The organism is Xanthomonas sp. LF07-6, from assembly GCF_034105445.1.
GTDB classification, from domain to species: Bacteria; Pseudomonadota; Gammaproteobacteria; order Xanthomonadales; family Xanthomonadaceae; genus Xanthomonas_A; species Xanthomonas_A sontii.
The window spans coordinates 1-56,155 of the sequence record NZ_JAXGGI010000017.1 but is presented as its reverse complement, the minus strand read 5'-3'; the positions used below and the strand labels follow the sequence as shown (position 1 = coordinate 56,155).

General features: G+C 70.2%; 50 protein-coding genes (1 of these 50 cut by a window edge). 28 read left to right on the top strand and 22 right to left on the bottom strand.

The features are described from left to right. Window positions 1–60, top strand: partial view of a DUF3297 family protein gene (locus tag SLW56_RS18915; protein WP_010343635.1) — the final stretch only. It extends 183 nt beyond the left edge of the window; only the last 60 of its 243 coding nucleotides appear in the window; the start codon falls outside the window, past its left edge; its stop codon occupies window positions 58–60. Between the two features lie 79 nt (window positions 61–139). On the opposite strand, the gene SLW56_RS18910 is transcribed toward SLW56_RS18915, so the two are convergent. From SLW56_RS18910 to SLW56_RS18900, 3 genes are all read right to left on the bottom strand, one after another. Beyond that, entirely contained in the window at window positions 140–901 is a 762-nt protein-coding gene (locus SLW56_RS18910; RefSeq protein ID WP_017907655.1) for an ABC transporter permease, read from the bottom strand. Beyond that, on the bottom strand, window positions 898–1,845 hold the full coding sequence (locus tag SLW56_RS18905; protein WP_295969739.1) for an ABC transporter ATP-binding protein: 948 nt from the start codon (window positions 1,843–1,845) through the stop codon (window positions 898–900). The genes SLW56_RS18910 and SLW56_RS18905 overlap by 4 nt, the downstream gene beginning before the upstream one ends. 162 nt (window positions 1,846–2,007) lie before the next feature. Beyond that, window positions 2,008–2,937, bottom strand: coding sequence for a DMT family transporter (locus SLW56_RS18900; protein WP_320695310.1), 930 nt, complete (start codon window positions 2,935–2,937; stop codon window positions 2,008–2,010). 111 nt (window positions 2,938–3,048) lie between these two features. Between SLW56_RS18900 and SLW56_RS18895 the strand changes: the two genes are divergently transcribed. Beyond that, window positions 3,049–3,528: an Lrp/AsnC family transcriptional regulator gene (locus SLW56_RS18895; RefSeq protein WP_017907652.1), complete on the top strand. Its 480-nt coding sequence runs from the start codon at window positions 3,049–3,051 to the stop codon at window positions 3,526–3,528. 196 nt (window positions 3,529–3,724) lie between these two features. Here SLW56_RS18895 and SLW56_RS18890 read toward each other — a convergent pair whose 3' ends face one another. Next, window positions 3,725–5,362: a Na+/H+ antiporter gene (locus tag SLW56_RS18890; RefSeq protein ID WP_017907651.1), complete on the bottom strand. Its 1,638-nt coding sequence runs from the start codon at window positions 5,360–5,362 to the stop codon at window positions 3,725–3,727. Between the two features lie 420 nt (window positions 5,363–5,782). Continuing rightward, entirely contained in the window at window positions 5,783–6,256 is a 474-nt protein-coding gene (locus SLW56_RS18885) for a hypothetical protein (RefSeq protein WP_295927502.1), read from the bottom strand. A 444-nt stretch (window positions 6,257–6,700) separates the two neighbouring features. Between SLW56_RS18885 and SLW56_RS18880 the strand changes: the two genes are divergently transcribed. From SLW56_RS18880 to SLW56_RS18870, 3 genes are all read left to right on the top strand, one after another. Further along, window positions 6,701–7,369, top strand: a complete 669-nt coding sequence (locus SLW56_RS18880) for a class I SAM-dependent methyltransferase (protein ID WP_267100589.1) — start codon at window positions 6,701–6,703, stop codon at window positions 7,367–7,369. Window positions 7,370–7,439: 70 nt separating this feature from the next. Further along, a complete protein-coding gene (locus SLW56_RS18875) occupies window positions 7,440–8,234 on the top strand; it encodes a pentapeptide repeat-containing protein (RefSeq protein WP_320695309.1) in 795 nt (264 codons plus the stop codon). 254 nt (window positions 8,235–8,488) lie between these two features. After that, window positions 8,489–9,079, top strand: coding sequence for a fasciclin domain-containing protein (locus SLW56_RS18870; RefSeq protein ID WP_017914789.1), 591 nt, complete (start codon window positions 8,489–8,491; stop codon window positions 9,077–9,079). A 123-nt stretch (window positions 9,080–9,202) separates the two neighbouring features. Here SLW56_RS18870 and SLW56_RS18865 read toward each other — a convergent pair whose 3' ends face one another. From SLW56_RS18865 to SLW56_RS18855, 3 genes are all read right to left on the bottom strand, one after another. Next, window positions 9,203–10,645: a UdgX family uracil-DNA binding protein gene (locus SLW56_RS18865; RefSeq protein ID WP_320695308.1), complete on the bottom strand. Its 1,443-nt coding sequence runs from the start codon at window positions 10,643–10,645 to the stop codon at window positions 9,203–9,205. Between the two features lie 431 nt (window positions 10,646–11,076). Beyond that, the gene (locus SLW56_RS18860; protein ID WP_320695307.1) at window positions 11,077–12,321 is read right to left on the bottom strand and encodes a putative DNA modification/repair radical SAM protein; all 1,245 of its coding nucleotides are present in this window, start codon (window positions 12,319–12,321) and stop codon (window positions 11,077–11,079) included. A 94-nt stretch (window positions 12,322–12,415) separates the two neighbouring features. After that, window positions 12,416–13,222 carry a class III extradiol ring-cleavage dioxygenase gene (locus SLW56_RS18855; RefSeq protein WP_043093431.1) on the bottom strand — a complete coding sequence of 269 codons (807 nt, stop codon included), beginning with the start codon at window positions 13,220–13,222 and terminating at the stop codon, window positions 12,416–12,418. 138 nt (window positions 13,223–13,360) lie between these two features. Between SLW56_RS18855 and SLW56_RS18850 the strand changes: the two genes are divergently transcribed. Both SLW56_RS18850 and SLW56_RS18845 read left to right on the top strand, forming a co-directional pair. Next, window positions 13,361–14,266, top strand: coding sequence for a LysR family transcriptional regulator (locus SLW56_RS18850; RefSeq protein WP_017909607.1), 906 nt, complete (start codon window positions 13,361–13,363; stop codon window positions 14,264–14,266). 107 nt (window positions 14,267–14,373) lie between these two features. Further along, complete coding sequence (locus SLW56_RS18845; RefSeq protein ID WP_010343649.1) at window positions 14,374–14,943, top strand: flavodoxin family protein; 570 nt, start codon at window positions 14,374–14,376, stop codon at window positions 14,941–14,943. A 200-nt stretch (window positions 14,944–15,143) separates the two neighbouring features. On the opposite strand, the gene SLW56_RS18840 is transcribed toward SLW56_RS18845, so the two are convergent. Then, the gene (locus SLW56_RS18840) at window positions 15,144–16,055 is read right to left on the bottom strand and encodes a LysR family transcriptional regulator (protein ID WP_267124319.1); all 912 of its coding nucleotides are present in this window, start codon (window positions 16,053–16,055) and stop codon (window positions 15,144–15,146) included. 147 nt (window positions 16,056–16,202) lie between these two features. Here SLW56_RS18840 and SLW56_RS18835 point away from each other — a divergent pair, with 147 nt between their 5' ends. From SLW56_RS18835 to SLW56_RS18780, 12 genes are all read left to right on the top strand, one after another. Next, entirely contained in the window at window positions 16,203–17,270 is a 1,068-nt protein-coding gene (locus tag SLW56_RS18835; RefSeq protein WP_320695306.1) for an aldo/keto reductase, read from the top strand. Window positions 17,271–17,308: 38 nt separating this feature from the next. Continuing rightward, window positions 17,309–17,728, top strand: coding sequence for a carboxymuconolactone decarboxylase family protein (locus SLW56_RS18830; RefSeq protein ID WP_267124321.1), 420 nt, complete (start codon window positions 17,309–17,311; stop codon window positions 17,726–17,728). A 54-nt stretch (window positions 17,729–17,782) separates the two neighbouring features. Then, the gene (locus tag SLW56_RS18825) at window positions 17,783–18,778 is read left to right on the top strand and encodes an aldo/keto reductase (protein ID WP_295942980.1); all 996 of its coding nucleotides are present in this window, start codon (window positions 17,783–17,785) and stop codon (window positions 18,776–18,778) included. A gap of 64 nt (window positions 18,779–18,842) precedes the next feature. Further along, window positions 18,843–19,544, top strand: a complete 702-nt coding sequence (locus tag SLW56_RS18820; protein ID WP_017909600.1) for a glycosyltransferase — start codon at window positions 18,843–18,845, stop codon at window positions 19,542–19,544. An 81-nt stretch (window positions 19,545–19,625) separates the two neighbouring features. Continuing rightward, window positions 19,626–20,072, top strand: coding sequence for a GNAT family N-acetyltransferase (locus SLW56_RS18815; protein ID WP_267124703.1), 447 nt, complete (start codon window positions 19,626–19,628; stop codon window positions 20,070–20,072). A 109-nt stretch (window positions 20,073–20,181) separates the two neighbouring features. Then, a complete protein-coding gene (locus SLW56_RS18810; RefSeq protein WP_284467846.1) occupies window positions 20,182–21,198 on the top strand; it encodes a 3-oxoacyl-[acyl-carrier-protein] synthase III C-terminal domain-containing protein in 1,017 nt (338 codons plus the stop codon). 1 nt (window position 21,199) lies between these two features. After that, complete coding sequence (locus SLW56_RS18805; protein ID WP_295920631.1) at window positions 21,200–22,177, top strand: NAD-dependent epimerase/dehydratase family protein; 978 nt, start codon at window positions 21,200–21,202, stop codon at window positions 22,175–22,177. After that, window positions 22,174–23,022 carry an MBL fold metallo-hydrolase gene (locus SLW56_RS18800; protein ID WP_295927474.1) on the top strand — a complete coding sequence of 283 codons (849 nt, stop codon included), beginning with the start codon at window positions 22,174–22,176 and terminating at the stop codon, window positions 23,020–23,022. Before SLW56_RS18805 ends, SLW56_RS18800 begins: the two co-directional genes overlap by 4 nt. After that, window positions 23,015–24,196, top strand: coding sequence for an ATP-grasp domain-containing protein (locus SLW56_RS18795; RefSeq protein WP_320695305.1), 1,182 nt, complete (start codon window positions 23,015–23,017; stop codon window positions 24,194–24,196). The genes SLW56_RS18800 and SLW56_RS18795 overlap by 8 nt, the downstream gene beginning before the upstream one ends. Beyond that, window positions 24,193–25,308, top strand: coding sequence for a hypothetical protein (locus SLW56_RS18790; protein ID WP_320695304.1), 1,116 nt, complete (start codon window positions 24,193–24,195; stop codon window positions 25,306–25,308). Before SLW56_RS18795 ends, SLW56_RS18790 begins: the two co-directional genes overlap by 4 nt. A 143-nt stretch (window positions 25,309–25,451) precedes the next feature. Continuing rightward, complete coding sequence (locus tag SLW56_RS18785) at window positions 25,452–26,639, top strand: GGDEF domain-containing protein (protein ID WP_320695303.1); 1,188 nt, start codon at window positions 25,452–25,454, stop codon at window positions 26,637–26,639. A 43-nt stretch (window positions 26,640–26,682) separates the two neighbouring features. Next, the gene (locus SLW56_RS18780) at window positions 26,683–27,696 is read left to right on the top strand and encodes a Rieske 2Fe-2S domain-containing protein (protein WP_320695302.1); all 1,014 of its coding nucleotides are present in this window, start codon (window positions 26,683–26,685) and stop codon (window positions 27,694–27,696) included. Here SLW56_RS18780 and SLW56_RS18775 read toward each other — a convergent pair. The 3 genes from SLW56_RS18775 to SLW56_RS18765 all read right to left on the bottom strand — a co-directional run bounded on the left by SLW56_RS18775 (window position 27,686) and on the right by SLW56_RS18765 (window position 31,690). Beyond that, entirely contained in the window at window positions 27,686–29,782 is a 2,097-nt protein-coding gene (locus tag SLW56_RS18775) for an EAL domain-containing protein (RefSeq protein ID WP_320695301.1), read from the bottom strand. The genes SLW56_RS18780 and SLW56_RS18775 overlap by 11 nt on opposite strands. A gap of 24 nt (window positions 29,783–29,806) precedes the next feature. Next, a complete protein-coding gene (locus tag SLW56_RS18770; RefSeq protein WP_320695300.1) occupies window positions 29,807–30,583 on the bottom strand; it encodes a hypothetical protein in 777 nt (258 codons plus the stop codon). A 177-nt stretch (window positions 30,584–30,760) separates the two neighbouring features. Then, complete coding sequence (locus SLW56_RS18765; RefSeq protein WP_320695299.1) at window positions 30,761–31,690, bottom strand: oxygenase MpaB family protein; 930 nt, start codon at window positions 31,688–31,690, stop codon at window positions 30,761–30,763. A gap of 114 nt (window positions 31,691–31,804) precedes the next feature. On the opposite strand from SLW56_RS18765, the gene SLW56_RS18760 reads away from it, so the two are divergent. Together SLW56_RS18760 and SLW56_RS18755 are read left to right on the top strand one after the other, a co-directional pair. After that, a complete protein-coding gene (locus tag SLW56_RS18760) occupies window positions 31,805–32,482 on the top strand; it encodes a hypothetical protein (RefSeq protein ID WP_223875750.1) in 678 nt (225 codons plus the stop codon). Between the two features lie 345 nt (window positions 32,483–32,827). After that, window positions 32,828–34,906, top strand: coding sequence for a TonB-dependent siderophore receptor (locus tag SLW56_RS18755; protein ID WP_320695298.1), 2,079 nt, complete (start codon window positions 32,828–32,830; stop codon window positions 34,904–34,906). Window positions 34,907–35,459: 553 nt separating this feature from the next. Here the strand turns inward: SLW56_RS18755 and SLW56_RS18750 are convergent. From SLW56_RS18750 to SLW56_RS18725, 6 genes are all read right to left on the bottom strand, one after another. Continuing rightward, window positions 35,460–35,855 (bottom strand): hypothetical protein, encoded by a 396-nt coding sequence (locus SLW56_RS18750; RefSeq protein ID WP_267100571.1) that lies wholly within the window; start codon window positions 35,853–35,855, stop codon window positions 35,460–35,462. A gap of 44 nt (window positions 35,856–35,899) precedes the next feature. Next, window positions 35,900–36,667 (bottom strand): LytTR family DNA-binding domain-containing protein, encoded by a 768-nt coding sequence (locus SLW56_RS18745; RefSeq protein WP_017916878.1) that lies wholly within the window; start codon window positions 36,665–36,667, stop codon window positions 35,900–35,902. Next, window positions 36,660–37,964, bottom strand: a complete 1,305-nt coding sequence (locus tag SLW56_RS18740) for a histidine kinase (protein WP_320695297.1) — start codon at window positions 37,962–37,964, stop codon at window positions 36,660–36,662. The genes SLW56_RS18745 and SLW56_RS18740 overlap by 8 nt, the downstream gene beginning before the upstream one ends. A gap of 168 nt (window positions 37,965–38,132) precedes the next feature. Continuing rightward, the gene (locus SLW56_RS18735; protein ID WP_267087372.1) at window positions 38,133–38,351 is read right to left on the bottom strand and encodes a hypothetical protein; all 219 of its coding nucleotides are present in this window, start codon (window positions 38,349–38,351) and stop codon (window positions 38,133–38,135) included. Further along, window positions 38,332–38,781, bottom strand: a complete 450-nt coding sequence (locus tag SLW56_RS18730) for a type II 3-dehydroquinate dehydratase (RefSeq protein WP_152182479.1) — start codon at window positions 38,779–38,781, stop codon at window positions 38,332–38,334. The genes SLW56_RS18735 and SLW56_RS18730 overlap by 20 nt, the downstream gene beginning before the upstream one ends. A gap of 10 nt (window positions 38,782–38,791) precedes the next feature. Beyond that, entirely contained in the window at window positions 38,792–39,214 is a 423-nt protein-coding gene (locus tag SLW56_RS18725; protein ID WP_017913863.1) for a hypothetical protein, read from the bottom strand. Between the two features lie 255 nt (window positions 39,215–39,469). Here SLW56_RS18725 and SLW56_RS18720 point away from each other — a divergent pair, with 255 nt between their 5' ends. Then, window positions 39,470–41,062 (top strand): APC family permease, encoded by a 1,593-nt coding sequence (locus SLW56_RS18720; protein WP_320695296.1) that lies wholly within the window; start codon window positions 39,470–39,472, stop codon window positions 41,060–41,062. Between the two features lie 13 nt (window positions 41,063–41,075). On the opposite strand, the gene SLW56_RS18715 is transcribed toward SLW56_RS18720, so the two are convergent. The 3 genes from SLW56_RS18715 to SLW56_RS18705 form a co-directional block, all read right to left on the bottom strand. Next, window positions 41,076–41,543, bottom strand: a complete 468-nt coding sequence (locus SLW56_RS18715) for a hypothetical protein (RefSeq protein WP_320695295.1) — start codon at window positions 41,541–41,543, stop codon at window positions 41,076–41,078. Between the two features lie 77 nt (window positions 41,544–41,620). Further along, window positions 41,621–43,294 carry a M28 family metallopeptidase gene (locus tag SLW56_RS18710; protein ID WP_152237849.1) on the bottom strand — a complete coding sequence of 558 codons (1,674 nt, stop codon included), beginning with the start codon at window positions 43,292–43,294 and terminating at the stop codon, window positions 41,621–41,623. A gap of 275 nt (window positions 43,295–43,569) precedes the next feature. Then, window positions 43,570–44,088, bottom strand: coding sequence for a hypothetical protein (locus SLW56_RS18705; protein WP_295910122.1), 519 nt, complete (start codon window positions 44,086–44,088; stop codon window positions 43,570–43,572). Between the two features lie 479 nt (window positions 44,089–44,567). Here SLW56_RS18705 and SLW56_RS18700 point away from each other — a divergent pair, with 479 nt between their 5' ends. The 6 genes from SLW56_RS18700 (at window position 44,568) to treA (ending at window position 54,983) form a co-directional block, all read left to right on the top strand. After that, window positions 44,568–46,031 (top strand): glycoside hydrolase family 5 protein, encoded by a 1,464-nt coding sequence (locus SLW56_RS18700; protein WP_167522066.1) that lies wholly within the window; start codon window positions 44,568–44,570, stop codon window positions 46,029–46,031. A 254-nt stretch (window positions 46,032–46,285) separates the two neighbouring features. Further along, complete coding sequence (locus tag SLW56_RS18695) at window positions 46,286–47,752, top strand: cellulase family glycosylhydrolase (protein WP_320695294.1); 1,467 nt, start codon at window positions 46,286–46,288, stop codon at window positions 47,750–47,752. 164 nt (window positions 47,753–47,916) lie between these two features. Then, window positions 47,917–50,802 carry a pitrilysin family protein gene (locus SLW56_RS18690; RefSeq protein WP_320695293.1) on the top strand — a complete coding sequence of 962 codons (2,886 nt, stop codon included), beginning with the start codon at window positions 47,917–47,919 and terminating at the stop codon, window positions 50,800–50,802. A gap of 276 nt (window positions 50,803–51,078) precedes the next feature. Further along, complete coding sequence (locus tag SLW56_RS18685; protein ID WP_267124143.1) at window positions 51,079–51,858, top strand: DUF72 domain-containing protein; 780 nt, start codon at window positions 51,079–51,081, stop codon at window positions 51,856–51,858. A 128-nt stretch (window positions 51,859–51,986) separates the two neighbouring features. Further along, complete coding sequence (locus SLW56_RS18680) at window positions 51,987–52,910, top strand: GAF domain-containing protein (RefSeq protein ID WP_267124142.1); 924 nt, start codon at window positions 51,987–51,989, stop codon at window positions 52,908–52,910. 378 nt (window positions 52,911–53,288) lie between these two features. Beyond that, a complete protein-coding gene (gene treA, locus SLW56_RS18675; RefSeq protein ID WP_295965347.1) occupies window positions 53,289–54,983 on the top strand; it encodes an alpha,alpha-trehalase TreA in 1,695 nt (564 codons plus the stop codon). A gap of 73 nt (window positions 54,984–55,056) precedes the next feature. Here treA and SLW56_RS18670 read toward each other — a convergent pair whose 3' ends face one another. After that, a complete protein-coding gene (locus SLW56_RS18670) occupies window positions 55,057–55,830 on the bottom strand; it encodes a lytic transglycosylase domain-containing protein (protein WP_295965346.1) in 774 nt (257 codons plus the stop codon). Between the last annotated feature and the right edge of the window lie 325 nt (window positions 55,831–56,155).

Genomic DNA, 56,155 nt, shown 5'->3' with positions numbered 1-56,155 from the left:
AACCCGATGACCATGAAGGTCAAGGGCACGGTCGAAGCCTTCTGGCTCGACGCCAAGTAGGCGCGACCGCCGGCAGGCGCCGCGCCTGCCGGCATGCCGCTGCGACGCACGGCCGCACGCCGCGGCCCCCGCTGCCGCCTCAGGGCTTGAGCCGATAGCCGCTGCGGAAGATCGCCCACACCACGCCCAGGCACAGCGCCAGGAACGCCAGGGTCATGCCCAGGCTGACCGCGATGTGCACGTCGGCCTTGCCGTAGAACGCCCAGCGGAAGCCGCTGACCAGGTACACCACCGGGTTGAACAGGCTGATCTTCTGCCACAGCGGCGGCAGCATGTTGATCGAGTAGAAGCTGCCGCCGAGGAAGGTCAGCGGCGTGATCACCATCAGCGGGATCACCTGCAGCTTCTCGAAGCCGTCGGCCCACACGCCGATGATGAAGCCGAACAGGCTGAAGGTCAGCGCGGTCAGCACCAGGAAGCCGAACATCCACAGCGGATGCGCGATCTCGTACGGCACGAAGGCGCGTGCGGTGAGCAGGATCAGCAGGCCCAGCAGCACCGACTTGCTGGCCGCCGCGCCGACATAGCCGATCACCACCTCCCACCACGCCACCGGCGCCGACAGCACCTCGTAGATGGTGCCGGCCCAACGCGGCATGTAGATGCCGAAGGAGGCGTTGGAGATGCTTTCGCTGAGCAGCGACAGCATCACCAGCCCGGGGATGATGTAGGCGCCGTAGCTGATGCCGTCGATGGCGCCCATGCGCGAACCGATCGCCGCGCCGAACACCACGAAGTACAGCGAGGTCGACAGCACCGGCGAGGCGATGGACTGGGTCAGCGTGCGGAAGGTGCGCGCCATCTCGAAGCGGTAGATCGCGGCGATCGCGTGCAGGTTCATGCGCGCACCTCCGCCGCGGCCGACGCCGGCCGCACCAGGTTGACGAAGATCTCCTCCAGCGAACTCTCGCTGGACTGCAGATCCTTGATCTCCACGCCCTGCGCCTCCAGTTGCCGCAGCAGCGGGCCGATGCCGGTCTGCGCGGCCTGCGCGTCGTAGGTGTAGGTCAGTGTCGTGCCGTCGGCGGACAGCTCCAATGGCTGCGCCGCCAGCTCCGGCGGCAACGCGTGCAGCGGTGCCTGCAGGGTCAGCGCCAGTTGCTTCTTGCCGAGCTTGCGCATCAGCGTGCGCTTGTCCTCCACCAGCACCAGTTCGCCTCGATTGACCACGCCCACGCGGTCGGCCATGTCCTCGGCTTCCTCGATGTAGTGCGTGGTCAGGATGATGGTGGTGCCCTGCTCGCGCAGGCGCCGCACCATCTGCCACATGTCGTGGCGCAGCTCCACGTCGACCCCGGCGGTGGGTTCGTCCAGGAACAGGATGGACGGCTCGTGCGCCAGCGCCTTGGCGATCAGCACGCGCCGCTTCATGCCGCCGGACAGGGTGGAGATGCGGCTGCCGCGCTTGTCCCACAGCGACAGCTCGCGCAGCACCCGCTCCAGGTGCGCATCGTCGCGCGGCTTGCCGAACAGGCCGCGGCTGAAGCGCACCGTCGCCCACACCGTCTCGAACGCATCGGTGGCCAGTTCCTGCGGCACCAGGCCGATCTTGCCGCGCGCGGCGCGGTAGTCGCGCACGATGTCGTGGCCGTCGGCCAGCACCCGGCCGCTGCTGGGATTGACCAGCCCGCAGATGATGCTGATCAGCGTGGTCTTGCCGGCACCGTTGGGGCCGAGCAGGGCGAAGATCTCGCCGCGATGGATCTCCAGGTCGATGCCCTTCAGTGCCTGGAAACCCCCGGCGTAGGTCTTGGTCAGGTGTTGTACGGAAATGATCGGCGACACGGGAACTCCCTGGGCGCGCGGCGGCTGCGGAAACGGCCCCCAGGGTAGAAGCCGGCTCGTGATGGATAAATCCCGATCCGGCGGAAGCACTCTCCCGGATGCGGGACAGTGCGCCAGCGAGGTATCCGCAAACGCCGGGCGACGCCGTCGTCGCGCCGTGGACTAGCGCTCGCCGGTCTTGAGCCGGCTGGCAGGCGCCCGCGCTGCGCGCGGCCACGGCCACACGCGCCAGCCGAAGTTGACCCCGGCCGCCGCCAGCAGGATCAGCAGCGCCCCGAGTACCTGCGTCCACGCCAGCGACTGCCCGAAGGCGATGCGATCGACCGCGATCGCCACCACCGGATAGATGAACGACAGCGCCCCGATCATTGCTGTTGGCAGTTTCTGGATGGCGCCGTACAGCAGCACGTACATCACCCCGGTGTTGACCACGCCAAGCACGACCAGATCCAGCCATTGGCCGGGACGGCTGGGCAAGGCATCGAAGCGCACGAACGGCGCCAGCAACACAATGCCGATGCCCAGTTGCAGCAGCGCGAGCAGATGCGGCGGCGTGCCTTTCAGGTGCTTGGTGACGATCGACGACACCGCGTACAGAAACGCGGCACCGAGCGCCAGGGCGACGCCCTGCAGGTACTCGCCCGGCACCGCGAGCACCGCAGGCGCGATGCGCACCACGCCCACCAGGCCGACGAACGCCACCGCCAGCCACCCCACGGTCGAGGCGCTGATGCGCTCGCGGAACACGAGCGCGCCGAGCCCGACCAGCATGAACGGCTGCGTGTTGTAGACGGCGGTGGCCATCGAAATCGACGCGCGGCCGTAGGCGGCGAACAGCAGCAGCCAGTTGCCCACGATCGCGATCCCGCCGAGCAGCACCAGCGCCAGCATCCGCGGCGAGAACGCCTTGCGCCGCAACAGGCCCAGCGCCGCGCAGACGATGAGCAGCGTGGCCGCGCCGAACAGGCAGCGGAAGAACACCACGTTGAACGGCGACTGCCCCGACGACACCACCAGCCAGCCGATCGTGCCGGACATGAGCATGGCCACGACCATCTCGGCCGCACCACGGCGAATCTCGTTCGAGGCCATCCCGGTTCCTTTCAATGCTGCGAACAGCCGTCATTGTAGAAACCGAAATTCCGCGAAAATATGCTTAAACTTAGGCGAATTTCGGAATTCACCTAAAAAAGGAAGGTCACCATGCAAACCCGCCTTTCCCCTCCCGCCATCGCCCCACTCGACGCGATCGACCGCGCCATCCTGGCTGCATTGGCGCAAGACGCGCGCATGGCGACCAGCGAACTGGCCCGGCAGATCGGCCTGTCGGCCCCGGCGACCGCCGACCGCGTGCGCCGGCTGCAGCACCAGGGCGTGATCGCCGGATTCACGGTCGAGCTCGATCCGCGCGCGCTGGGCTACACCTTGCAGGCGATCGTGCGGGTCAAACCGCTGCCGGGGCAGTTGCACCTGGTAGAGGAACTGCTGCAGCGCATCCCGGAATTCGTCGAGTGCGACAAGGTGACCGGCGAGGACTGCTTCATCTGCCGGCTGTACCTGCGCAACATCGAGCACCTGGACAGCATCCTGGCAAAAGTCACCGATCGCGCCGAAACCAACTCCGCCATCGTGAAGTCGACCCCGGTGCCGCGACGGCTGCCGCCGCTGGCCGAGGACGCCTAGCGCGATGCGCTAGCCACGCGGCTTGCAACAGACCACACAGCGCCAGGGGCGCAGGCCGGCGTGCGCCCCTGGCGGGCAGAAAGCGACGAGCAGTGAACCGGCGCGCGCCGAAAGTGGCATCGCGGCGAGCCCAAAACGACGCCAGGAAGCCGCTTTCACGAATCCCCATTCCCGACTCCCCATTCCCGGCCGTCGATCAACTCTTGCGCCGCGCCTCCAGCAGATCCAGGTTGCGGATCAGCCGCCGCGCGATCTCGTCGGAGATCTTGCGCTGGCGGGTCAGCTTGAACAGTTCCTGGCGTTCGGCCTGCAGGCCGGCGTGCCGCAGCTGGCGCAGCACCGCGTCCAGGCGCCGCGCCTCCTCCGGATCGCTCTCCATCGCCTCGCCATGGTCGAGATGGCGCTGGTACAGCGCGCTGACCCGGTTGGCGGCCTCGTTGTAGAGATCGGCGTGCTCGCTGTCCTGCACCAGCCGCTGGCGCAGCTTCTCCACCGCCGCCAGCGCCGCGCGCGAGGACTCGCGGCGGGCCAGGTCTTCCTCCAGGCGGTCGGTCGGCTCTTCCGGCAACTCCAGGCCGCGCAGCAACCGCGGCAGCCCGATGCTGGCGACCAGCAGCGAGGTGACGATCACCGCGCTGGCCAGGAAGATCGCCAGGTCGCGCGCCGGGAACGCGGCGCCGCCGGGCAGGGCCAGCGGCAGGGTCAGCACGCCGGCCAGGGTGATCGCGCCGCGCACGCCGGCCAGCGAGGTCGCCACCACGATCCGCCACGGCGGGCTCTGCCGGTCCTCGCCGCGACGGCGCGCCTTGAGCAGGGTCCAGCGCAGCGACAGCCACACCCACAGGAAGCGCAGCAACAGCAGGCCGACGTAGATCGCCAGCGCATAGGCGGGCAGCCACCACGGGTCCAGGTGGCCGGCTTCGTCCATGTTGTGCATGGCGCCCTGCACGATGCCCGGCAACTGCTCGCCGAGCAGCACGAACATGATGCCGTTGAGGGTGAACTGCACCATGTCCCACACCGCCGAGCGCTGCACGCGCATGCTGCCCGGAGCGCGGCCGCTCAGTTCCACGTAGCTCATGGCGATGCCGGCGGCGACCGCGGCGAGGATGCCCGAGGCGTTGATCGCCTCGGCCAGCAGGTAGGCGGCGAACGGCAGCAGCAGGTTGACCAGGATCGCCGCGCCCGGCTCCTCGCCGACCTGGCGCCACACCCAGCGCTGCGCCAGGCTGGTGCCGACCACCACCGCGATGCCGGCGGCCACCCCGACCAGCGCCACCCACAGGAAGGTCAGCGAGGCATCGGCCAGCGAGAACGTGCCGGTGATCGCCGCGGCCACCGCGAACTGGAAACAGACCAGGCCGGAGGCGTCGTTCAGCAGCGATTCGCCTTCCAGGATGTGCATCAGCCGCTTGGGGATCGGCGCGCGCGCGGCGATCGAGGACACCGCGATCGGATCGGTCGGCGACACCACCGCGGCCAGCGCGAACGCCACCGCCAGCGGCATGGTCGGGATCATCCAGTGGATCAGGAAACCGGCGCCGATCACGGTGAACACCACCAGGCCCAGCGCCAGCTCCAGGATCACGCCCTTGTCGCGGAACAGGCCCTGCTTGGGGATGCGCCAGCCGTCCAGGAACAGCAGCGGCGGCAGGAACAGCAGGAAGAACAGCTCCGGCTCCAGCGCATAACCCTTCTTGAACACGCCGGCGATGATCGCGCCCAGGCCGATCTGCACCAGCGGCAACGGCAGCGAAAACGGCAGTACGCGCACCAGGTAGCCGCTGGCCACCACGGCCAGCAACATCGCCAAGACCACTTCGATCGAATGCATGCTCGTCCGGACGGCGGCGCCACGCCGGCGGCGCCGCCCATGAATGGGGGAGCCTGCAAGCAAAGCGCACCGCGGCGGCGATGTCCAGTGGTGCGGCGCAGCCGGACGCTGATGTCGCAATGTTGCAGCCCGGACGGGTGGCCGCCACCTGGCGCGCCAGGTAAGCAGCGCTCGCCCCAGACCAAGCAGCGTCCATCCCGTCCGGATATGGACGCCCCCGGTGTGTCACCGACCGATGGTGGCCGCACGGCCGCATTGTCTCGCTGGCTGCATCGCGCCCAGCGGCGCACGATCCGTCCATGTTCCCTGACGCAACACAGGTGCGGAACGACGGCACATCGCTCCCTGCGTCCGCAAAATGCGCGCACGCACGCATCGTGCCGAAAACGTGCGCAGCGAGCAGGCGCAGAACCGGATCGACTACGGCTTGTAGGGTTCGAATGCCTTGCCTTTCCCCGTGCCAGTACTGATGGTCCATATTTGCGTGCAGTACGCGCGATTGATATAGATGTAGTCGCTACGTGGGTCCACGCCATCATCGATACTCGCGTCGTAGCCGTTTTGCTTGGTAAGAAACAGGGCGATTCCCTGCTTGCCTCTGTCCCCCTTGATGGGCGTGACCAGCACGGCAGCCCCTTTTTCCTCCCAGGCATCGGGCAAGTCCATCTCAAAGCACAGCCAGCGATCGCCCGGCGTCGCCTTCAGGCCTAGCACCCGCGCCACCGGGCTACTGTTGTCGGCAAGTTGCGCCGGCGAAAGGCGTGTGACATAGCACGCTTTCGGCTTTCCTTCCGACTGATCTTGCGCGCTTTCGATGAACTCCCATCCCTTGCTGCCGCCCAGTCGCTTCACCTTGCTCAGAATCGACATTGGGCCGTAGTGGTAGTACTTCATGTCATCCTCTCTCTACATGTGATCGTGCGGTTGATTTGGCATGTCCTTGCATCCCGGTCGACGGCAGATGCCGATCGCGTTGCACTGGCGAAACCAGCGGCTTCCAGTTGATCGACTAGGACCGGATCGCGGTTGGCGAAGGCCACGCACCCACAGAATCGACCGTCGCCAAGGGAAGGGATGCCGGGCAAAACCTGATTTGTGGCCGATACCCACCCTATTGATCCCTTCCGGCGTAGGGGAGCGCGCTGCCAGTCAGTGTGAACGGCGACGGCTCGCGACGGCCCTGCCGGGCATGAGCGTGCGTCGCCTACAGGATGCTCCGGCAGCACTTGGCGCACTCGCCGGCATGACATATGCAAAATGGCGGCGTCCGGGGCAGCGCTGGAGCTACTATCCGACTGCAGCGCCGGTGACGGACCGGCGCATTCGGCCGGAGACCGCATGCTCACCATCCAGGAACTCAACCGTTTCATCGACGAACACGCGGCCGAAGGCAGCATTCCGCGGATCTGGGAGCTGATCGGCGAGCACTTCGTGCAGGCCCAGGCCGGCCTGCCGGCCGAACACGCGATGGAGCGGCGCGAGCTGTCCTTCCACGACCATGTGCGGCTGCTGGGCTATCTGTGCCTGCTGCTGGAGGGCGTGCCGGGCGATCTGGTGGAGATCGGGGTGTGGAAGGGCAAGTCGCTGGTGCTGATGAACGAGGTCTGCGGGCGCGAGCGCCGGGTGATCGGCATGGACCCGTTCGCGCTGCCGAACCAGTTCGAGGAGTTCAACCACTATCGGCAGCAGTTGCTGCCCAATGCGCGCTTCATCCGCGGCTATTCCGAATTCTGCGCCGAACATTTCTACGCCATGGAGCCGAAGGTGGCGCTGTTGCACATCGACGGTGGGCACACCGGGCGCAACGTGCTGCTGGATTTCCTGCTGTACGGACCGAGCGTGGTGTCCGGCGGGTTCGTGGTGTTCGACGACTACGGCGACTGGGAATACTCGCCGGAGGTCGGTCCCGCGGTGGACCTGCTGCGCGCCGCCGGCTACTTCGGCGACTTCCATGTGCTCGGCTGCGCCCACGGCTTCGAGAACAGCTACGTGCTGCAGCGCCGCTGAGCCGACGCGCCTTGGTCCTCCAGCGCGTGCCGGCAGCGCAAAGCGACGTTGCGAGAACGGCATCGCCGGAATGATCCCGGCCAACCAACAGGACAAACATTTCCGACACACCGATCATCGATCCTGGACCCTGAGCCCGACAGCCACTCAGGGTGCGGACGTCGCGGCGCGTCCGAAGCTGCAGCCGCGCTCAACCATAACGGCATGGCAGATATCATGCGGCCAATTCATCCCCGAGGCGGCCCCCATGAAAAACACAACCGCCAAATGGCGAAACCATGCATATCTGTCGAGCATCATCGACAGCATCGATTCGATCGCGGCTGGACGGCCGATCATTCGCGACGCTGATCTTTCCGGCATCAGCATCGGCCCATCTGCCATCCTGGAGCAGTTAAAAGCCGCAAATCTCTTCGAATCGAGGATCAGCAACACCGATCTGTCTTACTCGAAAATATCGGGAAGTGCGAACGATAGTTCCTTCATGAATGTCAGCTTCGAAAGTGCCAGCTTGAACGGAGCCCTTTTGTGCAGATCGGAAATAAAAAACTGCAACTTTTCAAAAAGCAAGCTTGTGATCAACATGGATGATGCGATCTGCGAAAAAACCGATTTCGTCAAAGCCAGATTTTCCGGTGGATCTTGCGGAGTGGAGTACGGCGGCCGCCGGGTAAAATTCATAGACTGCGATTTTACCGGCGCTGTCTTTGACAGAGTCGAATTCAGAGCATCGACATTCATCAACTGCATCTTTGCCGATGCGAAATTCAAGAAATGCGACTTGCGTGGCGCCAGGTTTGAGGCTGGCGTCCTGCCACTGGCAGCCCAGTTTGAGGATATGGACATCCCTTCTCAGTGTCGGTGATCTCATCGATGCAGGCCGACAATGACGCACTACCTGCACTCGGGTAGACCATTCACCGCAGCGCTGCCCGGCCTTAGAGCTGCACCACCGTGCAACAGGGCACTCGCCTGAACCGCCCTGGATGCGAGCGGCGGTACCCGCCAACTCCTCTGTTCAGCATTATCTGGACGGCGTGATGCAACCGCGGCGGCGCAGGCTGCGTAAAGACAGGTGCACGGCCGACTGGCCGCGCATCCCTTTCAAGGAGTAAGCCCATGAAGATCCACTTGCTGTCCCTGGCCCTCGCCGGCCTCGTCTCCCTGCCCGCCATGGCCGCCCCCAGCCAGGCCGCGATGCACGACCACGCCGCGATGAGCGAAGCCAAGCCGAATCCGATGGTCGGCGGCGCGCCGATGTACGCCACCAAGGACATCATCGACAACGCGGTCAACTCCAAGGATCACACCACCCTGGTCGCCGCGGTCAAGGCCGCCGGCCTGGTGGACACGCTGAAGGGCGCCGGCCCGTTCACCGTTTTCGCGCCGACCAATGCCGCCTTCGCCGCGTTGCCGGCCGGCACGGTCGACACGCTGCTCAAGCCGGAGAACAAGGAAAAGCTGACCCAGGTGCTGACCTACCACGTGGTCCCCGGCAAGCTCGATGCGGCGGCACTGCTGGCGCAGATCAAGGCCGGCGGCGGCAGTGCCAAGCTGACCACCGTGCAGGGCGAAACGCTGATCGCCAAGGCCCGCGGCGGCAAGGTCACCCTCACTGACAGCAAGGGCAATACCGCGCACGTCACCACCGCCGACGTGATGCAGAGCAACGGCGTGATCCATGTGGTGGACAAGGTTTTGATGCCGTAAGCACGCGTCGGGGGGTGCATTGGCATCGCGGGGGCGGCTACGGCCGTCCCCGTTTTGCGCGTCCATGCAGCCAACGGCGATCGCGCGCCACGCCGACAACCACCGGACCACGCGCACGAAGCGTCAGTCGCCAGCACCGCCTGCGTGCGGCATCGGCACCTGCGCTGCCAGCACACGCAAGTCATCCACGAAGCCTTGGTAGGCGGCCTCGCCCGCCTCGCCGCCGCGCTGGCGCAGCACCCACGACGGATGCACGGTGGCCAGGGCGCGGGTGCCGTCGTCCAGCGCCTGCCATTGCCCGCGCTGGGCCATCAGTTTGAAGCCGCTCCCCAGCACCGCGCGCGCCGCGGTCTCGCCCAGGCACAGCACGATGCGCGGACGCACCCGCGCCAGTTCGCCGGCCAGCCACATCCGGCAGGCCTCGACATGGGTTCGCTCGGGATTGCGATGCAGCCGCGCCTTGCCGCGCTGCTCGAAACGGAAATGCTTGACCGCGTTGGTCACGTACAGACTTGCACGTTCGACGCCCAGTTCCTGCAGCGCGCGATCGAACAAGCGCCCGGCCGGGCCGACGAAGGGACGCCCGCTCAGGTCCTCCTCGTCGCCGGGCTGCTCGCCCACCACCATCACCGCGGCATCCTGCGGACCTTCGCCGAACACGGTCTGGGTGGCCGGCTGCCACAGCGGACAGCGGCGGCAGTCGCGCGCCGCCGCGCGCAGCGCGTCGAGGCTGTCGTCGGCGGCCACCACCGGCGCCGGTGCCGGCGCGGGAATGCGCCGCCGCACCGGCTCGGGCGCGCGCTCGGCCATCTCGCGCACGCGCTGCCCGGCGTCGCGGATCAGCGTGGGCAGCAGTTGCGCTTCCGGCAGGTGCTTCCAGTATTTCTGCGGCATCTCCTGGCGCATCATCGTCGGATTGAGCCGCGCCGGGTTGAAGATGTTGGCGTAGTAGGTGCGCCACAGCGTGTCCTGCGCATCGTCGGCCGGCGCATCGGCCCGCTGCGCACCGGCGCCGAACTGCAGCGTCTCGCCGTCCCAGCGCACGCTGCGGTACGGAGTAAGGATCGCCCAGCGCATCCCGGCGAAGCGCCGCGCGAAGAACGGCGCCACCCGATCGACGATGTGATGTTCCGGCTCGAACCAGGCGATGTAGGCCTCCTGCTCGCCCGGCACCTCGCGGAAGCGCACGAACGCCTTCATCTTGTGGCTGTCGCGGCGCACCGCCTGCGCCCATTGCTGGGCGCGGTGCACGTCGGCATCGGTGACCCGCTGCAGCAGCGCGCGCTCGCCGCCGGCGATGCGCCACAGGAGGCGGTACAGCAGCGCGTGCCGCTGCGGATCGCGATGGCACAGCACCGCACCGGCCAGCGCCAGGAACTCGGCCGATACCCGCGGCGGCGGCACCTGCGCCGGCAACATCGCGACGTCGGTCCCGACCAGCAGCCCACCCTGCGCATCGCCGTCCCAGGCCAGCGTCTCCGGCGCCACCTGCGCGCACCACGCCGCCCGCGCCACCGCCCGCCACGCCTCCAGGCTCCACGGCGGCGCCACCTCAGCCTGGAACATGCACCGCTCCACGCATCAGCTCACCGAAACGAATGCAGAACACAGCAACACAACCGCCAACACAGCATCCGCAACCATCGCCGCGCGTGCAGATGTTGCTGTTGCTGTTGCTGTTGCTCGTGATGTTGCTTTTAAAACTTCCCGCCTTAAAGCGAGCCGAGCACCGGAGTGGCGAGCGGCCGAAGAGGCGCCCTTGTTTGAGCGAAGCGAGTTTGGGCGCCGTGCCGCTCGCCGCGAGGAGCGCAGGGGACCGGTGCGGCCGTATCGCACCGGCTCGTGTCAGGCGGGAGCGGTTTTGGTGACTTTTGCCAAGACAAAAGTCACTCGCGCCCGTAGGCGCGAAAGCCTTTGCTGTTGCCGTTGCCGTTGCCGTTGCCGTTGCCGTTGCCGTTGCCGTTGCAGCAAGCATGGCAACACCCCACCCCACCGCGTCAATCAAACAAGCCCCCCTGCCGCGGTGCCGGCGCCAGTTGCGCACGCAGCCGCTGCGGATCGTCCAGCCGCTGCCGCGGATGGTGGTCCAGCACACTGACGAACGGCAGCAACTTCTTCAGCGGCACCCGCAGCCGCGCCAGATCCTCGACCCGCAACCGCGCATGCCGTCGCGCCAGCAGCAAGCGCTCGACGTTGCGGGTGCCCAGCCCCGGCACGCGCAACAACAGTTCGCGCGCGGCGGTATTGAGATCCACCGGGAATCGCTCCGGGTTGCGCAGCGCCCAGGCCAGCTTGGGGTCCACGTCCAGATCGAGCATGCCGCTGGTGGTGTGCGGGGCAATCTCCTCCACCGAGAAGTCGTAGAACCGCAGCAGCCAGTCGGCCTGGTACAGGCGGTGCTCGCGCTGCAACGGCGGCGCCTGCAGCGGCAGCTTGCTGGAGGCGTCGGGAATCGGGCTGAACGCGGAGTAGTAGACCCGGCGCAGGCGATAGTTGCCGTAGAGATTGTGGCTGGTGTGCAGGATCGCGCGATCGTCCGCGCCATCGGCGCCGACGATCATCTGCGTGCTCTGCCCTGCCGGGGCGAAGCGCGGCGGCTTGGCGCGGACGCGGGTTTCGGCCTTGCGCGCCTCCTTGCTCTCCTCGATGCGCCAGCGCAATTCGCCCATCGCCGCACGGATGCCGCCGACGTTCTTCTCCGGCGCCAGTTGCGCCAGGCCGCGCTCGGTCGGCAATTCCACGTTGATGCTGAGCCGGTCGGCGTAGCGGCCGGCGGCGGCCAGCAGCTCCGGCGCCGCGTCGGGAATGGTCTTGAGATGGATGTAGCCGGCGAAGCGGTGCTCCTCGCGCAGCTGCCGCGCCACTTCCACCAGTTGCTCCATGGTGTAGTCGCTGTTGCGGATGATGCCGCTGGAGAGGAACAGGCCTTCGATGTAGTTGCGCTTGTAGAAATCCAGGGTCAGCTTGACCACTTCGGCCGGGGTGAAGCGCGCGCGGCGCACGTTGCTGGACACGCGGTTGACGCAGTACGCGCAGTCGAAGACGCAGAAGTTGGTCAGCAGGATCTTCAGCAGCGACACGCAGCGCCCGTCGGGCGTGTACGAATGGCAGATGCCCATGCCCTCGGTGCTGCCGATGCCGCCGCTGCGCAGCGAATGGCGCTTGTCGGCGCCGCTGGAGGCGCAGGACGCGTCGTACTTGGCCGCGTCGGCGAGCACGGCGAGTTTTTCGAGGGTATTCACCGGCCGACGATGCCGGGTCCGCGTCTCAAACGGTGAGACGCGGATGCGCTGCGGCCTTCACCGCGATGAATCGCTCAGGTCGATCTCCTGGCGTTCAGGTCGCCACGCGCGCCGCGGCGCCGTCGAAGCGGTAGATGTCCATCGCCAGCAGGCCGGCGTCGATCCCCGCATCGATGCGCTGCGCGCCCAGCCCGTCCGCGCCGGCCGCACCCATCGCCACATAGATCGGCAGCCAGTGCTCGTCGGTGGGATGCGCGCGCTCGGCGAACGGCGCCTGCCGGCGGTAGTCGAGCATCGCCGGCACGTCGTCGCGGCGCAACGCCTGCTCGGTCCATTCGATGAACGGACGCACGTAGGGCACTTCCTTGCCCTCGGCGTAGCGGCCGAAGTCGTGCAGGTTGTGGGTGATGCTGCCCGAGCCGATCACCAGCACGCCGTCCTCGCGCAGTGGCGCCAGTGCGCGGCCCAGCGCCAGGTGGTGCTCCGGCCCGAGTTCCGGCTGGATCGACAGCGGCACCACCGGGATGTCGGCCTGCGGGTACAGCAGCGACAGCGGCACCCACACGCCGTGGTCCAGCCCGCGACGCTCGTCCAGCACCGGCGCCAGCCCGGCCTGCGCCAGCAGCTCGGCGACCTGCTGGGCCACGGCCGGCGCGCCCGGCGCCGGGTACTGCATCGCGTACAGCGCCTGCGGGAAGCCGCCGAAGTCGTGGATGGTCTGCGGCTGCGCCGCGGCGCCGACCAGCGGCCGCCGGCCCAGCCAGTGCGCCGAGGCCAGCACGATGGCGCGCGGCCGCGGCAGCGTCGCCGCCAGTTCGGCCAGCCGCGTGCCGACCAGGCCGGGCTGCAGCGCGGTCATCGGCGAACCGTGCGAGATGTACAGGGAAGGCAAACGCGCCATGGCAGGTCTCCACAGTGGGGGGCGGCACGGTGGCGCGCGCGGCCAGCGCCGGGCGTTCGTGCAGGCGACCAGGGTATTTCCGCCATCTGCGGGAATAAATTACCCTGCCGCCGACGATCCATTTCAGGAACCGAAACAATGGACACGCTGGAGGCGATGCGGGTCTTTGTCGCCGTCGTCGACCGCAACGGCTTCAACGCCGCTGCCGACGCGCTGGGCATTTCCACCGCCAGCGTCACCCGCCAGGTGGCGTGGCTGGAACAGCGCCTGGGCTCGCGCCTGCTCAACCGCACCACCCGCCGGGTCAGCCCGAGCAGTGTCGGCGCGGCGTATTACCAGCGCTGCCAGTTGCTGCTGGCCGAGTTCGACGACATGGAGGCGGCGGTCGGCGAGCAGGCGCTGACGCCCTCCGGCACGCTGCGGATCAACGCACCGTTCAGTTTCAGCGTCGCCCGGCTGGGCCCGCGCCTGGCCGGCTACAGCGCGCGCTATCCGCAGGTCGCCCTCGATCTGTCGCTGTCCGACCGCCTGGTGGACATCGTCGAGGAAGGCTACGACCTGGCGATCCGCATCACCCGCCAGGTGGCGCCCACCTTGATCGCGCGCAAGCTCGGCGAAGTGCAGGCGTTCCTGTGCGCGTCGCCGGACTACCTGGCGCGTGCCGGCACCCCGCAGCTGGCCGCCGACCTCGCCGGCCACGCCTTCCTCAGTTACAGCTACGTGCAGGACGACCTGACCCTGCACGGCCCCGACGGCGCGACCCAGGTGCGGGTGGCCGGCACCCTGCGCGCCAATTGCGGCGACGTGCTGCGCGAGGCGGCCATCGCCGGCATGGGCGTCACCGTGCAACCGGACTTCATGGCCGAAGCGGCGCTGGAGGACGGCCGCCTGGTGCGGGTGCTGCCCGACCATGAGATCGGGCCGATCGGCGTCTACGCGGTGTACGCCAGCCGCAGCCACCTGGCGCCGAAGGTGCGCAGCTTCATCGACTACCTGGTCGAAGTGGGCATCGACCGCACGATGCGCTCCCCGGCCGAGAGCTGAACCGCGGCGCGCGGACCGGACACAACATCCCGCCGATGGCGCTGATCGCGGCGGCCGCGCATGCGCACAATGCCCGCGCTTTTCCCCTCACCTTCAGGAGTCCGCGTATGAGCAAGATCGCGATCGTCTACTTCAGCGGCTACGGCCACACCGTCAAGCAGGCCGAGGCCGTGCACGCCGGCGCCGCCAGCGTCGGCGAGGCCACGCTGTACCGCATCGACCAGGACGGCAACCTGCCCGACGGCGCCTGGGAGGCCATCGGCCAGGCCGACGCCATCGTCTACGGCAGCCCGACCTACATGGGCGGCCCGGCCTGGCAGTTCAAGAAGTTCGCCGACGCCAGCTCCAAGCCGTGGTTCGCGCAGGCCTGGAAGGACAAGATCGCCGCCGGCTTCACCAACTCGGCCTCGGTCAACGGCGACAAGTTCGCCACCATCGAATACTTCTGGACCCTGGCCCAGCAGCACGGCCAGATCTGGGTCGGCACCGGCCTGCTGCCGTCCAACACCAAGGCGCACGGCCCGAACGACGTGAACTGGACCGCCGGCTCCGGCGGCGCGCTGGCGATCTCGCCGTCCGACGCCTCGCCGGACGAGGCGCCGCGCAGCGGCGACCTGGAGACCGCGCGCCTGCTCGGCAAGCGTGTGGCCGAGTTCGCGGCCAAGCTCAAGGGCTGAGTCCGACGGTGCCGCCCGCAAAGGGCGGCACCCTGCATCGCGATCGCAGCGGTCTCCGGGCGAGGCGATGCCCCTTCGGCGCCCGGCCTTTGCCGGTCGGGCGCTTCCTCGAGGCAACAATGCCCTCGCGCTGCGGCGCTGCCGCGTGTTCTCTGCATTCTGGTCTCGCCATGCACCGGCCCTCGGCCAGCGCCATCGCGCTACACCGTGCCACCCACTGGATGCGCCGCACGCAGATGATCGATGAACACCCGCAGCTTCGGCGGCAGGTGTTCGCGCGCCGGGTAGTAGATGTGCCAGCCGGCGAACGGCGCGTGCCAGTCGTCCAGCACCTGCTGCAGGCGGCCGACGGCGACGTCGGCAGCCACCTGCCACTCGAACGCCTGGCCCAGACCCAGACCGCGGCGCGCGGCATCCAGGCCGACCGCGGTGTCGTTGACCACCAGCCGCCCGCTGACTTCGACCAGGAAATCATGGCCGTCGCGGGTGAACTCCCAGGCCTGCAGGCGGCCATCGGTGCGGCGCCAGCGGATGCAGTCGTGCGCGGCCAGTTCGGCCGGCGTGCGCGGTACGCCGTGCGCAGCGAAATACGCCGGCGCAGCCACCACCGTCTGCCGCTGCGGCGGTCCCAGCGGCACCGCGATCATGTCGCGCGCCAGGCTCTCGCCCAGGCGGATGCCGGCGTCGAAGCCGCCGGCGACGATGTCGGCCAGGGTCCGATCCGAATACAGCTCCACGCTGACCTCCGGATAGCGCGCCAGGAACGCCGGCAGCTGCGGGCACACCAGTTGCTCGGCGGCCACCAGCGGCAGGTTGATGCGCAGCGTGCCGGCCGGGCGGTCGCGCAGGAAATCCAGGTCGGCGAAGGCCGCATCGATCTGCGCCAGGCCCGGCGCCACCCGCTGCAGGAAGCGCTCGCCATGCTCGCTCAGGCCGACCCGGCGGGTGGTGCGGTTGAGCAGGCGTGCGCCCAGCTGCGCCTCCAGCGCGCGCAATGTCTGCGACAGCGCCGAGGGCGAGACGCCCAGCTCGGCGGCAGCGCGGGTGAAGCTGCCATGGTGGGCGACGCGGACGAAGGCGACGACGGCGGACAGCGGCGGTGGACGGTGCATGGCGAACGGGCGGCAGTGGAAGGACGAACGCGGCGGGCGAACCAGCCATTGTTTAGCACAGCTTCAAAGCACATGCGGATTACCTGGATTTATCCGTTGCGACATGGCGCCTACAGTGCCCGCACCCTCACTCCGGAGACCGCCGCGATGGCCCTCGATCACTACCGCCTGCTCGGCCGTTCCGGCCTGCGCGTCAGCCCGCTGTGCCTGGGCACCATGACCTTCGGCGCCGACTGGGGCTGGGGCGCGGACGAAGCCGAGGCGCGCCGCCTGTTCGACCTGTACGTGGATGCCGGCGGCAACTTCCTCGATACCGCCAACATCTACACCAACGGCAGCGCCGAGACCCTGCTCGGCCGATTCGTCGCCGGCCGCCGCGACCGCCTGGTGATCGCCAGCAAGTTCGCGCTCAATCCCTTCCCCGGCGACCCCAACGGCGGCGGCAACCACCGCAAGGCGCTGCTGCGCTCGGTCGACGCCAGCCTGGCGCGGCTGGGCACCGATTACCTGGACCTGCTGTATCTGCACGCCTGGGACGGCACCACCGGCATCGACGAGGTCATGCGCGGCTTCGACGACCTGGTGCGCGCCGGCAAGATCCTCTACGCCGGCATCTCCGACACCCCCGCCTGGCAGGTGGCGCGCATGCAGACCCTGGCCGACCTGCGCGGCTGGACGCCGTTCGTCGCCCTGCAGATCGAGTACTCGCTGGCGCAGCGCACGGTCGAGCGCGAGCTGGTGCCGATGGCCGAGGTGCTGGGCATGTCGGTGCTGGCCTGGTCGCCGCTGGCGATGGGCGTGCTCACCGGCAAGTACGGCGCCGCCGATCTGGCGCGGGTGCGCTCGGCCGCCTCCGGTGGCGCGCAGGTCGATGGCGTGGGCCGCGCCGAGGTCGCGCATTCGCAACGCACCTTCAACGAACACGCGCTGGCAGTGGCCGAGGCTGTGGTGGCGCTGGCCGCCGAGCTGCAGCGCTCGCCGGCGCAGGTGGCGCTGGCCTGGCTGCTGGCGCGCGGGGCGATGCCGATCGTCGGCGCGCGCAGCGTGGCGCAATTGCAGGACAACCTGGGCGCACTCACCCTGCACCTGGATGCCGAGGCGCTGCAGCGGCTGGATGCCGCCAGCGCGATCGAACTGGGCTTCCCGCACGACTTCCTGGCCTCGCCCAACCCGCAGGCGCTGCTGAGCGGCGGCACCCGCATCCAGCCGCGCTGAGCGCGGCGTCCTGCCCCTTCGCACACGAGCACCATTCCATGGCATCCATCGCGAACGCGTTGCCGAGCAACATGACCCTGGCCGAGGCCGAAGCGGCCGGCATCGCGCAGATCGCCGCGCTGATGGGCCCGCAGCAGGGCGCGGCGATCCGCGCCCTGGCCGACGACGCGGACACCGCGCTGAGCGGCCGCGGCGCCGCCATCGCCTTCGCCGAGATCTACCGCGCCGACAGCGCGCTGGACCTGAAGACCCGCGAACTGGTCACGGTGGCGGTGCTGGCCAGCCTCGGCCACGCCGCACCGCAGTTGCGCCTGCATTTGCGCGCCGCGCAGGCGGCAGGCGCCAGCCGTGCGGAGATCTTCGCCGTGCTCGACCAGTTGTACGCCTACGTCGGCCTCCCCACCGCGCTCAATGCCCTGGCCGTCGCCCGCGACGCGCTGGGCACGTCCTCACCCTGAGCGAACCGCCCGGCGGCCACGCTTTCCCTCCCCTCCCCCTCAGGAGCATCCTCCATGCAAACCCGCACCCTCGGCCGCAACGGCCCCCGCGTCTCCGCCCTCGGCCTCGGCTGCATGGGCATGAGCGCGTTCTACGGCGGCCGCAGCGACGACGCCGCCGCGATCGCGGTCATCCATGCCGCGATCGAGCACGGCGTCAGCCTCATCGACACCGCCGACATGTACGGCCCCCACACCAACGAAGTGCTGGTGGGCAAGGCGCTGGCCGGGCGCCGCGACCAAGTCGTGCTGGCGACCAAGTTCGGCATCAAGCTCGACCCCAACGACCCGGCCGCACGCGGCATCGACGGCCGCCCGGAATACGTGCAGTCGGCCTGCGAGGCCAGCCTGCGCCGGCTCGGCGTGGACCACATCGACCTGTACTACCAGCATCGGGTGGATCCGAACGTGCCGATCGAGGACACGGTCGGGGCGATGGCGCGGCTGGTGGAACAGGGCAAGGTGCGCTTCCTCGGCCTGTCCGAAGCCGCCGCGGCCACCATCCGCCGCGCGCACGCGGTGCATCCGATCACCGCGCTGCAGAGCGAGTACTCGCTGTGGTCGCGCGATCCGGAACACGACGGCGTGCTGGAGACGGTGCGCGAGCTGGGCATCGGCTTCGTGCCGTACTCGCCGCTGGGCCGCGGCTTCCTGACCGGGGCGATCCGCTCGCCGGAGGACTTCGAGGCAGACGACTACCGCCGCCATTCGCCGCGCTTCCAGGGCGAGAACTTCGACCGCAACCTGCAGCTGGTGGAGCGGGTACGTGAGCTGGCGCAGGCCAAGGGCGTGACCCCGGGGCAACTGGCGCTGGCCTGGGTGCTGGCGCAGGGCGAGGACCTGGTGCCGATCCCGGGCACCAAGCGCCTGGCCTACCTGGAAGAGAACCTGGGCGCGCTGCAGGTGAAGCTGAGCGCCGAGGAGCTGGCGCAGATCGAGGCGATCTTCCCCGCCGATGCCGCCGCCGGCCATCGCTACCCCGCCGCCTCGCGCGGCGCGCTGCAGGGCTGAACCGCGCCCCCGGCCGCGGCGCGGGTCGATTGCCCGCGCCGCCCCGGCCCCGCATGATGCGGGGGTGATCTCCTTCATCGTCCCCGCGCACGACGAAGCCGCCCTGATCGGCGACACGCTGGCCTCGCTGCATGTCGCCGCCCAGGCGCTGCGGCTGGACTGCGAGACGCTGGTGGTGGCCGATGCCTGCCGCGACGGCACCGCCGAGATCGCGCGCCGGCACGGCGCGCAGGTGCTGGAGGTGGAACTGCGGCACATCGCCGCCGTGCGCAATGCCGGCGCCGCCGCCAGCCGCGGCCGCCATCTGCTGTTCGTCGATGCCGACACCCGGGTCAACACCCCGCTGCTGGCCGCGGCGCTGCGCGCGCTCGGCACCGGCGCGGTCGGCGGCGGCGCGCAGGTGCGCCTGCTCGGCGACATCGCCTGGCACGAACGCCTGGCGCAGGCGCTGTTCGGTTGGCTGTTCCGCTGCACCGGCATCGCCCCCGGCTGCTTCCTGTTCTGCACGCGCAGCGCCTTCGTCGCCGCCGGCGGCTTCGACGAGCGCTACTACGCCGGCGAGGACGTGGCGCTGAGCCGCGCACTGGCGCGGCAGGGACGCTTCGTGATCCTGCGCGAGCCGGTGCACACCTCCGACCGCAAGCTGCGCAGCTTCAGCAAGCGTGAGCACCTGGGGCTGCTGTTGCGCCTGCTGCGCCGCGGCCGCAGCCTGCTGCGCTCGCGCGACGGACTTGGCTTCTGGTATGGGCAGCGTCGCGGGCGCTAACGCGCCGCCCATTTCCGCACAGATTGCGTCGGGTCGGCAAAGCGGTTGCGCCCGACGCGGGCGACTTCCTACTGTCTGCAAATGCGCGAGAACGGCACCCTGGACATCAGGAACGCGGCAATGGCGGACCGGCAGGCGATCGTGACGCTGATGGCGGCACTGGACTACGCCGGAACCGAGGACTTCATCGAGGCGCGCCTGGCGCAGCTCCTGGCACATCCGGACGCGGCCTTGCTGTTGGCCGCCTCAGGGGACGACGTCCTGGGTGTGTTGTCGCTGCACTTTCTGCCGCAGTTGGCATTGGCCGGCGACATCTGCCGCATCAGCTATTTCTGCGTCGACAATCGCGCGCGCGGCGCCGGAGTGGGACAGCGTTTGCTGGCAGAGGGCGAGGCGCTGGCGCGGCAGCGCGGCTGCGACCGCCTGGAGGTGCACTGCCACAGCCGGCGGGAACGCGCGCACGCCTTCTATCGGCGCGAAGGCTTTGTCGAAGCGCCCACGTATTTCGCCAGGTCGCTGCGCGATTGAAGATTGTCTGAGGTCGCCAGCCGCAGACAGCGGCGCGATCTTCCTAAGGGCGGTTGCCGGCGCCGAGGCGCTGGCAGTACGCTGCGCGCCCCTTGTGCGAGCTTTACGGATGAGCGTCCACACCAGCAGGCCCATCGCGCTGCGCATCCTCGGCACGGGCGAGTATCTGCCCGCGCAGCAGGTGCCGGCGGAGGCCTTCGACCGGCGCTGGGGCAAGCCCGCCGGCTGGACCCTGCGGCATACCGGGGTCGCCACGCGGCACTACGCGGGCGCCGACGAGCCGGCCACCTTCATGGGCGAACGCGCCGCGCGCGCGGCGCTGGACGCGGCGCAGTTGCAGGCGCACGAGGTCGATTGCGTGATCAGCGCCTGCAGCCTGATGGAACAGGCGATCCCGTGCAGCGCGGCGCTGCTGCACGCGCGGCTGGGCCTGCAGGGTAGCGGCATCCCGGCCTTCGACATCAACGCCACCTGCCTGAGCTTCATCGCCGCGCTCGACCTGGCCGCCTGCGCGATCGCCGCCGGCCGCCATCGCCGCGTGCTGATCGTCTCCAGCGAGATCGCCAGCGTCGGCCTCAATCCGGACGATGCGGATACCGCGCCGCTGTTCGGCGACGGTGCCGCCGCGGTGGTGCTCGGCGCCGACGACGGCGCCAGCGGTTCGCAATTGCTGGCGGCGCGCCTGGAAACCTATTCCGAAGGCATCGACCACTGCCGCGTGCGCGCCGGCGGCACCCGCCTGCGCCTGGATCACGGCGTCGACGCGCTGCGCGCCGGCTCGCAGTTCGAAATGAACGGGCGCGCCACCTACCGGCTGGCCGCGGCGAAGCTGCCAGGTTTCCTGCAGCGGCTGCTGGCGCAGGCCGGGGTCGAGCTGGCGCAGCTGCGGCGGATCGTGCCGCACCAGGCCAGCGCCAAGGCGCTGCGCCACCTGCGCGTGGCGCTGGGGCTGACGCCGGACGCGCTGATCGAGGTGATCGGCCACCGCGGCAACCAGATGGCCGCGTCGATTCCCGGCGCGCTGCACCAGGCGATCGCCAGCGGCCGCATCGTCCGTGGCGACCTGATCGGCCTGGTCGGCTCCGGCGCCGGGCTGGCGTTCGGTGGCGCGGTGTTGCGCTACTGACATGGCCCGCGTCCTGGTCACCGGCGCGTCCGGCTTCATCGGCGCCTACATCGTGCGCGCCCTGGCCGATGCCGGCGTAGCGGTGCGCGCCAGCGGTCGCGACGCCGCCAAGCTGGCGGCCTTCGCCGGCAATCCGCGGATCGAGGTCGTGCCCGCCGAGCTGTGTCGCGATGACCTGGCGCCGTTGCTGCGCGGCTGCGATGCGGTGATCCACTGCGCCGCGTTGTCGGCACCTTGGGCCAGCGCCGAGACCTTCCGCCTGGCCAACGTGGTCGCCACCGAACGCCTGCTCGCCGCCGCGCTCGCCGCGCGCGTGCGTCGCTTCGTGCACTTCAGTTCGCCTAGCATCTACTTCCGCTTCGCCGATCAATACCAGATCACCGAAGACTTCACCCCGCCGGCGCGCTGGATCGGCGGCTATCCGCAGACCAAGTGGGAAGCCGAGGAAAAGGTGCGCGCCGCCGCCGTGGCCGGACTGCCGGCGGTGGTGCTGCGCCCGCGCGCGGTGTTCGGCCATGGCGACAACGCGATCGTGCCGCGCTTGCTGGCGGTGGCGCAGCGCGGCTGGTTCCCGCTGGTCAACGGCGGCCGCGCGATGATCGATGTGTGCTGCGTGGAGAACGCGGTGGCCGCGGCGCTGGCGGCGCTGCGCGCTGAGCACATCGGCGATGGCCGCGCCTACAACATCAGCAACGGCGTGCCGATCGCGGTGCGCGACCTGCTGACCGAACTGTTCGCGGTGCTGCGCCTGCGCGTGCGCCTGTTGCCGCTGCCGCGCGGACCGGCGTTGGCACTGGCCACGCTCGGCGAGCAGATCGCGCTACGCCGTCGCGGGCAGCCGGAGCCGCGGCTCAGCCGCTACGGTATCGGCGTGCTCGGCTATTCGCAGACGCTGGACATCGGCCGCGCCCGCCGCGAACTCGGCTATGCGCCGGTGCTGTCGACCCAGGCCGGGCTGGCCGCGCTGGGGCGGCCATGAGTGCGCCCCGGCTGCAGTGGCGGCTGTACGAAGCCGGCCATTGCACGCATCCGGAGCGCGCCACGCGCCGCGGCGCGCCGCTGGCGCCATGTCCGTTTCCGGCGCTGGCGGCCCTGCTGCAGCATCCGCAGCAGGGCGACCTGTTGTTCGACACCGGCTACGCCCGTCATTTCTTCGATGCCACCGCGCGCTTTCCCGAACGCCTGTACCGCTGGCTGACGCCCGTGCAATTGGCACCCGGGCAATCGCTGCGCGAACAACTCGCCCGCGACGGCGTGGATGCGGACCGCATCGGCTGGATCGTGCTGTCGCATTTCCATGGTGACCACGTCGGCGGCGTCGCCGATTTCCCACACGCGCGCCTGGCCTGCGCGCAAAAGGCCTGGGACGATCTGCAGCGCCGCGGCCGGCTGGCCGCGCTGCGCGAAGGTTTCCTGCCGGCACTGCTGCACGGCGCGCGCCCGCGCATGCACTGGATCGAGGCGCTGCCCGCGGCGCTGCCGCCCGCCGCACTGCGCGACTTCGGCACGCCACGCGACCTGTTCGGCGACGGCAGCGTGCTGCTGGTGCCGCTGCCCGGACATGCGCCCGGCCACTACGGCCTGTGGTTCGAGGACGCGCACGGCCCGGTGTTCCTGATCGCCGACGCGGCCTGGTCCAGCGCTGCGCTCGCCGACGGCACGCCGCCGCCAGCCCTGGTCACCCACCTGCTCGGCGAGCATCGCGTCTATCGCGACACCCTGGCGCGGCTGCATGCGCTGCGCCAGGCCGAGCCGGGCTTGCGCCTGGTGCCCTCGCATTGTCGGCAATGGCGGCCGGCACCGGCGGAGCACCCGCATGGCTGAGGCCCCCGGCGTGCTGATCACCGGCGCACGCGCGCCGGTCGCCCTGGACCTGGCGCGCCGCTTCGCCGCGCAGGGTTGGCGGGTGCACCTGGCCGACAGCGTCGCCAGTCGCATCTCCGGCTGGTCGCGCGCGGTGACCGCGCATCACCGCGTCGCCCCGGCACGCGATGCGCCGCGCGCCTGGCTGGCCGATCTCAATGGCGTGCTCGCCCGCCAGCGCATCGACGTGCTGGTGCCGACCTGCGAGGAAGTGTTCTACCTGGCCCGCTACCGCGGCGCGCTGCCGACGCAGTTGCACCTGCCGCTGCAGGACTTCGACACGCTGCGCACGCTGCACAGCAAGTACGCCTTCATGGCACTGGCGCGCGGCCTGGACAGCGACGTCGACGTGCCCGCCAGCGTGCGCGTGCGCAACCTGGTGCAGGCGCGCGAGTGGGCCGGCGACACGCCGCTGGTGTTGAAACCGGAATTCTCGCGCTTCGGCGTGCATGTGCGGCTGTACCCGCAAGGCGGGCCCGCCGATGCCACGCCGCTGCCCGCGCAGGGCGACTGGGTCGCACAACGCTACTGTGAGGGCGAGGAACGCTGCTCGTATGCGCTGGCGCGCGACGGCATGTTGCTGGCGCATGCGGTGTACCGCCCGCGCTATCGGCTGCGGCGCAGCTCCAGCTATTACTTCGACGCGGCGCCGGATCCGCAGATCGAGCGCTTCACCGCGCAACTGGTGCAGGCGCTGCGCTTCACTGGGCAGATTTCCTTCGACTGGATGGTGTCCGCGCAAGGGCGCTGCAGCGTGATCGAATGCAATCCGCGCGCGACCAGCGGCCTGCACCTGTTCGCCGCGACCGATCCGCTGGTGGCCTTGCTGTGCGGCGACGCGGGCGCAGCGCCGGCGCCGTTGCGCCCGGCCGACGACCGCGCGGCGATGCTGGGCATGCTGATGCTGGGCGTGGCGTTGCCGGCGGCGCTGGGCCAGGGTCGGCTGCGGCAGTGGCGCCGCGACTACGCACGCGCCGAGGACGTACTGGCGCCGCGCGGCGACCGCTGGCCGTTGGCCGGCACGCTGTGCGACCTGGGCAGCCACGCGCGCCTGGCGCTGGCACAACGCTGCAGCGTGCGCGAAGCCGCCACCCGCGATACCGAGTGGGACGGCGAGGCACTGCCGCCGCCATGAGCCATGGCGACGCCGCCGCAGCAGCCGCCGACTACGCCGCGCAGCTGCAACGCTTCGCCGCGCTGCACGCCGGCGGCGACGCGCAGCAGCTGGCCGACAACGCACATGCGCGCATCGAGGTATTGCAGGCGGGCGACCTGGCGCTGCCGGTGACGGTCGGCGAACGCCACCCCGGCAACGCCTGGGTGTGCTCGCCGCGCACCACCTACGCCGACTACGCTGCCGAGGAGGCCGCACGGCTGCTGCCGGGCACGCTGGCCGCGCCGGTACGCGGCCTGTGCGGCGGCATCGGCGCCTGGCTGGACTGGGCACGGATCGACCGCGCGGTCACCCTCAACAACTGGCTGCTGTCCACCAACCTGTACCCGCCGCTGCCGCCGAGCGGCTTGCGCGCGTTGCTGGATGTCGCACGCGCGCGCTGGCCCGACCACGCGCTGTGGTTCCGCTCGCTCAACGCGGTGGATACGCCGCAGTGGCTGCACGCGCTGCAGGCCGAAGGCTTCACCCTGATCGGCAGCCGCCAGGTCTACCTGTACGAGGACTGGCCGCAACTGTTGCGTCATCGCGACCTGGCCCGCGACCTCAAACTGGTCGACCGCCGCGACCTGCAGCGCTGCGGCAACGACGCCATCGGCGAGGCCGACTATCCGCGCATCGCCGCGCTGTATGCGCAGCTGTATCTGGAGAAATATTCGCACTGCAATCCGGCCTACCACGCCGGCTTCCTGCGCGCCTGGCACCGCGCCGGGCTGCTGCGCTTCGACGGCTTCCGGGATGGCGACGGGCAACTGGTCTGCATCACCGGCCTGTTCGGCGTCGGCGGCACCGTCACCGCACCGATCGTCGGCTACGACCTGCAGCTGCCGCAGCGGCTGGCGCTGTACCGCACCCTCACCGCCTGCGGCATCGACCATGCGCGACGGTATGGCCAGCGCCTCAACCAGAGCGCCGGCGCGGCCAGTTTCAAGCGCCAGCGCGGCGGCACGCCGGTCATCGAGTACAGCGCGGTCGATGCGCGCCACCTGCCGCTGCGGCGACGCCAGCCGATCGCCGCGCTCGGCGCCCTGACCCGGCGCATCGGTGTCCCGCTGATGCGCCAGTACCGGCTGTGAGGCCAGGCAGCGCCGGGCCCGAAGGCGGGCCGTAATCGTTTTCAGCGTCGATCACGCATGCCGCGTCGGCTGCCCGACACTGGCACTGGCATATACTTTGCTGCATCTGCAACACCTCATCGCCGCTGCGGCCCGGAACATCTGTGGAATGGATTGCGCATCTGGCCCATGCCGGCACCTTGCTGATCGTCAACGCATTGCTCGCGGCGGTGTCCTCGGCGATGTTCCTGGCGCTGTACGTCACCGGCCGCAAGGAACGGCACGCCCGCAGTCTGTTGCTGCTGACGCTGAGCTACGCCGTCTTCACCCTGGGCTTCGGCACCCTGCTGGCGCCGGCCTGGCACTACATGGACGTCTGGGTCGCGCCCGCCGGCAACGTCACCCTCGACGTGGCCACCGCACTGACGCTGGTGGCGGTAAACGCCTACCTGCGACGCCCGCTGCTGCAGTGGACATTGCTGGTCCCGATCGCGCTGCTCTGCGTGCTGGAACTCTACAGCCTGCACTACACAGGCCTCGATCACCGCATCATGGTGATCTTCGGCGGCCTGGTGCGCGGCATGCTGACCCTGGCCACCGCGGTGGCGCTGTGGCGCCATGCCGACAGTACCGTGCGCACGCCGGCGCGCTTCACGGCCGTCTTCCATTTCCTGTGGGCCGGCATGGTCGGGCTGCGGGTGGTCTGGTGGGCCGTCCATCCCGACGTCGATACCAGCTACGACCCGACCACCAACTTCGGCCTGCTCTCGCGCATCGTGCTGACCGCCAGCATCACCCCCGGCTTCCTGTGGATGCTGACCCGCGAAATGAACGCGGAACTGCGGCGGCACGCCTCGCAGGATCCGCTCACCGGGGTCACCAACCGCCGGGTGATGTGGGAGCGCGGCGAGGCGGCGACCCTCGATGCCGCACGCAAGCGGGCGTCGATCGCGGTGCTGATGATCGACGTGGACCATTTCAAGGCGATCAACGACCGCTTCGGCCATGCGGTCGGCGACCAGGTGCTGGTCGCCATCGCGCAGACCCTGACGCAGCACATCCGCATGCCGGACCTGCTGGCGCGCATCGGCGGCGAGGAGTTCATGGTGCTGATTCCGCAGGGCGACGAGGCGTCGGTGCGCGATCTCGCCGAGCGCCTGCGGCGGCGCATCGCGCAGCAACAGATCGATGCCGCGCCGGAGGCGCCGCTGGTGTGCACGGTGAGCATCGGCTACTGCCTGTCGCCCGGGGCGCAGGCGTCCTGGCAGACCTTGGTGCTGGCCGCCGACCAGGCGCTGTACGCGGCCAAGCGCGCCGGCCGCAACCGGGTCGCCGGCACCACCATCGCATGAACGCGCGCGGCGCGCGGCACACCACGCGCGTGGCGCCGGCGGCATGAGCGCCTGGCATCCGTCCCTGTACCGGCAGTGGTTCGCCGTCGCCCCCGCCACGGCGTTGCGGCGCCAGCCGCTGGCGGTGTCGGTGATGGACCGGCATGCGGCGATCGCGCGTTGCGCCGACGGCGGCCTGCTGGCGCTGGAAGACCGCTGCCCGCACCGGCACGCGCCGCTGTCGGCCGGCTGCGCCACCGGCGACGGCCTGTCCTGCCCCTATCACGGCTGGCGCTTCGACCGCGCCGGCGCCCTGCGCGAGATCCCCGGCCTGCCGCCGGGGCAGGCGCCGCCAGCGGTGCGGGTCCGCGCCTTCGCCGCGCGCGAGCACGACGGCCTGATCTGGCTGCGTCCCGATCCGGAAGGCGCGGACGCGCCCTCGCACCTGGTGCAGGCGCTGCAGCCGTCGGCGCGGCGCTTCCTGTGGCGCACGCGCTGGGATGCGCACGTGGTCGATGCGCTGGAGAACTTCCTGGACCCGCTGCACACCCATCTGCTGCATCCGGGGCTGGTGCGGCGCGGCGGCGCGCGCACCGCCATGCGCGCCGAGCTGCGCCACACCGACGAAGGCTTCCACGTCGACTACCGCGGCGCCGCGGCGCAGAGCGGCTGGCTGTACCGGTTGTTCGAGTCGCCGCGCATCCTGGAACGCGCGCATTTCGCCGCGCCCGGCAGCGCGCAGATCGAGTACCGCTACGCGCGCGGCGGCCGCGTGCGGATCAGCCTGCACTTCACCCCGCTCGACGCGCGCAGCACCGACGTCTTCGCCAGCCTGCACGTGGAGGGGCGCTGGGCGCCGGCGTGGGCGGTGCGGCTGCTGGTGTGGCCGCTGCTGCGCCGGGTCGGCGAACAGGACCGGCGCATGCTCGCGCTGCAGTCGCGCAACCTGCAGCGCTATCCGGGCGCGCGCGGTGCCTCCACCGCGCTGGACCTGGTGCGCGAACCGCTGCGGCGTTACTGGGACGGCGAGCCGCTGCCGGCACCGGGCAGCGGCCACGACGTGGAACTCATGCTGTGACCGCGCCGAACCGCTGCAGCACATCCGCCAACGGGGCCGGACGCCCGAGCAGATAGCCCTGCACGCCGCCGCAGCCGTGCGTGCGCAACCAGCGCAGCTGCGCCTCGGTTTCCACGCCCTCGGCGACCACGTCCAGCCCCAGGCAATGCCCCAGGGTCAGCAGCGCCTGGCAGATCGAGGCGTTGCGCGGATCGCGGTCGACCTCGGCGACGAAGCTGCGATCGATCTTCAGCGTGTCCAGCGGCAGGTCGCGCAGATACGCCATGCTGGAGAAGCCGGTGCCGACATCGTCCAGGGCCACGCGCACGCCCAGCGCGCGCAACTGCCGCAGCACGTCGCCGGCCTGCTGCGGCTGCCGCATCAGGCTGCTCTCGGTCAGCTCCAACTGCAGGCCGTTGGCGGCCAGCCCGGCCTCGGCGCAGGCCTGCACCAGGTCGGCGACCAGGTCGCCGTCGAAGAACTGCAGCGCCGACACGTTCACCGCCACCGGCAGGTCCGGCCATCCGTGCTCGACCAGGGCGCGACGCGCCCGCGCCGCCGCGCGCATCACCCAGCGCCCCAGCGGCAGGATCAGCCCGGTGTCCTCGCACAACTGGATGAACGCATCCGGCGCGATGAAACCGCCATCGGCCTGCGGCCAGAGGATCAGTGCTTCCAGTTCGCGCGGCGCGCCGCTGACGGCATCCATGATCGGCTGGAAATACAGCTCGAACTCCTGGCGCTCGATCGCCTGCTGGATACGCCCGGCCAGGCGCAGGCGTTCGCCGGTGCGCGCGGCCATGGCGCGGTCGAAGCGCACCAGGCTGCGGCCCTCTGCCTGCGCCGCATGCGCGGCCTGCGCGGCGCTGCCGATCGCCTCGTCGGCATCGGCGGCATCGTCCGGACACAGCGCCACGCCGATGTGCGCCTGCAGCTGCTGAGCGAATTCGCCGCCCTGCACCGGTGCGTACAGCGCTTCCTGCAGCGCCTGCAAGGCCAGCGGCAGGGCCTGCGGGTCCAGGATCGCCAGCACGAAGTCCTGCGCCGGCTGGTGCGCGCTCAGCCCGAAGCGCTCGCCGAGCGCGCGGATGCGCTCGGCCACTGCGCAACGCACTGCATCGCCGACGGCGCGGCCCAGGGTGTCGCCGATCAGGGCAAGGCCACGCACCTGCACGTAGGCGATGGCGTAGCCGCCGCGCTGCGCGCGCAGGGCTTCGGCCAGCGCCCGCGGCTTGAGCAGGCCGGTGCTGAATTCGTGGCGTGCGAGATAGGCCAGTTCGCGTTCGTGGGCCAGGCGCTCAGTGACGTCCTCGGCCAGGATCAGCCGCGCCGGCACGCCGCCGAACTCCAGGTCGGCGCTGTGGATGCACACCGACAGCAGGCTGCCGTCCTTGCGCCGATGCGTCCACACGCTCGGCGCGTCGAAGCCCTCGCGCGGTTTGCGCACGTCCTGCAGCAAGCGCTCGGCATCCTCCGCCGGGCGCAGGTCGCGCAGGTCCATCGCCAGGAATTCCTCGCGGCTGTAGCCGTACTGGCGCACCGCGGCCTGGTTCACTTCCAGGAAGCGCAGGCTGTCCACGGCGAACACCCAGTACGGCAACGGATTGCGATCGAACACCAGGCGGAACTGGCGCTCAGCATCGAGCAGGCGCGCGTGCGCCGCCACCCGGTCGCTGACATCCTGCACCGCGCCGGTCATGCACACGCCCTCGCGGGTGTGCACCAGCGCGCCGCGCGCTGCCAGCCAGCGCAGGCGTCCATCGGGCAGGTGCATGCGATAGACGGTGTTGTAGTCCGCGCGCCCTTGCGCCGCGTCCTCGTACAGCTGCGTCACCCGTGCGCGATCCTCGTCGTGGATCCGCGCCAGGAACGCCTCGATGGGCAGTTGCATGCGCTGCAGGCCGAACATCGCGCCGGTCGGTTCGGACAGGCGCAGCACGCGCCGCGCGATGTCGACGCGCCAGGTGCCGATGCCGCCCATCCCGTGCGCCAGGCGCAGATCCTCGTCGCCGCGGCGCAGGCGCTGCAGCAGGTGGCGCTGGCGACGCTCGGCGCGGCGCAGGCTGACCAGCAGATAGGCCAGGCCGAGCAGGTACAGCACGTACACCAGCGCCGCCGCCGCGGCGAACCATCACCAGCCGGACAGCGTCTCGCGCAGCCCCACGCCAGCCACCGCCAGCAACGGATACGCACCGCCGCCGCTCAGCGCCAGGATCCGCGGTGTCCCGTCGAAGACATCGCGGCGTACCCCCAGGGCGCCGCCGTGCGGCATCGGCTGCGCCAGCGCGATCGGCAGACGTGGCTGGCCGGCCGCGAGCGGACGGCTGGCGGCCAGCAGCACGCCCTGCGCGTCGGTCAGCGCGACGATGCCGTCGCGCCCGCTGTCGGTGCCCTGCACGATGCGTTGCAACGCGGCCACCCGCCATTGCGCCTCGACCCAGCCATCGGTGCCCCACGGGACCGCCACGCGCACCACCGCCTCGCCATCGGCCAGGCGCACTGGCGGACTCACGCAGACCCGGTCGCCGCAGCGCGCGCGCGGCATCCATGCGCGCAGTTGCGGATCGCCCGTGCCGCCGAAGCGGCGTTGGCCCTGCACATCCAGCAGGGCCACGTCGCGCAGTTCCGGGTGCCGCGCCTGCAGGCCGTGCAGCGAGGCGGCGATCAGCTCGGGCGCTCGCATCGGCGTCTCCGCCAGCAGCGCCTGCGCACTCAGGCCCTCGCCATGCAGGGCCTGGCCGAGATTGTCCAGTTGCAACTGCAGCAGGCGGTCGCTGCCGGTGGCCAGGGCCAGGCTCTGCCGCTGCGCTGCGGCCAGGCGGTTGTGGCGGTCCTGCGCCAGCACCAGCACCAGGCCGGCGGCCAGCAGCACCGCCAGCGCCACGCCCCAGGTCGCGATCGCCCGCAACGGCGCGCGCGTGACGCGACGCAGGCTGTGCCGAAAGCGACGGTCACGCTTCCTGTCGGCGAGCGGGTTCGGCGGCATCGAGGGTCGGGAGTGCGGCGTAGATGCTGGATACAGCGGCCTGGGATCGGCGATCTTGACCATCCGTGACGCGATACTGCGTTCAGCGATGCGGATAAATCATTCAGTCCGCTGCGGCCACTGCGCCAGTGCCTGCGTCGTCAGTCCCACCCGTCGGCACGCACGCGCGGCGATGCCATCGTGCAGTGCCACCCGGAACAGCGGCGCCACCTGCTGCAGCAACCAGGCCGGCACCGTCGGGCCGGTGCGCTGCAGCCGTGCCTGCCGCAGCAGGGCGCTGGCCCATGGCGGCAGCAAGGCCGCGCCGGCGCCCAGGAACAGTTCGCGCGACAGCCCCGGCGCCGGCACCGGCAGACGCAGCCCGGACAGCACCGCCAGCACCTCGCGCGAGCGCGCATCCACCCGCAGCAGCGGCCGCTGCCGCGCGAAATAGTCCAGCACCGCCGCCTCGCTGGCCGGGACGTCGCGTGCGCCCAGCGCTTCGGCGACGCGCCGGCCTTCGTCGTAATAGCGGTCGGCGATCGCCGTCGGCGCCGCGCGGCAGTAGCGGCGGTAGCCCTGCAGGAAGCCGTAGGCCTCGGTCACGTGGACCCAGGTCAGCAGCGCCGGATCGTCGGCGGCGTAGGCGCGCCCGTCGGGCGTGTGGCCGCGCACCCGCGTGTGGATCGCACGCACACGGGCGATCTGGCGCTGCGCCGCGTCGGTGGGCGCGTAGCTGGTGGCGGCGACGAACTGGGTGGTGCGGCGCAGGCGCCCGACCAGATCCTCGCGAAAGTTGGAATGGTCGTAGACCCCGGCCAGCGCCAGCGGATGCAGGGTCTGCAGCAGCAGCGCACACAGCCCGCCGGCCAGCATCCCGGGAAACTCGGCATGGATGCGCCAGGTGACGCTGTCCGGACCGAACAGGCCCACATCGCCAAGCGGCTGGTCGTAGTCGATGGCGTCGCGCTCGCGCGGGAACGCGCCCAGCACCCAGCGGCGGATCTGCGCGGTGGCCGGAGCGGAGAGGGTGCGTAGCAGCGGGGGCATGCGCCGATGGTAGCGAAAGCGGCGCGAGCGCCGTGCGATGGCGTATGGCGCGCCGCTGCCGCGCCGCATGTGCGACCGCAGCATGCACTTTGCGGCCGCTGTGCTAGAAAGAAGCTGCCTCAAGATCGCCAACCGACGTTCCGCGTCCGTCACCGCATCTGCAAGGAGCCCGTCATGCTCGCTCTGTTCAAAGGCTTGGGATTGCTGCTCGAGGACAACGCGCTGCATCAGCGCTCGTTTCCCGAACAGGTCGCGCACTGGCAGCACAAGAGCGAGGCGCAGATCCGCGAAGAGGTCGCGTTGCTGGCCAAGGCCAAGCAGCAGTGGCTGGTGGCGTCGATCATCGGCTGGCAGGCGATCTCGCTGATCCTGCTCGGCGTGATCACTGCGCAGTTGTGGCAGCACGACTACCACCTGACGTTCTCGCGCATCGTCATCGTGGTCACCTCGTGGGTGGCGATCCTGTTCGTGATCTGGTTCATCGCCAACATGTTCGACCGCACCGCCGGCTTCGAGCGCTGGCTCACCGCGTTCAACAGCCGCGAACCGCTGTCGGCCGATGCCGATACCGTGGAGTGCGTGGCCGACGCGCTGAACATGGCGCGCAAGTACCCGGAGATCCTCGCCTACAAGCGCGAGGTGGTGGCCAACCGCGAACTGCGCCACGAGGACATCCGGATCATGCGCGAGATGGGCCGCATCCGCCTGCATGCCGAACTGGTCGCCTCGCTGATCCAATTCGAAGGCACGCCGCCCGGCGGCCAGCCCGGCGTGTTCCGCGTCGCCGGCTGAGTCGGCCGCACACGCATCTCACGCGCGCCGTCTGCGATAGACGGCGCGCCCGCCGACCACATCACGCGCGGGCGCGAATCGGGCGCAACACGCGCACAGTCGGTCGTGATCCGCGCGTCCGACGGCGTGTGCGCTCAAGCCCGCGATCGCCGCAAGGGCGCAACGCCACGGCGATGCCAGCCCCCAGTCAAACCGCACCGACCCGACGCAGCCGGCGTCGGCCGACCGCGGTGACACGGGGCATTCCCAACGCCCGTTTCGCGAAATATAATCATTCTCGATTAGAACTTTCGCTCCACGGTCTCGATGACACTGCATCCCCTTTCGTGCGCCTGCCTGCTGGGCATGGCGCTGTCTCTGCCTGCGCACGCCGCCAGTGCCGACACCGCCTCGAACGCCGACAGCGGCGTCGATGCCGCACAGGCGACCGCCCTGCCCACGGTGCAGGTGCGCGCCGATGCGCAGAGCGGCTTCCGCGCCACCGGACCGGTGCAGGCCGACAAGTCGGATGCGCCGCTGGCGCAGACGCCGTTCTCGATCACCGTGGTGCCGCGCGCGCTGCTGGACAGCCAGCAGGCGCGCACCCTGTCCGATGCCCTGCACAACGTCTCCGGGGTCGTCGCCAACACCTACGGCCGGCGCGGCTGGGACGACCTGATCATCCGCGGCCAGACCGCCTCCGACGCGCTGTTCGTCGACGGCCTGCGCACCGCCGACAGCAACCGCGTGGCCGAGCAACTGTTCGGCGTGCAGCAGGTGGAGGTGCTGAAGGGCCCGGCTTCGCTGCTGTACGGACAGGTGCTGCCGGGCGGCTTGGTCAACCTGATCAGCAAGCGTCCCGGCGCCGAGCCGATGCGGCGGGTCGACCTGGGCGTGGGCAGCGACGGCCTGCGCCAGGGCAGCGTCGATCTCACCCAGCCGCTGTCGGCCGATGGCAAGGTCGCACTGCGCCTCAATGCGCTGGCGATGAACAGCGACGACCCGACCGACCACGTGTACTTCCGCAGCCGCTGGATCGCCCCCTCGCTGTCGCTGGACCTGGGCCCGCGCACCGATTTCGTGCTGCTGACCAGCTACCAGGAACGCGACTACATCCGCCAGCAGGGCCTGCCCTGGGAAGGCAGCGCCGAACCCAATCGCAACGGCAGGATCGACCGCGCGCTGTTCACCGGCGAACCCGGGCAGCGGCCGTACCACAGCCATCAGAGCCGGATCGGCTACGTGCTCGATCACCGCTTCGACAACGGCTGGAGCCTGCACCATGCCGCGCGCTGGCAGAGCTTCGGCCTGGACGGTTTCCTGATCGCCAACAACGGCCTGGCCGCCAACCTGCGCACCCTGCGCCGTACCGCCACCCAGCAACAGTTCGACGGACGCACCTGGGTGCAGGACACCTACCTGCAGGGCGGCTTCGCCACCGGCACCTGGCAGCACACCGTCACCGCCGGCCTGGACGCGTTCAAGACCTGGGAATGGAACGTGCAGTCGACCTGCCGCGTCGGCAATCTCGACGTGTACGCGCCGGTCTACGGCAGCGCCGTGACCTGCCCGGCACGCCCCACCCGCGACAACCTCAGCGTGGTGATCTCGGGCGGCCTGTACCTGCGCGACCGCATCCAGTTCGCGCCGGACTGGCAACTGCTGGTGGGCCTGCGCCACGACCGCAGCCGCAACCGCAGCGAGGACCGGCTGGCCGGCAGCGACACGCGCACCGACAACAGTGCCACGACGGGTTCGGCAGCGCTGATGTTCGACGCCGGTGGCGGGCTGCGCCCGTATGTCAGCGTCGCCACCTCGTTCTATCCCAATGTCGGCGTCGATGCGCAGGGCGCGCAGTTCGATCCCGAGCGCGGGCGCCAGGTGGAACTGGGCGTCAAGATGGAAGTCGGCAGCGGCACCAGCCTGAGCATGGCGCTGTACGACCTGCGCCGGCGCAACGTGCTGCAGAGCGATCCGTTCAACGACGGCTACAGCATCGCCGTGGGCGAACAGCGCAGCCGCGGCCTGGAGCTCAACGCCGCCGCCGACCTGGGCAACGGGTTGAGCCTGTTCGGCGGCTACGCCTACACCGATGCGGTGGTCACCGACGACGGTGGCCAGCGTGTCAGCAGCGTCGGCAGCCGCCTGAACAACGTGCCGCGGCATAGCGGTTCTGTGTGGCTGCAGTACACCGCCCACGGCGCGGCCGACGGCTGGAGCGTCAGCGGCGGCGCCCGCGCCGAAGGCGAGAAGACCGCTTACGGCCATCGCATTCCCGGCTACCTGGTATTCGATGCCGGCCTGGGCTACCGCCAGGGCCATTGGCGCTACGCGCTGAACCTGAAGAACGCCTTCGACCGCGACTACTTCACCGGCGGCCTGCAGCGCGCCGTGGCCCTGGGCGACCCGCGCACGCTGTTGTTCTCGGTGGGCGTGGATTACTGAGTGGGTGCGCGTCATTGCGCACGACGCGACGCCGTTCGTGCCAGCGTGCTGTGGGATCGCGGGACAGCGTCCTGTGGGAGCGGCTTCAGTCGCGACGCGAGAGCCCATCCGGCGGCTCCGTTGCGGAGGCGTCGGGACTGAAGTCCCTCCCACAACGGCAGCGATCCGATTGCGACAGTCGGATGCAAGGGCGGATACGGCGACGCGATGCGTCGGTCGACCTCGCATCCGGGTCGCGGCTGACGCCGCTCCGACGGTGCCGATCTTCGGACCGCAACGAGGCATCGCGCAGGAACGGCTTCAGCCGCGACGCATGACGTCGTCCGACGGCTCTGCGGCAATGCCTCTCAACGGCTTCAGCCGCGACGCGCGACGTCCGACAGCTCCGCGGTAATGCCCGCGTGGGGGCGACTTCGGTCGCGACGCAAGACGCCATCCGGCAGCTCCATTGCAGACGCGTCGGGACTGAAGTCCCTCCCACAACAGCCGCGGCCATCGTGACATCGCTGGATGTGGCGGAAGATCGTATCGACCAGCCGTTCGCTATCGCCTCTCACTCGCGCCCGCAGGCCGACGCCGGTGCATCCGACACCACGCACTGGCGGAAGTCGCGTGGCAGCCCGGCGATCTCGCGGCGCTGACCGATCGCCAGATCGAAGGCCTGCAGCACGCGCGGATTGCAGGCAGCGCCATCGCCGCCGCTGGCCTGCGGCGATGCCGTGCAGGCGGCGTAGACCCGGTAGTGGCAGCGCCCGCTGCGGCTGTCGATGCAACGGAACGTGGCCAGGCCACCGCGATACGTGGTGCGGCTGAAGAGCAGCGGCACGCCGCGTTCGCTGGCCTGCACCACGGTCTCGCGGCGGGCGCCCATGGACAGGTCGAGATCGGCATGTCCCTGGCAGCCGAACAGGCCGAGCAGGCACGACCACAGCACGGAGAGCAGACGCATGGCGGAGATTCCTTGTTCCAGTGCGAAGCGGGGGTAATGCGCGGCTACATGCCGCGGAACAGGCTCATGTACGGCTGGCTGACGGTCAGGACCTCGTCGCGGTGGCGCAGCTTCAGCCGGCCCTTGCCGGTGTCGTCGCGCACCACCGAGGCCACCGCCTTGAGGTTGACGATGGTGGAGCGGTGGATCTGCCGGAACGCCGCCGGATCGAGCACGTCCAGCAGCTCGCGCAAGGAGGTGCGCAGCACCGCCTCGCCATCCCGGGTGAGCACCGTGGTGTACTTGCTGTCGGCCTGGAAATACAGCACATCGTCGAGCAGGATCAGCCGCGTCTCGCGGCCGCTGCTGGCGGTGACCCAGGCCAGCGGTGGCGGCGCCGACGGCGCGGCCGGGCGCTGCTGCAGACGCTGCAGCAGCGCGTCGAGCACCGCCGGATCCGGCCCCTGCGCCGCCCGTGCCTGCAGCCGCTGCACCGTGGCCTGCAGACGCTCGCGCACGATCGGCTTGAGCAGGTAGTCCACCGCGCCATGCTCGAACGCGTCGATGGCGTACTGGTCGTAGGCAGTGACGAACACCACCTGCGTGTGCGGGCTCAGTTCGCCCAGCGCACGCGCCACCTCGATGCCGCTCAGCCCGGGCATGCGGATGTCCAGGAACGCCACCTGCGGGCGCAGCTCGGCCAGCCGCTCCAGCGCGCTGGCGCCGTCCTCGCACTCGGCGACGATGCGCAACTCCGGCCACACCTCGCCCAGCAGCGCGACCAGCGCATCGCGCAGCAGGGTTTCGTCCTCGGCGACGATCGCGTCAGTCATGGTGCGCTCCCGTGTGCATCGCCACCGCTGCCGGCGCTGGCGGCGGTGTCTGCGTCGTCCCCGCCGGCCACGGCAGGGTAATGGTGGCGGCCACGCCGCTGGGGAAGTTGGAGACGATGGCGAAGCTCGCCGCGCCGGCATAGGTGAGGCGCAAGCGCTCGCGCAAATTCTTCAGGCCGATGCCGGTGCCGCTGGACTGGGTGTTGAAGCCCAGGCCGTCGTCGGCTACGGTCAGGGTGACGTGGTCGTCGACCGCGCGCGCCAGGATCCAGATGGTGCCGCCGCCGGGCTTGGGTTCCAGACCGTGCTTGATCGCGTTCTCCACCAGCGTCTGCAGCATCATCGACGGCAGCGGCAGCGTCTTCATCGTCTCCGGCACCTGCACCTGCAGTTGCAGGCGTGCGCCCATGCGGATGCGCAGGATCTCCAGGTACGCCTGGGTCCGCTCGAGTTCGTCGCCGAGCGAGCTCATCGCGTCCTCGGTGCTGGGCAGCGAACGCCGCAGGTACTGGATCAGATAGCCCAGCATCAGGTCGGCGCGCGGCGGATCGGTCCGCGCCAGCACCTGTGCACTGGCCAGCGTGTTGTAGAGGAAGTGCGGCTCGACCTGCGCGTGCAGCAGGTTCAGCCGCGCCACGGTCAGTTCCTGCTCGGTGGCGGCCTGTGTGGCGGCGGCCTGCTCGTCGCGGCGCAGCTCGGCCACGCGCCGCGCCAGCGCACGACCCAGGGCTTCGGCGTTCTCGTAGTTGCTGCCCTCGTCGACCGCGAACAGGTCGATCCAGGCGCTGGCATCCGGCTCCAGCAGCAGGGTCAGGCTGCTGGTGCCGGTGCCCGGGGTCACCGTCGCCACCACCTGGTTGCGCTTGACCGCGAAGCGCGCGGCCAGGTTCCAGCGCGACGGCGGGCGGCCGTTGTAGGGATCGATGCGGCGCACCTTGGCGCGCACCTGCAGGCTGTCCAGCGTGCTTTCCACCTCCTCCACCCGCGGCAGCTCGCGCACCGCCGCATCCAGCAGTGCGAACGCCTCATGGGTGTCCAGCGGGATCTCGATCTGGCGCCGCTGGCGGCTGGCCAGGGTGCCCCAGTCCAGGCGCCCGGCGATCAGCCAGACCTTGCGCAGGTGGGTGATGCCGGCGATCAGCGCCGACAGCATCAGCAGCATCGCCATCAGGCCGAACAGCCAGCCCGGCCCGGAATTCATGCCGTAGAACAAGCCGGCCCAGACGAAGGCGGCGACAACCACCGCCACTGCCCAGGCGCACAACAGGCGAACGAGGAAGAACAGGCTGGCGAGCATGGCGGCCGGGGACTGGGAAGTTCCGGCGAGGATAGCCGCGGCGTCGCACGGCGCCAGCGGCGTGCGACGAAACCGCCGCTGGCGAGGATGGGACCGGGCCTTGGCAGGACGAAACCGCAGCCCAGCCGCACGCCGAGGCGGCGGCGCCATTCCAGGCGACAGCGCGCCCTACAGCCGGCTCACGCTGCGGATGCGGATCTCCGCGCTGTCCACGCCATGACGTTGCGCCGCCTGCGCGCGCAGGCGGCACAGCAGCCGCTCCGGATCCAGCGGCGCGGGCTCGGCCCAGGTGTGCGCCAGGGTGCCCCAGGCCACGCGCTGGCCGAAGCTGTAGGCCTCGTAGTCGGCCAGATAGTGGCGCGCGCGCTCAGGTGCCGACGTGGACATCGCCTTCGTAGCCGTTGCAGCCAAGATGTTCGAGCGCGATCGACAGCGCCAGTGCGTAGCCCTGCGCGCAGTAGCCGCCGACCTGGCCCAGGCGCTGCCCCGACGCCGCACACAGGCAGGCTTCGCGGCGATCGCTGGCATCGTCGTGCACTTCCACGTAGGGCCGGCGCAGGTGCGCGACCGCGTCGGCGGTGATGGCGCTGTCCGAGCACGCGCCCGGATCCAGCAGCAGCATCTCCACCCCGGCCTGATCGGCCTGGGCCAGCGCCTGCAGCAGTTCGCGCTCGCTGGCGCAGCCGCGTACTGCCAGGGTCTTGCCGGCGCGGCCGGCATGGGCCAGCAATTGCCGCATCACCGGTGGGGCGATGCGGGCCGGGCGGCCGCGATGGCCGGCCACGCAGTCCGGGCCACGGAGCAACAGGATCGACATGGCGGCGCCCTCAGTTGGCCAGCGCCGCGCGCGCACCGAGCCGGCGCTGCGCCACGCCCAGGGCGATCGCGTAGCTGTCGGCGAGCGCACCGTTGGCGATCACCGTCAGCAACGGCATGTGCCGCGGATGCAGCAGCGGTTCCAGCGCCTGCGCGCTGGCATCGTGCACCTCGATGTACGGATGGCCCAGCGCATCCAGCGCCGCGCACAACTGCGCGCCATGGTCGGCCAGCTCTGATGCCGGCAACTCGCCGGAATCCAGCAGCACCAGCTCGGTGTCGTCGCACGCGCCCTGCCGCAGCCGCGCCACGATCTGCGCGGCATCGGCACAGGCCACCGGCACCACCTGCGCGGCATGGGAAGCGGCCAGACACTGCGCCGCGGCGATGGCCGACGCATCGCGATGCGGGCCCTGGATCAGCAGAATCGACATGGAACACATCCAACGGAAAGGACGTGGCGCAGTCTGCGCGCGCGCCGCGTAAGCGTTCCATGGCGGAAGAGGGCCTGGGGCGTAAAGCTTGCGTAAGGCGGGAATCGGGAATCGGGAATGGAGAATGGAGAATCGTTGAGCGCAAGCCGGGAACGTTCAGCCAACGACATGCCGCTTTTCCGATTCCCCATTCCCCAATCCCCATTCCCGGCTTTATGCGATCATCCCCCGCTTCCCGCCGCCGCCGGACCCGCCATGACCCAAACCGCCCTGCGCCGCGATGTCGGCCCGTTCGCCCTGATGCTGACCGGCCTCGGTTCGATCATCGGTTCCGGTTGGCTGTTCGGCGCCTGGCGCGCCGCCGGGCTGGCCGGCCCCGGTGCGATCTGGGCCTGGGTGCTGGGCGCGGCGATCGTCACCACCATCGCCCTGGCCTATGCCGAACTCGGCGCGATGTTCCCCGAGTCTGGCGGCATGGTCCGCTACAGTCACTATTCGCACGGTTCGCTGGTTGGCTTCATCGCCGGCTGGGCCAACTGGATCGCGATCGTGTCGGTGATCCCGGTGGAGGCCGAGGCCTCGGTGCAGTACATGGCCTCCTGGCCCTGGCAGTGGGCGCAGGATCTGTACGTGCAGCAGCCCGGCGGCGCCGGCGAGCTGTCGGTGCCCGGCCTGTGCATCGCCGCGGTGCTGGTGCTGGTGTATTTCCTGCTGAACTTCTGGAGCGTCAAGCTGTTCGCGCGCTCCAACAGCCTGATCACCGTGTTCAAGCTGGTGGTGCCGGCGCTGACCGGCGTGGCATTGATCGCCAGCGGCTTCCACAGCGAGAACTTCAGCGTCGGCCTGCACGGCGGCAACCACACCATCGACTTCGCCGCGGTGCTCACCGCGGTGGCCACCGCCGGCATCGTGTTCAGCTTCAACGGCTTCCAGAGTCCGGTGAACCTGGCCGGCGAGGCGCGCAATCCCGGGCGCAGCATCCCGTTCGCCGTGCTCGGCTCGATCGCGCTGGCCACGGTGGTCTACGTGCTGCTGCAGGTCGCTTATCTGGGCGCCGTGCCGCCGGACCTGCTGGCCAAGGCCGGCTGGCACGGCATCGACTTCCGCTCGCCGTTCGCGCAGCTGGCGATCATCGTCAACCTGCACTGGCTGGCGATGCTGCTGTACGTGGACGCCTTCGTCAGCCCCAGCGGCACCGGCATCACCTACACCGCCACCACCGCGCGGATGATCTACGGCATGGAGCGCAACGGCACCATGCCCAAGGTGCTGGGCCGGATCCATCCGACCTGGGGCGTGCCGCGCCCGGCGATGTTCTTCAACCTGCTGGTGTCCTACCTGTTCCTGTTCTTCTTCCGCGGCTGGGGCACGCTGGCGGCGGTGATCTCGGTGGCGACGATCATTTCCTACCTGACCGGCCCGATCAGCGCCATGGCGCTGCGCAAGCACGCGCCGGAGATGCACCGACCGCTGCGCATCGCCGGCCTGCCGGTGCTGGCCGCCGCCGCCTTCGTGCTGGCCACCGAACTGCTGTACTGGGCGCGCTGGCCGCTGACCGGCGAGATCATCCTGCTGATGCTGGTCGCCCTGCCGGTGTACGCCTACTACCAGCAGCGCGACGGCTGGAAGGATTTCCGTCGGCACCTGCGCGGCGCCAGCTGGCTGATCGCCTATCTGCCGACCATCGCCCTGCTGTCGTGGGCCGGCAGCACCACCTTCGGCGGCCACGGTTACCTGTCCTACGGGCCGGACCTGGTGGTGGTCGGCGTGGTCGCGCTGGGCTTCTACTTCTGGGGCGTGCGCGCCGGCTGGCGCACCCCCTCGCTGCAGCAGGCCAGCGGCGGCTGAGCCGCGGCGGCGCTCAGCCGCCGCGCAAAGTTTGCAGCGCGCGCGACAGCAACGTGGCGCCGCTGAAGCCGGCCAGCGCGCACAGCCCTGCCGCGGCGGACAGCGCACCGATCTCGGCGTGATCGCCGAACAGCGCGATCGCCGAGCCGATGCACGCTGCCGAGAACCCGGCGCCGACCAGGCCGATGCGCAGATGCGCGCGCCAGCCGCGCAGATGCGGCCAGGCGCGTACTGCGACCAGGCCGGTCAGCAAGGCCGGCAAGACGCCGAACAGGTAGGAATACAGCGCGATCCCCAGCAGCATCAGCAGCCCGCCGCCGATGTCACCGAGGTGAGCACCGCCCCAGAGCCACGCGACCGCCATCATCGGCAGCAAGACCGCCGCAGTCCCCAGCGGCGGCCCTACCAATGGGAACGCCATGGCCACGCCGAGGTAGACCAGCCAGCGCGGCAGCGGATCGCTCCCCGCGTCGGCGCCCATCGGATCGGCGCCTTCCGCGCGCGCACCCGGCGGCGGATCCGCAGCCGCCTGCGGCGCAGGCGGCACTGGGGCGTGACTCACTTGGCGGGCGCGGCTTGGCGCTGTGCGGCGCTGGCGTCGCGGGTGGCGCGGAACTCGGAGTCGCGGCTCCAATTCGGCCACTGCGTCGAATTGGCCAGTTCCTCGCCCAGCGTGTACAGCACCTGCATGTCGCGCGCGGCGCCGGCGAAGGTCCAGTTCGGCTGCCATTCGTCGCCGGGCTGGTGGTAGCGCTTGGCGGTGTAGTCGTCCGAGGCGGCCTTGCCGGCCGCCACGCCGCCGTCCACCCAGTCCTGGCCGGCGGCGAAGGACAGCGCCGGCACGCCGCGCTTGGCGAAGGAGAAGTGATCCGAGCGGAAGAAGTAGCCGGCTTCCGGCTTCGGGTCGGGCGTGTAGCGCAGGTCCCAGCCCTTAGCCACGCGCTTGAGGTCGTCGAGCAGTTCCAGCTTGGCGGTGCCGTAGATGCCGAAATCGCGCGAGGGCCCGAACGGGCTCATGCCGTCCATGTTGATCACCGCCACCGTGCGCGCCAGCGGATACAGCGGCTTGGAGGCGTAGTACTCCGAGCCGAGCAGGCCCTTCTCCTCGGCGGTGACCGCCATGAACACCACCGAGCGCTGCGGCGCCGGGCCCTTGGCGAAGGCGCGGGCCAGTTCCAGCAGCGCGGCGACGCCGCTGGCGTTGTCCAGCGCGCCGTTGAAGATGCGGTCGCCCTTGGCGTCGGGCGCGCCCACGCCCAGGTGATCCCAGTGCGCGGTGTAGATGAGGGTGTCGTCCGGCCGGGTCTTGCCGGGCAGGCGCGCGACCACGTTGCGCGAGGTGATCACCTCCGACTTCACCGCGTAGTCGGCGTACAGGCGCTCGCCCTTCAGCTCCACCGGCTTGAAGTCGCGCGATTGCGCCTGCTTCTTCAGCGCATCGAAATCCAGCCCGGCGCGCTTGAACAGGTCCACCGCCAGGTCGCGCTGGATCCAGCCCTCCAGCTCCGGGTGCACCGACTTGGGATCGTCGCGGACCACGTCGAACATGCTGTTGGTGTTGGAGTTGGCGACGGTGGCCCAGCCGTAGGACGCCGGTGCGGTCTCGTGCACGATCAGCACGCCGGCCGCGCCCTGCCGCGCGCCTTCCTCGAACTTGTAGGTCCAGCGGCCGTAGTAGGTCATGCCCTTGCCGTCGAACGCGCCCTTGCCGGTCTCGAAATCGGGGTCGTTGATCAGCACCACCGCGATCTTGCCCTTCAGGTCCACGCCCTTGAAGTCGTCCCAGCCGCGCTCGGGCGCCTTGACGCCGTAGCCGACGAACACCAGCGGTGCGCCGTCCAGGGTCACCTGGCTGCTGCCGTCGAGCGCGGCGCGCACGGCGATCTGCTGGCCCTGGGTCAGGGCCTGGCGCTGGTCGCCGCTGGCGATGGCCAGCTGCGGCGTACCGACGATGTCGGCGCGGCGCAGCGGCACCGCCTGGGTCCACAGGCGCTTGCCGTCGCGCAGGTCGCCGCCGGGCTGCAGGCCGGCCGCCTGGAACTGCGCGCTCAGATAGGCCACGGTCTTCTCCTCGCCCGCCGAGCCCGGGGCGCGGCCCTCGTAGGCGTCGGAGGCCAGTGTCTTGACGTCGGCGGACAAGCGCTTGGTGTCGAAGGTCGGTGCGGGCGGCGGTGCCGCCAGGCTGGCGCCGGACAGCGCAAGCGCCAGCAGGCTCACGATCGGTCGTTTCACGGAGTTCCCTCGGCAGACACAAAGAACCTCGAGTGTAACGGCGCGGCCAGGCGATCGGCAGGGGCCGGGGCGGTTTGGGCGCGCGCGGTCGTTCGAGCGCTGATGTCGTGGGGCGCGCCATCATCCCCGCGCATGCCGCGTGCCGCTGCGCGTGGGCGTAGCAGGGACGCGCGAGGAAATGGACGCTCGCCCGGGACTTCCGTGGCTGGAGCCCGCGGGCCGGCTGGCGCCCCCCTCGCTGCCGCAGGCCAGCACCGGCCGGGCCGCGGCAGCGCTCAGCGTCCGCGCAGCCGGTCCAGCGCCAGCGAGAGCAGCATGGCGCCGACGCCCCCGGCAAGCACGCAAGATCCCAGCCAGCTGCCGGGCTCGCGGAACGCGTCGCGGTGGCTGTTGATCCAGGCGATGAGCGCACCGACGCAGATGGCCGACATGGCGGCACCGATCACCCCCACCAGCAGATGCGCGCGCCAGCCACGCAGGCGGGGCCAGGCATAGGCGGCGAACAGGCCGGTCAACAGCCCCGGCAACGCGCCGAAGATGCAGGACATCAACGCCATGAGCAGGAGAAGCGGCAGCGCATCGCCGAAGCCGCCGGGCTGCCCCCACGTCCAGGAAAACGCCAACGGCAGACCGACGACCAGCGTGCCCAGGAGCGGCGCGACGATCGCGAACGCCAGCACCACGCCGCTGCGGACCAGCCAGCGCGGCGCCCCATTGCCCGGGGGCACGCCCTCCGGCTGCGCGCGCGCAGCGGTCGCGGTGTCCGCCGGAGCGACCGCCGCAGCTTCGCCCATGCGTGCCGCCGCGGCCCCGGCGGCAACCGCCGGGGCAGGCGCCGGCGCTGCGGACGGCGGTAGCGGTTCCCGACTCACGCGCGCCGCGCTGCGCCGGCGCCGCGGCGCGCACGGAAGGCGGAATCGGGGCGCCAATGGGGCCACTGCACCGCGAAGGACAGGTTTGGACGTTGCACGAAGATCCCTCTCGGCAGGCATGAGCGGCCGAGTGTAGCGAGGCGGCCGCGGGACCGGCGAGGGCCGGGCACCCGCCAGACGTGCGCTGTCGCAAAAATTTATTGTGATAAACCGCTCAAATACGAACCTGAACATGCTCTAATGCCGCGCTCGCGCATCACGGGGCCGCGCCGATCCGGTGGCCACGCCGATCCGCGAGCCCCTCCCGGCTTCCACCCGAGCCGGGCGCGGTGCCCGTTGCCCCTACCCTCATCTGGGCCGCTCCGACTGCGGGGCCGGCCCGCTTCCGGAGACCTGCAGAGATGTCGATGTCCCCTCTCACCCGCATCACCCGTTGCGTGCTGGCCGCCGCGCTGCTGGCCGCCAGCGGTTCGGCCTGGAGTTACGCCGTCAGCAAAGGCACGGTGGTGGACGACCGCGGCAACGCGGTGCAGCTGCGTGGCGTCAACTGGTTCGGCTTCGAAGGCAGCGCGCACACCGTGCATGGCCTGTGGGCGCGCAACTGGAAGGACATGATCACGCAGATGCAGGGCCTGGGCTTCAACGCCGTGCGCCTGCCGTTCTGCCCGCAGACCCTGCGCGGCGTCGCGCCGACCAGCATCGACTACGGCCGCAACCCGGACCTGCAGGGCCTGAATTCGCTGCAGGTGCTGGACAAGGTGGTCAACGAGTTGAGCAGCCGTGGCATGTACGTGCTGCTGGACCACCACTCGCCCGATTGCCAGGGCATCTCCGAGCTCTGGTACACCGACTCCTACAGCGAGCAGCAGTGGCTCAGCGATCTGACGTTCGTGGCCAAGCGCTACGCGTCGGTGCCGGGCGTGATCGGCATCGACCTGAAGAACGAGCCGAACGGCCGCAACACCTGGGGCACCGGCAACCTCAAGACCGACTGGAACAAGGCGGTCGAGCGCGCCTCGGCGGCGGTGCTGAAGGTGGCGCCGAAGTGGCTGATCGTGGTCGAGGGCATCACCGACAACCCGACCTGCTCCAGCAGCTACGGCTACTGGTGGGGCGGCAACCTGGAACCGCTGACCTGCACCAAGCTCAACGTGCCGGCCAACCGCCTGCTGCTGTCGCCGCACGTGTATGGCCCGGACGTGAACTGGCAGCCCTACTTCGGCGACAGCAGCTTCCCGGCCAACATGCCGGCGATCTGGGAGCGCCAGTTCGGCCAGCTGACCCAGCTCGGTTACACCATGATGATCGGTGAGTTCGGCGGCAACGAAGGCCGCAACCAGGCGCAGGACCCGATCCTGCAGAAGGCGCTGATCGACTACCTGATCAAGAAGAACATCCGCAGCGGCTTCTACTGGGCATGGAACCCGAACAGCCGCGACACCGGCGGCGTGCTCGACGACGACTGGACCACCGTGCGCACCGAGAAGATGACCGGGCTCAAGCGGCTGTGGGGCGACACCAGCGGCACCACGCCGACGCCGACGCCCACTCCGACCCCGACGCCCACCCCGGAGCCGACCCCGACCCCCACGCCGACTCCGGCCCCGGGCAGCGCCAGCTTCAGCACCAAGGTCATCGTCGATAGCGACTGGAACGCCGGCTACTGCGAACGCGTGCAGGTGACCAACAGCGGCAGCGCCACCGGCAACTGGGCGGTCACCCTGTCCATCAGCGGCACCGTCAACAACCTGTGGAACGCCACCTGGAAGCAGTCGGGCACCACCCTCAGCGCCAGCGGCGTGGACTGGAACAAGACCCTGGCCCCCGGCGCCACCGCCGAGTTCGGGTTCTGCGCCGCCCGCTGAAGACGGCGCCATCGCCCCGCGCAGCGCGCGGGGCGCAACCTCAACGGCAGCGTCCCACGACGCTGCCGTTGGCGTTTTCACCACGCGACGGCGCGGCCGTGGACATCACCACAGCACCTGCGCGCAATCCGTGGACAAGCCCGTCTTCTGCAACGGTAGTCACGGCCGCCATGGCGAACACTGCCGATCATCGCCGCCAAGTATCCGCCCCCTTGGCCGGCGCACTCCGCACCGGCCACCCTCGGAGCATCGCGATGAACCGATCCCTGCATTCCCGCATTACCCGCTGCCTGCTGGCCGCGGCGCTCGTGGTCGCCAGCGGCTCGGCCTGGAGCTATGCCATCAACCAGGGCAAGGTGGTGGACGACGCCGGCAACGCCGTGCAATTGCGCGGCGTCAACTGGTTCGGTTTCGAGACCTCGCAGCACACCGTGCACGGCCTGTGGGCGCGCAACTGGAAGGACATGATCACGCAGATGCAGGGCCTGGGCTTCAACGCCGTGCGCCTGCCGTTCTGCCCGCAGACGCTGCAGGCGGTCTCGCCCGGCAGCATCGACTACAGCCGCAATCCGGACCTGCAGGGCCTGAACTCGCTGCAGCTGCTCGACAAGGTGATCAACGAACTCAGCAGCCGCGGCATGTACGTGCTGCTCGACCACCACACCCCGGACTGCAACGCGATCTCCGAACTCTGGTACACCGGCAGCTACAGCGAGCAGCAATGGCTGAATGATCTGAGCTTCGTCGCCAAGCGCTACGCGTCGGTGCCGGGGGTGATCGGCCTGGATCTGAAGAACGAGCCGCACGGCGCCGCCACCTGGGGCAGCGGCAATGCCGCCACCGACTGGAACAAGGCCGCCGAACGCGCGTCGGCGGTGGTGCTGAACGCGGCGCCGAACTGGCTGATCGTGGTCGAAGGCATTTCCAACACGTCCACCTGCTCCAGCGACACCGCGCACTTCTGGGGCGAGAACCTGGAACCGCTGGCCTGCACCCCGCTGGCCATCCCGGCCAACCGCCTGCTGCTCGCCCCGCACGTGTACGGACCGGACGTCTACATGCAGCCGTACTTCAGCGCGTCCAACTTCCCGGCCAACATGCCGGCGATCTGGGAGCAACACTTCGGCCAGTTCGCCCAGGCCGGCCACGCGCTGCTGCTGGGCGAGTTCGGCGGCAAGTACGGCCAGGGCAATCCGCTGGACATGCAGTGGCAGAACGCGCTGGTCGACTACCTGATCGGCAAGGGCATCCACAGCGGCTTCTACTGGTCGTGGAACCCGAACAGCGGCGACACCGGCGGCATCCTCAACGACGACTGGAGCACGGTGCGCACCGACAAGGTGACCCTGCTGAAGAAGCTGTGGGACAGTGACGGCAGCAGCACGGGCGGTGGCGGTGGTGGCAACGGTGGCGGTGGCAACGGTGGTGGCAATGGCGGCGGCACCACGCCCATGCCGCCGCCGTCCGGCAGCAGCTTCAGCACCAAGGTGCTGGTCGACAGCGACTGGAACGCCGGCTACTGCAACCGCGTGCAGGTGACCAACACCGGCGGCAGCAGCGGCGACTGGAGCGTCACCCTGTCGATCAGCGGCACCGTCAACAACCTGTGGAACGCCAGTTGGACGCAGTCGGGCACCACGCTCAGCGCCAGCGGCGTGGACTGGAACAAGACCCTGGCCCCCGGCGCCACTGCCGAGTTCGGCTTCTGCGCCGCACGCTGAGCGCGCCGCTGCGTCCCTGACGCCACCCGCACGGCCCTTCTCCCGCGCGGGCCGTGCGCGAGGCGGGCCGCCCACGCGGCGCCGCGCGGTGTGCCATCAGTCACGTTCCCGCGGCCGCCGCCGGCCCTCTATGCTGGCGCACTGTCCACACTCAGGCCCGGCCCATGCTCCGTCCCTTGTCGCTGTTGATCTCCAGCATCCTCACCCTCGGCACCGGCGCCGCCCTGGTGGCCGCGCCGTCGGCCCTGGCCGCGGCCACGCCGGGCCAGGCGACCGCGCCGGAGATCGCCTACACCCGCTTCACCCTGCCCAACGGCCTGACCGTGGTGGTGCACGAGGACCACAAGGCGCCGGTGGTGGCGGTGAGCATCTGGTACCACATCGGCTCGGGCGACGAGCCGGCCGGCAAGACCGGCTTCGCGCACCTGTTCGAGCACCTGATGTTCTCCGGCTCGGAGAACCACAAGGGCACCTACTTCCAGCCGTTCGAGAAGGTCGGCGCCACCGACATGAACGGCACCACCTGGTTCGACCGCACCAACTACTTCGAGACCGTGCCGACCACCGCGCTGGACACCGCGCTGTGGATGGAATCGGACCGCATGGGCCACCTGCTCGGCGCGATCGGCCAGAAGGAACTGGACACCCAGCGCGGCGTGGTCCAGAACGAGAAGCGCCAGGGCCAGAACCGCCCCTACGGCCGCGTCGACGAGAACATCCTGGCCAACATCTTCCCGGCCAACCATCCGTACCAGCACGACACCATCGGCTCGATGGCCGACCTCGACGCGGCCTCGCTGGACGACGTCAAACAGTGGTTCCACGACAACTACGGCGCCGCCAACACCACCCTGGTGCTGGCCGGCGACATCACCGTGGCGCAGGCCAAGGCCAAGGCCGAGCAGTACTTCGGCGACATCCCCGCCGGCCGCCCGGTGCCGCGCCAGCAGCCGTGGATCACCCCGCTGGCCAAGCAGACCCGCGGCGTGCAGCACGACCACGTCGCGCAGCCGCGCATCTACCGCACCTGGGTGGCGCCGCAGCTGGGCACCGACGACGCGGTGCTGCTGGACCTGGCCACCACCGTGCTCGGCGGCGGCAAGACCAGCCGCCTGTACCAGCGCCTGGTCTACCGCGACAAGCTGGCCGACGACGTCTCCGCCGGCCTGCAGTCGTTCGCGCTGGCCAGCCAGTTGCAGATCACCGCCGACGTGAAGGAAGGCGTGGACCCGGCCAAGGTCGAGGCCGCCATCGCCGACGAACTGCAGAAGTTCCTGGCCGAAGGCCCCACCGCCGACGAACTGCAGCGCGCGCAGGTGGGCTACCGCGCCGGCTTCGTGCGCGGCCTAGAGAAGGTCGGCGGCTTCGGCGGCAAGGCCACGGTGCTGGCCGAGGGCCAGGTCTACCGCAACGATCCGGGCGCCTACAAGAAGGACCTGCAGCGCGCGCAGGACGCCACCGTCGCCAGCGTGCGCAAGGCCGCCGACACCTGGTTCGGCAAGGGCGACTACCTGCTGACCGTGCTGCCGGCGCCGGAAGGCTTCGATCCGGCGGCCGAGGACAAGGCGGTCAAGCCGCTGCCGGCGGCCCCGGGCAAGCCCGCGCCGAAGGTGCCGGCCAAGGGCAACTACAGCGTCGGCAAGTCGCAGGTGGACCGCGCGGCCGGCGTGCCGGAGACCAGCCAGTTCCCGAGCCTGAGCTTCCCGCAACTGCAGCGCGGCAAGCTCAAGAACGGCATCGAGGTGGTGCTGGCCGAGCGTCACACCATCCCGGTCACGCAGATCCAGATGCTGTTCGATGCCGGTTACGCGACCGACCGCGGCAGCAAGCTCGGCACCGCCAACTTCACCGCGGCGCTGATGAACGAGAGCACCCGCAACCTGGATTCGGTGGACGTGGCGCAGCGCCGCCAGCGCCTGGGCGCGATGACCAGCGTGTCCTGCGAACTGGACAGCTGCGACGCCTCGCTCAACGCGCTCAACGACCAGCTGGCGCCGTCGCTGGAGCTGTTCGCCGACATCGTGCGCAACCCGGCGTTCAAGGCCGACGACATCGAGCGCATCCGCGGCCAGTGGCTGGCCTCGATCGCGCAGGAGAAGACCCAGCCGCAGGGCCTGGCGCTGCGCACCCTGCCGCCGCTGCTGTACGGCCCCACCCATCCGTACGGCGTGCCGCTCACCGGCACCGGCACCGAGGCGGCGATCAAGAGCCTGACCGCGGGCGATCTGAGCGCGTTCCAGAACAACTGGCTGCGTCCGGACAACGTGCGCATCCTGGTCGCCGGCGACACCACCCTGGCCAAGATCATCCCGCAGCTGGATGCCGCGTTCGGCGACTGGCAAGCCCCGGCCGGCAAGCGCCCGACCAAGAGCCTGCCGCAGGTGGCCGCGCAGCCCAAGCCGCGCGTGTTCCTGATCAACCGCGACGACGCCCCGCAGTCGCTGATCCTGGCCGGCCTGCTGGCACCCTCGACCAAGGCGCCGAACAACCTGGCGATCGGCGTGGCCAACGGCGCCTTCGGCGGCACCTTCACCTCGCGACTGAACATGAACCTGCGCGAGGACAAGCGCTGGGCCTACGGCGCCAACAGCTTCATGATCGACGCGATCGGCCAGCGCCCGTTCCTGTTCTTCGCCCCGGTGCAGACCGACAAGACCGCCGAATCAGCCGCCGAGATCCTCAAGGAAGCCAAGGCCGTGGTCGGCGACAAGCCGCTGACCGCCGCCGAGATCGCCAAGATCAAGGAACAGCGCGTGCGCGCCCTGCCGGGCAGCTTCGAGACCACCGGTGCGGTGCTCGGCGCGATGGACGGCATCGTCCAGTACGGCCGCCCGGACGACTACGTGCAGACGCTGAAGACGCGCCTGGAAGCGGTGGACCAGCCGGCGGCGGAAGCGGCGATCAAGGAGATCGTGGCGCCGCAGGCGATGACCTGGGTGATCGTCGGCGACCTCAAGCAGATCGAAGCGCCGGTGCGTGCGCTGAAGCTGGGCGAGGTGCAGGTGCTGGACAGCGACGGCCAGCCGGTCAAGGCGAAGGCCACGCCGTAACGCCGCACACGCATGGCGGGGCTGCCCCGCCATGCGCCACGTGCCGGCGCCAGCATGGGCGTCGGCGCCAACGTATCGCCATCGCGCAATGCGACATGCGACATGCGACGACAGTGAACGCGCAGGCTGCGCTCCGGCGCAGCCTGCAGGCATCGACCTTCCCTGGCATGCGCGGGTCGCGCATGGATCGCCAAGGCGGCGCGCCGCGCCTGTCCTTCACGGCGCCTGGTCGCAACGCTTGGTATCCGCAAGGCCTGTCCTGGCCTGCCACCGCCGATGCCGACCGCTTCTCCCCGCCGCGTCGCCGCTTCCCGCATCCGCGTCGGCTGCGCCGGCTGGTCGATCGCCAGCACGCAACGCGCCCTGGTCGGTGACGGCGCCAGCCAGCTGGCGCGCTATGCCACCCGCTTCGACGCGGTCGAGATCAACTCCACGTTCTACCGCGCCCACCGCGCCAGCACCTACCAGCGCTGGGCCGACAGCGTGCCGACGCATTTCCGCTTCTCTGCAAAACTGCCACGCACCATCACCCACGACGCGCGCCTGTCCCGCGTCGGGCCGCTGCTGCAGACCTTCCTCGACGAGGTCGGCCATCTCGGCGACAGGCTCGGCTGCCTGCTGGTGCAGCTGCCGCCGAGCCTGGCCTTCGATGCACGCACCGCCGCCACCTTCTTCGCGATGCTGCGGCGCCGCTGGCACGGCGGCATCGCCTGCGAACCGCGCCACGTCAGCTGGTTCGACGCACGCGCCGAGGCGCTGTGGCAGCGCCACCACATCGCGCGCGTGGCCGCCGACCCGGCCCTCAACGCCAACGCCGCGCAGCCAGCAGGTGCGGCGGCGCCGGCCTACTGGCGCTGGCACGGCGCACCACGCCTCTACTACAGCGCCTACGCCGACGACACGCTGCGCGGCCTGGCCGAGCGCGTCGTCGCCGCCACGCCACACACGGGCGAAACCTGGGTGATCTTCGACAACACCGCACTCGGCCACGCCCTCGACAACGCCGCCACGCTGCAGACGCAGTTGCGCGCGCTCGGCGTCGGCGCCGCGGGTTGATCGCCAACGTACGGCAATCTGGCACTTGGCGTGCACCACGTCACGCTTGTGCGCCTGTCCACGCGACCTCGCCACGCCCTGCGGTATGGTGCTGCGCCTCGCGATCCGCACCAGACCCGACGCCGCCCATGACCGATGAAGCCCAGCGCCAGCGTGTCCTCGACAGCTACCGCATCGTCGACAGCCTGCCCGAGGCCGCTTACCAGGACATTGTGCAGATCGCCGCCACGCTGTGCGACACGCCGATCGCGCTGCTGTCGCTGCTGGACCGCGACCGGCAGTGGTTCAAGGCCCGGCTCGGCCTGGAACTGCCGCAGACCGAGCGCAGCCAGGCGGTGTGCGATCACGCGATCCGAGAGCCCGAACAGCTGCTGGAAGTGCCCGACCTCGCCGACGACCCGCGTTTCGCCAATATCTCGGTGGTCCGCGGCGACACCGGCGCGCGCTTCTATGCCGGCATGCCGTTGGTGACCGACGAGGGCATCGCCTTGGGCACCGTGTGCGTGCTGGACACCACGCCGCGTGAACTCAAGGACGCCCAGCGCGACGGCCTGCGCGCGCTGGCGCGCACGGCCATGCGCCTGCTCGACGCGCGCCGGGATGCGCTGCAGCGTCAACGCGAGGCGCTCCTGCAAGCGCACCCGGTTGGCGACAACACGGACTCCGGCACCGGCGGCCGCTACCGTGTGGTGATCCTGGAAGTGCAGGAACTGGCCGCGCTGGCCGAGCGACAGAGCGAACGCCTGCTGGGCAGCAGCCTGCAGCAACTGGACCGCACCCTGGCCAGCTACGTGCACGACGGCGGCGCCGATACCGTGGACCGCGCCACCGAGCACGCCGAATTCATCGTCATGCTGCACGGCGCCGACGCCGAGCAGAAGCTGCGCGGCCTGCGCGAGATCGCCGCGCGGCAGCAGGCGCTCGGGCTGACCGTGCTGGTCGGCGACGCCCAGGCCACGCGGGCGGACGAGCCGATCGGACAGGTGTTCCTGCGCGCCGAAGCCGCGCTCAGCGCGGAGAAGGACCGCCAGCGGCCGCAGCAGTCGGCCTGACCTGCGGGCGGATCGCCGACCGGCGACCGCCGGCGCACGTGGCGCGCTGACGCCCCAGCTCCCTGATCCGCAGCGGGCAAGCACCTACGCGCACCGGCCTTGGCGGCGCGCTGAACGCCCAGCCGCCCCGCTCTGGGCGAGCGGCGCCAACCATTCTGCAGATGACGTGCTCCGGCTGACCCGGCGACGAGCAGCCACGCCGCCCTAGCGGCCCCGTTCTTGCATGCCCCCAGGCGTTGCGGTCCCTCACCGGTACGAGCCGGGCGGCGCGCGGCCGCCAGGGCAGGATCGGGTGGGCCACGCACCGGATCCGGCCGCGCGCCCCCGTCTCCGCTTCGGTCGTTTACCATGCCGCACGCATCCTGCTCTGGACCCGACATGAGCCATGCCGCTCCTCCCTGTTGCACCCCGCTGCTGAGCCTGTCGCTCGGCCTGTTGCTGGGCACCGCCGATACCGCCATGGCGGAGGCCGCGCCCGCGACCACGCTGACCGCGCCAGCACCGCCGCCGCAGACGCCCGACCTGGCCTACCCGGAACTGTTCCAGGCGGTGCAGCAGCAGGAGCTGTTCGACGACCAGAAGCACTTCGTCGACGCGTTGCCGCTGCGCGACCCGGCGCTGATCAACGCCGACTATCTGGCGCAGCGCCAGCAGCCGGGCTTCGACCTGCGCCGTTTCGTCGCCGCCAACTTCGAGGAATCCGGCCCGGTGCAGACCGAGGCGATCCGCCAGGACACCGGCCTGCGCGAGCACATCGACGCGCTGTGGCCGCTGCTGGTGCGCCGCCAGGTCGACGTGCCGGCCTACAGCAGCCTGCTGTCGCTGCCGCACCCCTACGTGGTGCCGGGCGGGCGCTTCCGCGAGGTCTACTACTGGGATTCCTACTTCACCATGCTCGGCCTGGTGGAGAGCGGCGAGCACGAACGCAGCCGGCAGATGCTGGACAACTTCGCCTACCTGATCGACACCTACGGGCACATCCCCAACGGCAACCGCACCTACTACCTGAGCCGCTCGCAGCCGCCGTTCTTCTCGCACATGGTGCAGTTGCAGGCCAAGGTGGAGGGCGATGCCGCCTACGCGCGCTACCTGCCGCAGTTGCAGAAGGAATACGCGTACTGGATGGAAGGCGCGCAGACCCTGGCCCCGGGCAGCGCGCATGCGCACGTGGTGCGGCTGGCCGACGGCAGCCTGCTCAACCGCTACTGGGACGCCCGCGACACGCCGCGCCCGGAGGCCTGGCTGCACGACGTGCGCACCGCCGCCGAGGCCAAGGACCGCCCCGCCGCCGAGGTCTACCGCGACCTGCGCGCCGGCGCCGAGAGCGGCTGGGACTATTCCAGCCGCTGGCTCGGCGACCGCAAGACCCTGGCCAGCATCCGCACCACCGCCATCGTCCCGGTCGACCTGAACAGCCTGCTCTACCACCTGGAGAGCACCCTGGCCCTGGCCTGCGCCAAGAACCCCGGCGCGGCTGGCTGCGATACCGACTACGCGGCCCTGGCCAGCGCGCGCAAGACCGCGATCGACAAGCACCTGTGGAGCGATGCCGGCTACTACGCCGACTACGACTGGCAGCAGCGCCGGCTGCGCGACCAGGTCACCGCCGCGGCGCTGTACCCGCTGTTCGTCGGGGTCGCCTCGCCGGCACGGGCCAAGCGCAGCGCCGACACCGTGCAGGCGCAGTTGCTGCGCCCCGGCGGCGTGGCGACCACGCGCCTGCACACCGGCCAGCAGTGGGACGAACCCAACGGCTGGGCGCCGCTGCAGTGGATCGCCGTGGACGGCCTGCGCCGCTACGGCCAGGACGCGCTGGCGCAGCGCATCGGCAGCCGCTTCCTGGCGCGGGTGCAGGCGCTGTTCGCGCAGCAGCACAAGCTGGTGGAGAAGTACGGCGTGGACGCGCAGGCCAAGGGCGGCGGCGGCGGCGAGTACGCGCTGCAGGACGGCTTCGGCTGGACCAATGGCGTGACCCTGTTGCTGCTGGATCTGTATGCGGCGCCGGCCGCGGCGCCGACAGCGCCGCACGCGCAAGCGACGACCGAAGCCGAGGCGGAGGCCGTCGCGCTCTGAGCCGCCGCGGGCGGCACCGCGGCCACGCCGCGTCCGCCTGCCCCCCCGTCGACGCCGGCGGTGGGCGCCGCCGCTATTGCGCGGGCGTCTCCACGGCCATCCCCATCGCGAGGCGGTAGCGCTGGTACAGCGCCATCACCTTGTCGATGTACGCGCGGGTCTCCGCGTACGGCGGCACGCCGCCGTAGCGCGCCACCGCGCCGATGCCGGCGTTGTAGGCCGCCGCGGCCAGCACCCGATCGCCGGCGTAGCGGCGCAGCAACGCGCGCATGTAGCGGGCGCCGCCGTCGATGGACTGGTCGGCCGCGAACGGATCGCGCACGCCGTACTCCCTGGCGACCTCGGGCAACAGTTGCATCACCCCCTGCGCGCCCTTGGGCGAGACCGCGGCGGCATCGAAGCCGCTCTCGGCATGCGCGATCGCGCGCAGCCACGGCTCGTCGACCTCGGTGGCGCGCGCCGCGGCGCGGAACTGTTTGGCATGCGCCTGCAGTTGCGGCGCCCCGAGCTTGCCCAGTCCGGGATGCGCCACCTCTCCCGGCGGCGTGACCGCAGTGAAGCGCAGATACGGCCGCGAGCCCGGCAGGTTGCGCGTGGAGTAGACCAATTGCCCGTCCTGCTCGCGCTCGTACAGGGTGCCGCTGAACACGCCGAGGTTGCCCCACAGATTGGGCGTGGCGATCGCCGCATCGTCCAGTTCCCTGGGGGTGCAGCGCGAACCCGGTTCCGGCGCGGTAGCCAGGCTGACCGTGCCGTCGCGCACGCAGCGGTACACCGTGCGCGCTGCCGCGTCGGCGACGACGCCACAGCACAGCAGCAGGCACAGCACGGCACGGGCAAGCGGCATCGGCGACACACGCTCGGATGGGATGGGCGCGCATCATCGCGCAGCGCGCGTGGACGCAGGTGACGGCCTGTCGCCCGGCGCTGTTTCCGACACGGGTCTGGGTAGGAGCGGCTTCAGCCGCGACCAGGCTCCTGCACACCACGATGGCACCAGACTCCACGCGTCGGGACTGAAGTCCCTCCCACAGGGGCATGCGGCACGCTGGCTGGAACATCGTGGGCGGGTCTTTGGTCCCGATTGCTTCAGCGGCCGGATAGCGCACCGCCTTCGCTCGTCGCGCCTGAAGCCGTTCCTACAAGAACGTGCAGCACGCGGCCTGGGCGCA

Bases quoted from the DNA above. Each gene is read 5' to 3' on its own strand.
- SLW56_RS18805 (WP_295920631.1), top strand. From the start codon at position 21,200: ATGGCCCGCGTCCTGGTCACCGGCGCGTCCGGCTTCATCGGCGCCTAC.
- SLW56_RS18815 (WP_267124703.1), top strand. From the start codon at position 19,626: ATGCGCGAGAACGGCACCCTGGACATCAGGAACGCGGCAATGGCGGAC.
- SLW56_RS18900 (WP_320695310.1), bottom strand. From the start codon at position 2,937: ATGGCCTCGAACGAGATTCGCCGTGGTGCGGCCGAGATGGTCGTGGCC.
- SLW56_RS18870 (WP_017914789.1), top strand. From the start codon at position 8,489: ATGAAGATCCACTTGCTGTCCCTGGCCCTCGCCGGCCTCGTCTCCCTG.
- SLW56_RS18755 (WP_320695298.1), top strand. From the start codon at position 32,828: ATGGCGCTGTCTCTGCCTGCGCACGCCGCCAGTGCCGACACCGCCTCG.
- SLW56_RS18680 (WP_267124142.1), top strand. From the start codon at position 51,987: ATGACCGATGAAGCCCAGCGCCAGCGTGTCCTCGACAGCTACCGCATC.
- SLW56_RS18845 (WP_010343649.1), top strand. From the start codon at position 14,374: ATGAGCAAGATCGCGATCGTCTACTTCAGCGGCTACGGCCACACCGTC.
- SLW56_RS18895 (WP_017907652.1), top strand. From the start codon at position 3,049: ATGCAAACCCGCCTTTCCCCTCCCGCCATCGCCCCACTCGACGCGATC.
- SLW56_RS18735 (WP_267087372.1), bottom strand. From the start codon at position 38,351: ATGTCCACGTCGGCACCTGAGCGCGCGCGCCACTATCTGGCCGACTAC.
- SLW56_RS18690 (WP_320695293.1), top strand. From the start codon at position 47,917: ATGCTCCGTCCCTTGTCGCTGTTGATCTCCAGCATCCTCACCCTCGGC.
- SLW56_RS18875 (WP_320695309.1), top strand. From the start codon at position 7,440: ATGATCCCGGCCAACCAACAGGACAAACATTTCCGACACACCGATCAT.
- SLW56_RS18765 (WP_320695299.1), bottom strand. From the start codon at position 31,690: ATGCCCCCGCTGCTACGCACCCTCTCCGCTCCGGCCACCGCGCAGATC.
- SLW56_RS18700 (WP_167522066.1), top strand. From the start codon at position 44,568: ATGTCGATGTCCCCTCTCACCCGCATCACCCGTTGCGTGCTGGCCGCC.
- SLW56_RS18730 (WP_152182479.1), bottom strand. From the start codon at position 38,781: ATGTCGATCCTGTTGCTCCGTGGCCCGGACTGCGTGGCCGGCCATCGC.
- SLW56_RS18880 (WP_267100589.1), top strand. From the start codon at position 6,701: ATGCTCACCATCCAGGAACTCAACCGTTTCATCGACGAACACGCGGCC.
- SLW56_RS18740 (WP_320695297.1), bottom strand. From the start codon at position 37,964: ATGCTCGCCAGCCTGTTCTTCCTCGTTCGCCTGTTGTGCGCCTGGGCA.
- SLW56_RS18780 (WP_320695302.1), top strand. From the start codon at position 26,683: ATGAGCGCCTGGCATCCGTCCCTGTACCGGCAGTGGTTCGCCGTCGCC.
- SLW56_RS18840 (WP_267124319.1), bottom strand. From the start codon at position 16,055: ATGCACCGTCCACCGCCGCTGTCCGCCGTCGTCGCCTTCGTCCGCGTC.
- SLW56_RS18850 (WP_017909607.1), top strand. From the start codon at position 13,361: ATGGACACGCTGGAGGCGATGCGGGTCTTTGTCGCCGTCGTCGACCGC.
- SLW56_RS18890 (WP_017907651.1), bottom strand. From the start codon at position 5,362: ATGCATTCGATCGAAGTGGTCTTGGCGATGTTGCTGGCCGTGGTGGCC.
- SLW56_RS18835 (WP_320695306.1), top strand. From the start codon at position 16,203: ATGGCCCTCGATCACTACCGCCTGCTCGGCCGTTCCGGCCTGCGCGTC.
- SLW56_RS18865 (WP_320695308.1), bottom strand. From the start codon at position 10,645: ATGTTCCAGGCTGAGGTGGCGCCGCCGTGGAGCCTGGAGGCGTGGCGG.
- SLW56_RS18855 (WP_043093431.1), bottom strand. From the start codon at position 13,222: ATGGCGCGTTTGCCTTCCCTGTACATCTCGCACGGTTCGCCGATGACC.
- SLW56_RS18745 (WP_017916878.1), bottom strand. From the start codon at position 36,667: ATGACTGACGCGATCGTCGCCGAGGACGAAACCCTGCTGCGCGATGCG.
- SLW56_RS18750 (WP_267100571.1), bottom strand. From the start codon at position 35,855: ATGCGTCTGCTCTCCGTGCTGTGGTCGTGCCTGCTCGGCCTGTTCGGC.
- SLW56_RS18685 (WP_267124143.1), top strand. From the start codon at position 51,079: ATGCCGACCGCTTCTCCCCGCCGCGTCGCCGCTTCCCGCATCCGCGTC.
- SLW56_RS18670 (WP_295965346.1), bottom strand. From the start codon at position 55,830: ATGCCGCTTGCCCGTGCCGTGCTGTGCCTGCTGCTGTGCTGTGGCGTC.
- SLW56_RS18790 (WP_320695304.1), top strand. From the start codon at position 24,193: ATGAGCCATGGCGACGCCGCCGCAGCAGCCGCCGACTACGCCGCGCAG.
- SLW56_RS18795 (WP_320695305.1), top strand. From the start codon at position 23,015: ATGGCTGAGGCCCCCGGCGTGCTGATCACCGGCGCACGCGCGCCGGTC.
- SLW56_RS18885 (WP_295927502.1), bottom strand. From the start codon at position 6,256: ATGAAGTACTACCACTACGGCCCAATGTCGATTCTGAGCAAGGTGAAG.
- SLW56_RS18830 (WP_267124321.1), top strand. From the start codon at position 17,309: ATGGCATCCATCGCGAACGCGTTGCCGAGCAACATGACCCTGGCCGAG.
- treA (WP_295965347.1), top strand. From the start codon at position 53,289: ATGAGCCATGCCGCTCCTCCCTGTTGCACCCCGCTGCTGAGCCTGTCG.
- SLW56_RS18720 (WP_320695296.1), top strand. From the start codon at position 39,470: ATGACCCAAACCGCCCTGCGCCGCGATGTCGGCCCGTTCGCCCTGATG.
- SLW56_RS18800 (WP_295927474.1), top strand. From the start codon at position 22,174: ATGAGTGCGCCCCGGCTGCAGTGGCGGCTGTACGAAGCCGGCCATTGC.
- SLW56_RS18695 (WP_320695294.1), top strand. From the start codon at position 46,286: ATGAACCGATCCCTGCATTCCCGCATTACCCGCTGCCTGCTGGCCGCG.
- SLW56_RS18910 (WP_017907655.1), bottom strand. From the start codon at position 901: ATGAACCTGCACGCGATCGCCGCGATCTACCGCTTCGAGATGGCGCGC.
- SLW56_RS18725 (WP_017913863.1), bottom strand. From the start codon at position 39,214: ATGTCGATTCTGCTGATCCAGGGCCCGCATCGCGATGCGTCGGCCATC.
- SLW56_RS18825 (WP_295942980.1), top strand. From the start codon at position 17,783: ATGCAAACCCGCACCCTCGGCCGCAACGGCCCCCGCGTCTCCGCCCTC.
- SLW56_RS18810 (WP_284467846.1), top strand. From the start codon at position 20,182: ATGAGCGTCCACACCAGCAGGCCCATCGCGCTGCGCATCCTCGGCACG.
- SLW56_RS18715 (WP_320695295.1), bottom strand. From the start codon at position 41,543: ATGGGCGCCGACGCGGGGAGCGATCCGCTGCCGCGCTGGCTGGTCTAC.
- SLW56_RS18705 (WP_295910122.1), bottom strand. From the start codon at position 44,088: ATGGGCGAAGCTGCGGCGGTCGCTCCGGCGGACACCGCGACCGCTGCG.